This window comes from Psychrobacter sp. JCM 18903 (genome assembly GCF_000586475.1).
Classification (GTDB): Bacteria; Pseudomonadota; Gammaproteobacteria; order Pseudomonadales; family Moraxellaceae; genus Psychrobacter.
In genome coordinates this window covers 1-57,671 of sequence record NZ_BAWJ01000005.1, presented here as the reverse complement: position 1 = coordinate 57,671, position 57,671 = coordinate 1, and the positions used below count along the sequence as shown (strand labels likewise).

Below are 57,671 nucleotides of genomic sequence, written 5' to 3'. Positions count from 1 at the left end.
CACGTGGTGTTGGGCAATATGAGATATTGGGTGAGTCAATCGATGATGCAGCAGGTGAATGCTTTGATAAAGCTGCCAAAATGCTAGGTTTGCCCTATCCAGGTGGTCCCAATATTGCCAAATTGGCTGAAACAGGCGACCCAACTGCTTACAATTTGCCAAGACCAATGCTACATCGCGGATTAGATTTTTCTTTTAGCGGTATGAAAACCGCCGTGCATAACCTTATTAAAGACACCGATGGTTCAGGAGGCTCAGGGAATAATGCGGATAGCGATCCACAAGTTCGCGCTGATATCGCCGCCAGCTTTCAGCATGCAGTCGTCGATACGCTGGTGAGAAAGTGCGTGAAAGCACTGAAGCAAGTAGAGATGAGTCGATTGGTGATTGCGGGCGGCGTTAGTGCCAACACTCATTTGCGTGAAACTTTGGAGAGCGAGCTTGCTAAGATAAATGCCACGGTGCATTATGCGCCGCCTGCATTATGTACTGATAATGGGGCGATGATTGCTTATGCCGGTTATGAGCGCCTGCATGCAGGGCAGTCTGATGATTTAGCGGTGAGCTGTGTGCCGCGTTGGCCGATGACTGAGCTACCAGCAGTGTAAAGACGGCCTTGCTCAATACTATCTCCGTTAACCTTTATTAACCTAAGGATGAACTATGCAGTGGCTTGCTATTGGACTAGGGGCTGCCATTGGGGCTTGCCTGCGGGCGTGGTTGGCTCGCTTTAATCCGCTGCATCACTGGATACCCCTTGGGACGCTTGGTGCCAATGTATTGGGTGGACTATTAATAGGGTTGGCACTGGTGTGGTTTGAGCGCGTGGGCAGCAGTTTATCGCCCAATGTCCGACTATTTGTGATTACCGGTTTTTTGGGCGGATTGACCACCTTTAGTACTTTTAGTGCAGAAGTTTTTACCTTTATCAACGCTGGTAAATTATTAGCAGGTTTGGGATTGGTCGGACTACATCTGGGACTGACGTTGCTAGCAACGGCTATCGGATTTTACTTCTTTAAGCTGGTTTTATAAGCTTTGATAGATGTCATTCGCATAATGGTCTAATATAAGTGGTTCCATTATAGCAGTCTGTTTTAAGTGGTCTGTTAATAGGTTTGAAGGGTGAAAGAGCTGGTTCCCTTGGGGTATACCTAAAATACATATTCAACGCACCCTAAAGATACGGTTTCCTAATATACTGGCATTGCAGGTGAAAAATAATGAGCTATTTAAATGAAAAATGGAAACCAAACTTTGGAATTGTATATACATGGTTTGCAATGGATAAAAATGGTTTAATTGCTATGATGTTTAACAACTCGTGGGGAGATATACCAAAATCTATTCTAGGAATTAATGGCGCTGAGTTATTATTAGATGATCTAAATGAATTTACTTATGAAGAGTCTGAGAAATTTTCTGAATATCCTGTTCGTAAGGATGGTAAAGCTACTTTAGATCTATATTCTAGTCTAATGTACAGAGACTACAAGTCTAAAAAAGAGGTTGAAAACTTCATTCAACACAGATTACGTGATGAAAATGAAATGTCTGATTGGACTGTTCCTTCCTTTAAAGGTTACTTTATTTATGAAGCAGTTGAAGGAAGTAATGAAGGAGAAGATTATCCTGTGGGATATGAAGGTCAGACTAAAATAGGAGATTATTTTCGTCATCTTATGCCAACAGTATATGGTTCTATTAATGACTTCCCAAAAGAGCTATGGTACGGTATTGCCGTTTCAGATACATTAGATTTTACTAAAGATAGAGTGCTTGACAATGACAAGATCAATAACTACTTTCCTAGAAATTATGAATCCAGATAGATAATAATCCTTTGAATATGCTACAACTTATTCATAGCCGATAGTTCGATGCCTGTATAGCGCACCGATCATGGATAAGTAGAAATGAATGCGACCATCAAAAATCGACCTTTATACACCCTATTAAACTATATTTGAGGATTGTTCTTAGCATACTGTAATCTTGCATACTGTAATCTTGCATAAAACTCTGGATCAGTATCCTCTAAGCTGTTCTCATACTCTTCTCTGGAAGTTAAGGATTCAATGAAACAATCAAAGCTATCAGCTATTTTGATTAAAGTATTAATGTCATCAGCATAAGAAGACTCATGATCATAAAAGTATACTTTGCCGTATTGCTTAGGCAGCAAACAAATGCAAAAGTTGTTACCTCCCTCATCATAAGCAAATGCCAGTAACCCTGTTTTCCTTGTGCTGTTGTCATCACCAAAGTTTGATTCTAATTGAACGTATTCAGGACCATCATGTATACCTAGCATACCGTGTATAATCGTTATACCTTCATCTTCTGATATATTGCAAATAGTATTAATAGGCTCTGCGCCATTAAAATTAAGGAGGTATTTACGATAATCTTCTGGCAAACGATACTGTATTGTTTGTTCAAAATCTTTTAGTACCTTAGTGCTAAGCTCTCCAAAAGGGTTAGCTGCTGTATACTTTGTTTCCATTAATTTATACCTTGATTTAAGTTTACATTTCTACATCTTACATTATCAAAATCTTAAAAAATATGAAACACAATCAATGTCAGGTGTATCTCTACAATTATCCTCGAAATATCAGCCTTATGTACACTCACAAGTACACTGCTATTATTTTCAGCTGATCAATCTATCAGCGTATATGACATACAGCTAGATGTTCAAGTCCTCACTAGGGTACCGTTATTTACCATAACGCTCGTCATAGCGTAAGAGAGCGGATGATATTTCTTAACTGGAATAATTTAGTAGATAGTGAAATATTACACCGGCTTCACAATGCCTTCTAATAAATTCGCAAATCCTTGCATATAAGCGGTATCTTGGCTCGATGTGCGCGTCGCAGCATAGAGCTGACAATGCACACCCGTACCCAATGGACGCGAGACGACCCAGCCTTTTTTCTCATATTCAGCAACCACCCAATCAGGTAACGCCGCCACACCGCGTTCACTAGCAACCAACTGAATCAGCATCGCCGTCAATTCTGTGGTACGAATGCTATCAAAGCTTACTTGCGCAGGGGTCATAAAATTGGCAATAATATCAAGGCGCTTGGCTTCCACTGGATACGCAATCAGGGTTTCATTGGTTAAATCATCTGGCTCAATAAATTTCTGCGCCGCCAAATCATGCGTTGGCGATAGCACCAAGCGACTTTCATACTCAAATAACGGCTGATAGCTGATACCGTCTATCGGTAAATCGCTGGTGGTAATGAGTAAATCAATATCACCTTCCATCAATAAGTGGTGAGGCTCTGGCTCAAAACCTGTCGCAAAATCTAGCTCTACATCAGACCATTCGCGGCGGTAATGATTGAGTATCGGCATTAGCCAATCGAAGCAACTGTGACATTCAGAGGCTAGCCGTAATCTACCCGCTTGACCGTGAGCTAAGCGTTTGAGGTTGGATTTGGTACGGGTGACTTGTGGCATGATACTATCTGCCAATGCCAATACCGTCTTGCCAGCTGGCGTAAAAGTCAGCGGGCGTGTTCGGCGATTGACCAAGCTGATATCGTAATAATTTTCCAGCTCTTTTAGCTGATGCGAGACCGCAGACGCTGTGACGTGCAATTCGTCGGCAGCCGCCGCCAATGAGCCATGCGCTCGTAGCGCGGTTAAGGTATTGAGATGACGAAGCTCTAACATAAGAAAACCTAACCGCTAAAGTGAGAAAAATTCATTATAATCGATATAGCGCTGATTTTCATTCAAAGTCTGATTTTTAATCAGCAATGCTAAATGAGCAATGGCAAACTAGCGTCGACGTAATAATAGCTGTGAAATAATCACCAATATCAGCGAGGCAACCAGTAAAATCGTCCCAATGGCATTGACCTCTGGTTTGAGTCCTACCCGTACCATCGAATAAATTCGTAGCGGTAAAATCTCATAACTAGGGCCCGTGACAAAGGTAGAAACCACCACATCATCGAGTGATAAGGTAAAAGCAAGTAACCAACCAGCCATCACGGCTGGAAAGATGACAGGAATCAATACCGTACGCACCATCGTTGATTCGCTAGCGCCCAAGTCGCGTGCGGCTTCCATCAAGCGTTCATCCAGACTGCTCAATCGTGCAAACACCGTGATGACTACAAACGGTAAGCAAAAAGTAATGTGCGCGAGTAATAGCGAGACGAACCCTAATTGCAACCCTATTAATAAGAATAATGCCAATAATGAAATAGCGAGTACAATTTCAGGCGACATCATTAATACAAATAACAGCCCATTTAGTAAACCTTTACCGCGAAAGTTATAGCGATGTAGCGCGAGGGCGGTCAATGTTCCTATCAACGTTGAGACGGTGGCTGCGACCAACCCCAATACAATAGAATGCCAAAAAGCATCGAGCATCGCTTGGTTATTCAACAGCGACTCATACCACTTTAAGCTAAAGCCGCCCCAGTTATAGCCGACTTTTGACTTATTAAAGGACATGACGACTAAGACGATAATTGGCAAATACAGCATGGCATAAATGAGGCTAAGATAGCCTTTAGCCGCGATACTGCCAATCTTAATAGACGATCTTTTTTTAGTTGCCGAGCTATTCAGTTGATGATTCAGTGAACTATCAGACATTAGGCCACCTCATTAAAGTCGGTCTTGCCAATGCGGCGACTACTGGCACGGTAGGCGAGTAATAATACTGCCATTGCTAGTGTTAATAACACGCTGGCAGCTGCGCCAAATGGCCAGTCACGCGCATCCAAAAATTGATTTTTGATGATATTGCCGACCAATAAATTGCGTGAACCACCCAAAATATCTGCCACATAAAACATACCCATTGCAGGCAGCAGCACCAATAATACCCCTGAGATAATGCCAGGCGTCGTCAATGGTAATATGATATGCCAAAAAGTCTGGGTCTTTGATGCGCCCAAATCCTGTGAAGCGAGTAGCATGTCATTGCGCAAATCGGTAAATACTGCGTATAACGGCAACACCATAAATGGGAACAATAAGTACGTCAAACCAGCAATCACCGCCACTTGCGTGTATAAAATATCAATCGGGGCATCGATGAGACCGATTGCCAGCAGCGATTTATTAATCAAACCATTATTGGCAAACAGTAACTTGAGTGCATAAGTACGCACAAGCGAGTTGGTCCAAAATGGTAGTATTAACAGCATCATGAGTAGCGGCTGCCAACGGGTTTTGGCTTTGGCTATCAGCCAAGCAAAAGGGTAGCCAAGTAACAAGCAGATGATGGTTGTGATACCTGCCATCCATAACGAATGAATAAATACGCCAAAATATAGCGGATCAATCATGCGTATATAGCTGTCGATGCTGACGGGCAAGCTAATAAAAGCACTGCTATCGCGGCTCAAAAAACTGACAGCGATGACTAAGATATTTGGCAATAGCGCAAATATCAGTAACCAACCCCAAATCAGCCAGAGCGTTACGGTACGAAAAGGACTCTTGCTGCCTAAGCTATGACCTGCCATCAGCTAATATCCTTTTGAGCAGCTAAACTGGCAGCTTGATGATTGGCTTCATCATCAAGCGTACCGTCTTCTGGTAGTACCCACTCCCAACCATCGACCCATGATACTTTGACACCTTCATTTAACTTGTAATCAAAGCTTGGATCATCCTCATCAAAGAATTCAGAAGCCTTAATAATGTGACCGTTTGCTAACTCAATAATCGAATCTAAGGTGCTACCTTTATAGTTGCTTTCAATCACTCGCCCGAGTAAGCCACCATGCTCTTTATCATTGGGGTCATAAATTCGCAAATCTTCAGGGCGTAGCAATAAATTAACGATATCGCCCACTTGTACATCGTTAGCAAAATCAGGACGGCGTAAATTGCGTAAGGTGGTCGGACCGTCTTGCGCTTGTGCTTCACAAACTTCGACTTCGATACGACCATTGGTCACGCGACCGTCGCGATCTGGCTGGTTGGGATAAACGCCTCTGACTTCCGCTTTAAACAAATTGGTCTCACCGATAAACTTGGCGGTAAATAAATTCGCGGGCGTTTCATAAATCTCAATAGGCGTACCGATTTGCTGAAAAGTGCCATCTTTCATCACGGCGATACGATCCGACATCGATAGCGCTTCTTCTTGGTCGTGGGTGACAAATACAAAAGTGATGCCAAGCTCTCGTTGCAGCCGTTTAAGCTCAGATTGCATTTGCAAGCGCAGCTTATGATCGAGCGCAGATAGTGCTCATCAAGTAGCAACAGTTTAGGACGATTGATGACGGCTCGTGCAATGGCGACACGCTGCTGCTGACCACCAGACAAGTCTTGTGGTCTGCGATTGGCTAAATGCTCCAGCTGTACCATGGCGAGCATCTCTCGCACGCGGGTTTGAATCTCATCTTTCGGTACTTTTTTGAGCTTAAGCCCGTAAGCAACGTTTTGCGCGACACTCATATGCGGAAACAAGGCGTACTGCTGAAATACTGTGTTCACGGGACGTTTATCCGCTGGCAAGCCTGCCATCTGTACGCCGTCTAGATAAATTGCCCCAGCGTTTGGCTGCTCAAAACCAGCGATTAGGCGCAGTAAGGTTGTTTTACCGCAGCCTGATGGGCCAAGTAGCGTCAAAAATTCACCGTGCTTGATATCAAGATTGATGTCTTTTAATACTTCAGTTTGATCATAGGTTTTTTTTAGACCAGTCAGTTGCAGTAGTACTTTGTCATCTTGAGGTGATGCAGAGGCTCTGTGCATATTTGGCGGTGAATTGGTCATAATATTTATTCCTACGTGTCCGACATCGCAGTACAGCTATTTATTTAGGACACTGTGGTCAAGGTGATTTGATATGGATATAAGCGATGGGTGTAAACCCGATTTGGTCGCCGCGTATTATAACAAACCCTTGATATAAATCAGTGCAAGTTCGTTATAAGTTCTGCGAGCAACACGGTTATGCTGTCAATGGCTGTTGATGCTTGATAGTTCGGTGTTGTCTGTTTTGGCTAATGCATTTCTGTTTTTCAGTTTTACTTCCAGCTTTATAATTCTGTATGATTGGCAATAACTGCCATTCTATGACGACATTTAAACAAAATTTTTTATCATTTTTTGGTTTTTATTCCTATACAATCACGGTATGGCAGACAAACACAATGCGCCTGATAGGTTAGTAGCCATTCGCAAATCTATGTTTGAATACATGTGTGGAAAGCTGTTTATAACGCTAATATTATTAATGATAAAGGATGTCTTATGCCTAACGATACACGCCCGAAAACTGGTCAAGAAGCTCTTGCGCTTTTAAAAGAAGGCAATATGCGCTACATAGATAGTTTGACCACCACTGACCCAACAATGCAAAGACGACCTGAATTGGTTAAAGATCAAGATCCCTTGGCCATTATTTTGGGTTGCTCGGATGCACGAGTACCAGTTGAGATTGTATTTGATCAAGGCTTGGGTGATTTGTTCGTTATTCGAGTCGCTGGTAATGTCGTCGCGCCTTCACAGATTGGCTCGATTGAGTTTGCGGCCGAAAAGTTCGGTACAAAATTGGTGGTCGTGCTTGGGCACTCACATTGCGGCGCTGTCACGGCTTGTGTTGAGACACTGATCAATCCTGAGAAAAACTATTCGCCCAATTTGCAGTCGATTGTCGATCGCATTCGCCCAAGCGTTTATAATTTGCATGAGCTGGCCACTGCTAATGGTCAAGATGTCGATGCAGACGAGTTGGTCGATCGCTCTATCCGCGCCAACGTCCGTATGTCAGTTAGCCAGCTCAAACATGGCTCGCGGGCATTAGAGGACTTAACTAATAGCGGTCAATTGCTGGTCGTTGGTGCAGAGTATGATTTAGAGACAGGAAAAGTACGTTTCTTAGACAGCTAATTAATCGGTTAAATGGGTAGCACCCAGTGTGCGCTCTTACAAAACCCACTCAATGCTTTCGCGATTTTTTATTATGATATAAAGGGTCAAGCGCGTAAAAAATATTCACGCGCTTGTTTTTAAACTCTCTATTTTGTCAATATTAGGATGACTATGTCTATAGCAAATACTGGCTCAGCCACTGATAATAATAACGAAGTACTTATCGCTCAACCAACGAGCAGCGTCAATACCGATGGTGTGCAGCCTATCTCAGTACAGACGACAGGTTTTACTTTTAACCACACCATGCTACGTGTCAAAGATCCTGCCAAGTCGTTGGCGTTTTATACCGGTGTCCTTGGTATGACTTTGCTGGCAGTCAAAAAATTCCCTGACATGGGTTTTGATTTATATTTTTTAGCCAAGTTAACCGAAAGCGAGCGCGACAATTTGCCCGCGGGTAATGATTTGGAAATCTTTGCATTTCGTCAACGCGGCATCTTAGAATTGACCCATAATTATGGTACCGAAACGAAAGCTGACTTTAGTTATCATGATGGTAATGGTGAGCCACAAGGTTTTGGACATATCTGTTTTAGCGTACCTAGTCTCGATGAAGCGGTTGCTTGGTTTGATAAAAATAATGTCGAATTCAAAAAACGTCCAGAAGATGGCAGCATGAAAAACATTGCCTTTATCAAAGATGTTGATGGCTACTGGATTGAAATTGTACAAGCAGATTTAATGGGCTAGCTTGACAGGCTGGTACGTCAATACGTCAGTTAATCTAGGACATACCCCAGTCAAACAATCAATTAATCGAGTGAATGGAAGCATAAAGCCAACCAACCAAAGGAGTGACGTCTAGATGCCTACCTCTGAGGCAGAAACGACAGTAAATACCAATATAGCGCCTGAACCAGTGACAACGGATGTGCTGACATATCAAAGCATCATTGATTCAGCAAATGAGATAGTGGTTGGCTTTGTTGAACGCATTCCTTATTTTATCGCATCAATTATTGTTATTCTGATTTTTTGGTTTCTATCGATTGTCTTCAAAAAGTGGTATATAAACTTTTAGGCAGTCGCAGTCGGCATCAGAACTTGGTTAAAGTGTTTCAGCGAGTAGGCGGCGCACTCATCATTTTTATCGGTTTTATGATTGCTATGGTGATTGCCGTGCCCGGATTTACCCCTGCTAAGCTGATTGGTGCACTCGGTATTGGTTCCGTCGCTATTGGTTTTGCCTTTAAAGATATTTTTCAAAACTTGCTCTCTGGTATTTTGCTGCTAATCTCAGAGCCGTTTCGCATCGGTGATCAGATTGTCTCAGGCGACTATGAAGGGACGGTTGAGGATATTAAGATACGCGCCACGACTATCAAGACGTATGACGGTCGGCAAGTGGTTATTCCCAATTCTGATTTGTATACCTCAGCATTGACTGTCAATACCGCCTATAAGCAGCGCCGTTTGCAAGTGGCTGTTGGTATTGGCTATGAAGATGATATCGAAGCAGCAAAAGCTGAGATTCTGCAAGCGTTAGATAAAGTCGAAAGCGTATCGAAGAAAGCGCAGCCAAGTGTGATTGCCACGGGTTTTGGTGATTCAACGATTGATTTGATGGTACGTTGGTTTATCGAAGACGGCACCCAAGCCAACAAAGTGACCTCGATTCATCAAGTGATCGTTGAGATTAAGAGCGCACTCGATGCAGCAGGCGTCAACATTCCATTCCCGATACGCACGATAGATTTGAGTGATCCATCAGTGACATCGATTGTGAATAAATTGCATGAGCAAAAGGCGATCGATGTTAATAACGATGTTAATAAAGCAGCGGCAGAGTAATTTGTTTAGCGCGTTATTTTAAAGAACGGCCTTTTACACAAAATTTTCGAAATAAAAATCCGCCATATCAAATGACATGGCGGATTTTTTACGATATCAATTTATGACAATTTAGTCAGTTTTGACTTTAAAATCGGTATGACATGATTTACAGCTGGCGCCGACTTCACCAAAGGCTGGTTTGACATCATCGATGCTAGTGGCTGTTTGTGCAGCAGCGTTCAGCTCAGCAGTGACTTTTTGAAAGTTTTCTGCTTCTGCGCGAAAACCATCGGCATTTGACCAAACGGCATCAGTCGCATTGCCAACGGCTTCTTTATTTTCAAAATGAGTCCAAGGCGTAGCAGCGTCTTCTGCTAAAAATGCGGCTTGCTCTTTGAATACGGCGGCATCAAAGGTGTCAGGTGCTTTCATCATATCACCCATGACACCCATCGCATCACCATAGCTTTTCATGCTATCTTGGCGGGCTTTTACATCAGGGTCAGTGGCAGTGCTACACGCTGTTAGACCTAGGGCGGCTGCCATCAATGTGATGCCAAAGATAGATTTTAATGATTGGTTGGTATGAAACTGTGCCATGTGAATTACTCCTGTAAAATTGGTTAGTAGTAGGCGCGCTTATAAACGCTGGCTTTACATACTATTTTTAAGTATCTGCCCTTAAAGGCTTCTTCTAAATCGAAAGGTTTCTTTTAAATACTGCTTTTAAATAAAGCGTATTGTTATAAAAATTACCTCATCATCTTTTGGAAACGCATTCGCTTCTAAAGGATTTTTCCAACAATAGTTTTCATTGTAACGGTTATCCGTGCAGTGGACGTAAATTTAGTTGTTATATCATCGTAATTTTTGAGTCAGTGACTTTCGCCCATATAAATTTGCGCTCATATAAAAAGGTCAGCGTGGATAGCTGACCTTCTTGATACTCTCTAAAGACAAGCTAATAAATACCTTAGCCTTTATTATATTCACACAAACTATAGAGTCAACCAATCGCGTGGTTTTAGATAAAAATCGGTCAATGCAAACTCAGGCGAGCCTTCAGTCGGCTCAAAGCGATAATGCCAGCTGGCAAGCGGCGGCATACTGACTAAGATAGACTCGATACGACCATTGCTTTGTAGTCCAAATAGCGTGCCGCGGTCATAAACAAGGTTGTACTCAACATAGCGACCACGGCGATAGAGCTGAAATTCGCGCTGTGCCTCGGTATAAGGGGTATCTTTACGCTGCTCAAAGATGGGCATGATACCGTCAAGATAACCGTTGCCGACCGCCTTCATAAAATTAAAACAGGTTTCAAAGTCCCAGCCGCGACTTTCTGTATTGACATCATCATAAAACAAGCCGCCGATACCGCGTTGCTCATCACGATGACGTAGGTGAAAATACTCATCACACCATTGCTTAAAGTCAGGGTAGACGCTGTCACCAAAAGGCGCGCACAGATCATGACAGACTTGATGCCAATGCACGCAATCAGCGAGTACGGGATAAAACGGCGTCAAATCAAAACCACCACCAAACCACCAAATAGGGTCTTCGCCCTCAGCTTCAGCAACGAACAAACGCACATTGGCATGGCTGGTTGGGACGTTCGGGTTTTTGGGATGGACAACCAATGAGACCCCCATGGCTTGGGCTTTACGACCAGCGATATGGGGATGGCGTGCAGTGGCTGAAGCAGGCAAGTTATGCACGTGAATATGACTGAACATTACACCCGCTTTTTCAATCACCTCACCATCTGCTAGGACACACGAGCGACCGCCGCCGCCTTCAGGACGTTCCCAGTCATCAGGCACAAAGGTTGCATTGCCGCCACCATCGCGCTCTTGCGCCTCTAAGGCTTGACAGATACGAGCCTGCAAATCGACCAGAAATTCACGCACACGCATGATGTCGTTATTGGCTGGCACTGTTAAGTCTGTCGCTGATAGCTCTGTCTTATTATCTGTATTTGAAATACTCATAAAATATCTATTTATTTAGTGTATTGATGTCTACTTATTAAGATGTAACGCGGTATTGAAATCTTTATCTAATAAATGACCCATGCGGTCGCGCTTGGTCGCTAAATATTCAGCATTCATATCATTCACCCCAACCAATAAAGGCACGCGTTCCACGACATTAATACCGTGCTCGGTTAGATAAGCCACTTTGTCTGGATTGTTGGTGATGAGTCTGACGGCGTCAACACCGATATGAGCGAGCATCGGGCCGCACATATCATAAATGCGCGCATCAGCGGGTAAGCCCAACATGAGGTTGGCATCTAAAGTATCATGACCTTGGTCTTGCAGGGCGTAAGCGCGAATCTTATTGGTCAGACCAATACCGCGACCTTCTTGGCGCAAGTATAATATCGCCCCGCAGCCAGTCTCTTGTATTGCCTGCATCGCCGTGTTGAGCTGCGGTCCACAGTCACATTTTAATGAGCTAAAAGCATCGCCCGTCAAGCATTCTGAATGAATACGAATCAATGGAATGGTTTTTTCTGCTCGCGTGGCGTCCGTTTGACTCGGGGAGTTGTCCGCCGTATGTTGATCGACGACAGGCAGACCGACAGTCAGCATCACATGCTCTTGACCTTCGTCGTTTTCAAAGATATGAATATCAAACTCGCCATGACGAGTAGGTAGTTTGGCACTGGTAATAAATTGATATGACATTAATGTCCTGCATAAGCCGATAAGCGTGGCGGTAGAGGGTCTTTTTTAACCATATTAAAACAGCGATGACATCCTAGCTGCATGATGAAAGTAGGATTATGCCAGTATAATTCATTCGTAAAGAGTGCATGCTGATTGTCTTTATTATAAAAACACACAAAGTTCACAAACGACGCACGATGATTAAAGCGACAATTAAAAATAAATGCTATTATGCCATACTATTTTGACGGATACAGTGACAAGTCTTTGCCCTTACATTACTATGTCGTCACTAACATCCAATATTGATGCAGAATAATAAGGCATAATATTATCCCTTGTTATGAAAGCGCGAAAGCAAAGCTCCATCGCTGTCCATTACGGCAGCGTACGTGCTATTCGGCGCAGCTTCTATATGTTTATATAAAGACATAGAGGCTGCCTGAATAAATTTATGAACAGTTATATGGTCGATTACACCAATAATGGTGTAGATATTATTGACGTCACTTAGGTAGCATTATGCACTAAGAGGCTGTCTTGTCAGCAGATTGGTAGGTATCGTACGGTTTATGCAGCAGTCACCTCATTCCCCACAGTCTCAGTCCGTATCTATGCCAGCTGTCGATTCTGCTGCCCAGCTGTCGAATTTACAGCAGACTTATACTGTGATTCCACGCGTCCGTCCTGATACGCCTTTGCTGGATAGCATTGCAGCGCCAGCTGATCTTAATACTCTGACAACCGCTCAACTTATCACCTTGGCTGATGAGCTGCGGCTATTTCTATTGTATTCAGCAGGTCAAAGCGGTGGGCATTTTGGTGCCAATTTGGGCGTGGTTGAGTTGACCATTGCGCTGCATTACTTACTAGATACGCCGCAAGATCAAATCGTTTGGGACGTGGGTCATCAAGCCTATGCTCATAAAGTCTTGACAGGTCGCCGTGATCAGTTGGCGACGATTCGCTCAAAAGATGGTTTGACTGCTTTTCCTGAGCGTGCAGAATCCGTTTACGATACCTTTGGCGTTGGTCATTCATCGACGTCAATCTCAGCTGGTCTAGGCATGAGCTTAGCACTGCGCTATCAAGGTCGCGCGCAAACCGTTGCTTGTATCATTGGTGATGGTGCAATGACCGGTGGTATGGCGTTTGAAGCGATGAATGATGCGGTGCAACAAGATGCGGATTTATTGGTCATCTTAAATGACAATGACATGTCGATCTCTTGCTCTATCGGTGGTTTTTCACGGCATTTAGCGATGCTGTGGGAGTCAGGATATCAGGTTGATATCTCTGATACAGGCGAGCCAGTACTATGCCAGCGCCTGATATGCAAGGCTTTGATCGCCGTAAGCGTCATAAAGAAATGCGCGATGTGCCGCAGTTAGAAGACAATTTATTTAAAGCGATTGGTTTTACCTACTTTGGTCCGTTTGATGGTCATAATATCCCTGAGCTACTGCGGGTATTATCACTTGCCAAGCAGATAAAAGGGCCTGTTTTAGTCCATATTTATACCACCAAAGGCAAAGGTTTTGCCCCAGCTGAGTTAGATCCCGTCGGCTATCATGCTATCAGCAAGCTCCCTGTCGAAATCAAGAATGATACTCAGGCTATCGCCACAGAAAAATCACTGCCCAACACCAAACCTGCGTTAAAATACTCGCAAGTATTTGGGCAATTCTTATGTGATAAGGCTGCTGATGACGATAAGCTGCTTGCCGTCACACCTGCTATGGAAGAAGGCTCGGGGATGATTGACTTTGCCCGTCAATTTCCAGAGCGTTTTTTTGATGTAGCCATCGCTGAGCAACATGCAGTCACACTGGCTGCTGGTATGGCAACCCAAGGCGTCAAACCGATTGTGGCGATTTATTCGACGTTTTTGCAACGTGGTTATGATCAGCTGATTCATGATGTGGCTTTGCAAAACCTTGATGTGATGTTTGCTATTGATCGTGCTGGCCTAGTCGGTGAAGACGGTGCAACGCATGCAGCGTATTCGATTTTGCCTTTTTACGCTGCGTACCTAATATGCTGATTGCCGCGCCAAAAGACGAAAACGAATGTTACCATTTGCTCAATACGTGCTATGAATATCAAGGCTGCACAGCAGTACGCTATCCGCGCGGTGTCGGTACTGGCACAGTTATCGCATCGCCAGCACAGACTTATAACGTTGGCGAGGCAGTGATAGAGTCGGTATTAGGTAGTGAGGGTGCGCCTAAAAAGCTGGCGCTACTCGCATTTGGTACCATGGTTGCGACGGCTCAGCAAGCGGCAGAAAGCTTAATTGACAATGATATAGCATCAGACTGTCAGGTACATGTCATTAATATGCGCTGGGTAAAACCTTTAGACACGGCATTATTAGAAAAGTTGTTAGAGCAAGGTATTACACACATTGCGACTTTGGAAGAGCACATGATTATGGGCGGCGCGGGCAGTGCGGTAAATGAGTATTTGCTTAACGAATCACCAGCCTTTAAAGACAACCGCCCCGCCGTTATTAATGTCGGCATTCCAGATCGCTTTGTCGCCCATGGCTCACAAGCAGAGCAAATGGCTGATTGTGGTTTAGATGTTAATGGTGTGGTAAAGCAGCTTGAACAGTTGCTGCTGTAAGTTATACCTTTGAACGTTTTTAAGTTTTTAAACTGTCATTTGGACAGAGTATTGGTTAAATAGATAAAAGCTCGATCGATAGAGCGAACGCCTACTTAGTCGTAGGTGCTGACTTTTTTACAACTTACGCAGTTTGTGATGACCACCAAAATTTGGGTTGGTTTGGCGAACGTCATGGTTTTTTTCGTTTTTTATCGAACAATTTTAGTATAATGCGATCATCGCTTTCAAATGGCGCATTTTTTAATTGTATAAATACAGTGTGATGCAGCGGCTGATTGGCATGTTGTGGGCACAGAGTTCGTCTTATTTTTGACATTCATTCATCAAGCAAATAGGTTATTTATGGAACCCATGGTCGTCATCGCAGCACGTACTGCTGAAAAAGTTGGTAAAGAGATTTTATATGCGCATCAAAACCGCCATAAAATTGAGTTGGATATTGAGTCAAAAGGGCTTGATGGATTGGTTACGCGTATTGATCGCTTTAGCGAAGAGCTGACGATTGAAACCCTAAAAGCCAGCTATCCAAATCACTCGTACTTGGGTGAAGAGTTTGGTATGCAAGAAGGTCGCGGTGAAGATGCGGACTGGTGCTGGATTATTGATCCGCTAGATGGTACCAAAAACTTCGTACATGGTGTGCCGCAGTTTTGTGTGTCTATCGCGGTGCAGCATAAAGGCGTGACCCAACATGGCGTGATCTATGATCCTGTCCGTGATGAGATGTTCTCTGCTAGCCGTGGTAAAGGCGCGCGCTTGAACAATCGCCGCATGCAAGTGAGCGAGCGCAAAACGATTGATGGCGGTCTATTTACCACTGGTCATCCGCTTGAGCGTAAACGCAATGGCGAAGTCATCTCTTATGCCAAGCAGCATTTTGAGAGCTTACAGAAAATCTCTGAAGCAGGCGGTCAAGTTCGTCGTTTAGGCTCTGCTGCGCTTGATTTATGTTATGTCGCTGCTGGTCGTTTTGACGGTTATTTTGAGATGTCAATTAAGCCTTGGGATATCGCGGCAGGTGAGCTTATCGTGACCGAAGCACGTGGCGTGGTGGTTGACCATACAGGTGCACACAACTCAATGACTTCAGGCTCTATTTTCGCCTGTAACATTAAGTTATTGAAGCCATTGATGCAAGTGGTTGTCCCAACGTGGGGTGACGCATTTTAAGCACCACTTAAGCATAATTATTAAGACAACTTAACACTAAAAAGCTGGTTCCATTATGGAGCCAGCTTTTTTGTTTTACCATTACCTTTATAGCTACTTTTGTCTTCAACCGTAATGCCTTGGAACTTAAGCGCTTTACTGGTGGTTTCCAACAGTTGCAACTCTTCTTCAATAAGCGTTAGCATTTCTTGTACATGCGGCAGTGCTTTACTACAAGCCGTAATCCCAAATTCAATCTTATCTAGATAACTAGCAAGGGTGATATTCATTGCTTGACCATTGAAGACAATAGACGCAGGGTACAACGATTGTAGACGTGCACCATTCCAATATAGTGGTTTTTCAGAACCAGGCACATTAGAGATAATCAGGTTAAACGCCTGCTTTTTGGGAAATAGACTGGTCGCTAAGTTGATACCTTCCCAAGCATAGGCAATCACGCTGTAGTTAATCACTTGGGCTTGATTCATACGTCGAAAGCGGCGTTTGCCGTTATTCATACTGCGATGAATCAGTTTGATGCGGCTCAACGGATCATCTAAATGCGTGCCCAAATTGGCCAGTACAAAGGATAATTGATTGCCTGCCACACTGTCATCCGTACGTAGCGACATCGGTACAAAAGCAATGAGCGGCTTGCTAGGCAGCGCATCCATGGATATGAGGTAACGACGAATGGCACCCGCACATACAGCTAGCACCACATCGTTTTTACTGATATTTAGTCGCTCAGCAATATCATTAAAACGCTGAATATCATAAGACTGCGCGGCTATGCGCCGTGATGCTGAGATGCGTTTATTAAGCACACTCATCGGCGCATCAAAAGTACCGACATAGCTGTCATCACCGTAATTTTTCAAATTATCCAGTAATTCGGTAAAAACAGGCTTAATGGTAGATATTTGCTCTTTAATGATGCGTAATGCGGAGCGCTCTTTGGGTAAAATCGCATCGACTTGATTGCGATGGCGTGCCATTAATGACCAAATCGGTAGCGTTACTGGCTCAGTGGGCGATTGTGATAATGATTTTTTGACAAGGCGCATGGCAGCAATGCCATCAACCAACGAATGGTGAATTTTGAAGTATAGGGCAAAACGCTCAGGGTCGCCTTCGTTTTCTGGTTGAATACCCTCAATCACATGACATTCCCACAATGGCATGGCACGATCCAACAGCCGACCATGTTCTCTTGAAACATACATCAATAACTCGCGAACCCGTGCAGGCTTTGGTAAGGCAACATGATGCAAGTGATGCTCAACATCAAAATGCTTGTCCTTTTTCCAAAAAGCCAAATGCTCAAGCACTTGGTTAAAAGGAAAGGTAGGCGACACATCAGAATCTTGCATCTGTTTGACCAATTGGCAAACAAAACCGCTACCCGCATTCTCTGGCAATTCAAATAGGAATAAACCTCCAACATGCATGGGCTGTTTACGCGACTCAAGAAGTAAAAACAACTGGTCGACTGCTGTGAGAAGCCGCATAATAAATCCTTTTATGACGATAAGTTGAGTAAAAGTTACTTCTTTTATTATTATTTTATAGCTGACTTTTTATTAAATACTATGAATTTAATAATGGTCATTAAATTTAAAAGCTATTGAAAAAAGTATCCTGTTTGCGGTGAGCTGGCAGTCGCCATTTTGCGCATTGGCATACGACCCGCCAAAAACGCCGCGCGCCCTGCCCAGATGGCATGCTTCATGCATGGGCCATCATGACTGGGTTTTGCGCATTGGCAATCGCCGAATTCATCAGGACGCCATCACAGCCAAGCTCCATAGCCAGCGCTGCATCAGAGGCCGTGCCAACGCCTGCATCAACCAATACCGGTACTTTGGCATTTTCGATAATAAGACTGAGGGTGTGACGATTCAGCAAACCAAGACCTGAACCAATCAAGCTACCAAGTGGCATAATTGCCACACAGCCCATATTTTCTAATTCTTGAGCGACGATAGGGTCATCTGAGGTATAAACCATCACTTCAAAGCCGTCATCAATCAATACTTTAGCAGCTTTTAGCGTTTCCATCACATTCGGATAGAGGGTTTTTTCATCGCCCAATACTTCAAGCTTAACCAAATTATGCCCGCCTAATAGCTCGCGAGCAAGCTTACAGGTACGAATGGCAGTCTCGGCATCGAAACAACCAGCAGTGTTGGGTAAAATGGTGTATTTATCGGGGGAAATCACATCAAGTAGATTGGGTTCATTGCTGTTTTGTCCAATATTAGTACGACGAATAGCAACGGTGACAATCTCTGCTGCCGACGCGCCAATGGCGGCGCCCGTTTCAGTCATATCCTTATACTTGCCCGTACCGACCAACAGGCGAGAAGAAAAAGTACGACTCCCGACCGTAAAAGTGTCTTGTGAAAGGGGCGTCGGATGAGTAGCAGTGCTTGTGTTCTCTGACATAACTGAAAATCCTAATGGCGAGTAAAACAAAATGCTATTATAACAAAATCATGCAATCTTACTTGCAGTCTTTTTTGGTTTAGCCAGTTAAGCATAATACGTTTGCCACGCTTTGACACGAGTTTCTTTTTGAGTTTATCTTTATCTATCAGGTCGCTTTTATGATGCAACTGCCGTACAGTTTTGCGAAACGCCATCAAATTTTGGTCATACTTGCCATTGACCCTGAGCTGCCAGCGACTTTGGTGCTGACCAAAGCCACGCCATTATCAGCGATTAATGAGGCAGTGCGATTTTTACAGCAGCAAGGGGTACGCGGTGTGCCCACTTATGAAAGCATCAGCGCCGATGACTTTGAAAAGCGCATGAACGCCGCTTATGCAGGCAATACTGGTGAGTCGCAGCATATTGCCGCTGGGCTCGAAGACCATCCTGATCTTGATAGTTTGGCAGATAGTGTCCCTGAAACTGAAGATCTGATGGATCAACAAGATGATGCGCCTATCATTCGTCTCATCAATGCATTGTTGTCCGAAGCGATACGTTTAAACGCCTCAGACATCCATATTGAAACCTTTGAAAAGCGCTTAGTGGTTCGCTTTCGCGTTGACGGTGAATTAAAAGAAATCATCACGCCAAAACGCCAATTAGCGCCATTATTGGTATCGCGTATTAAGGTCATGGCCAAGCTCGATATCGCCGAAAAGCGTGTGCCACAAGATGGACGTATCAGCTTGCGGCTGGCAGGGCGTGAGGTTGATGTGCGGGTATCGACATTGCCATCGAGCTTTGGTGAGCGCGTGGTCATGCGTCTATTAGATAAGCAAGCAGGTCGCCTGAATATGACGTATTTAGGGCTATCTGATAACGATTATAGCGAGCTCAAGCGCTTGATTCATCGCCCACACGGCATTATTTTGGTGACAGGGCCGACAGGTTCAGGGAAAACCACGACGCTATATTCAGCATTGACCGATCTCAATGACCAAACCCGTAATATCTTGACCGCTGAAGATCCGATTGAGTTTCAGCTCGATGGCATTGGGCAAACGCAGGTTAATAATAAAGTCGATATGACCTTTGCCAAAAGTTTACGTGCGATGTTACGTCAAGATCCAGACGTGGTCATGGTTGGTGAGATTCGCGATTTAGAAACGGCAGAAATTGCCGTACAAGCGTCGCTTACTGGACATTTGGTTTTATCAACTTTGCACACCAACACCGCCATTGGTGCCGTCACGCGTCTGCAAGATATGGGTGTTGAGCCATTTTTATTATCGTCATCGCTGATTGGTGTCGTTGCCCAGCGCTTGGTGCGTACGTTATGTACACATTGTCATGGCTGGCAAGTGGCTGATAGCGAGCAAGCCAAATTATTTACTGAAATTGGTATTGTGCCAGTCTCAGAAAATGGTGCTGAAACTTTAACAACTACACCTATCAACTTACCCAGACCAGTTGGCTGCGACAAATGCAATCAATCAGGTTTAAAGGACGGACGGCGATATATGAAGTGGTGCCCATTGATGATACCTTGCGCCGTATGATTCATAGTAATACCGCCGAGTATGAGCTAGAGGAGTACGCACGTCAGCAGACACCATCGATTCGTGCGGATGGGTTGCATAAAGTCATTGCAGGTCGTACGACATTAGAGGAAGTGCTACGAGTGACGAAAGAGAGTGCCTTAGCTGATGACACGATACTTGTATAAAATATTTAAGGTGTGTTGGTGATTGTTTAATCTACCTCAGCCAAAGGGTCTGAATAGCAGGTAAAAAATAACTGGCTATGGTAGCCAGTTATTTGATGGTCATTCTTTACTGCTTTGAATACTTTACTGCTTTGAATACTTTACTGCTTTGAATAGTCTAACGTGTGACATCGCTATTATTTTGCAGCGATACATTCAACTTCAACGCTGGCACCTGCCGCCAATTCAGCGACGCCAAAGGCTGAACGTACCGGATAAGGTTTGGCCAATTCCGCTTTATAGACTTTATTAAAATCGTCAAAGTCATCCATGTCTGTCAGCATCGCCATACATTTGACGATGTCTGATTTTTGATAGCCGTACTTTAACAGGGTTTCATTAATATTATCCAATGCTTGCTTGGCTTCGGCTTTAACACCACCTTTGACCAATTTGCCATCTTTAAAACCAATTTGTCCAGACATGTATAGCGTATCGCCCACCCGTACTGCTTCTGAAAAAGGATAATTACCGCCATCACCAAGAAACACAGGGCTAGATTTAGTCACACTTGCGGTATTTGCCATTGGCGCCGCATTCGCTGTCATAGCAATGCCTAGTGAGCACGCGCCCACGAGCAACGCCTTAGTTAAATGGGCAGTCAATTTATGGGTAATCTTGGACATCGCTGTCTCCTTATTATACGTTTTTTTCACAATTTTTTTAAATTCACTATACAAGTTTAACAAACATAATGTCTCATCACACTAGATGACACATTATGTCTTACTTATGCTTAACCAGTTATTGGTCGTTTTGCTCAGCTTCGACTTCTGTTTTAGATTCAGTGTCAGCTTCTAGCGGCTTTTCGCTACTTTTGCCTTGACGGCGGGCTTCTAATTCAGACTTAGGAATCCAAGCCCATGTCATCTCAACCACGATAGGGTCACGATCACTGTCAGACTCACGGTCATGAATGACGCACGGAATTACCATTTCGCCTTTTGGTGTATTTAGGATATCTAAGCGCTGCTCATCCGATAAAGACGCCACTGCTGCAATTTGACCTTTTTTAATCGGGCGATAAAAATTAACCGAGTATGATTTAATCAATAGTACGCGGTCAGAGGGTAGGTTTAAACCCAAAATAAAACCAGTCGCTGTTTCTGCAAGTAAGGTAATGGCGACCGCATGAATAGAGCCAATATGATTTTGCACTGCTTTGGTGTTGTTTAAGCTCACGACGACTTGGTTGGGTTCGACCGTTTCATAATAGACGCCCGTTGTGCCTACATATGGAACCACTTTACCAAAGGCTTTGGATAAGATGCTCGAGCGTGCGCTGGCAGGTAAGTACTTGGTGATAGATAACAGTTTGGTAAATTGATTGCTGATGGGCTTGAGCGTGCTGTTGGGTTTTTCGACGGGCGATCTTGTGCTGTCAGAGGTTTTGGCTGGCAATTTATTGGTTAGCTTGCTAGGGAGTTTTTTTAATAATCCTGACATACAAAATTCCTTAATGTAGATAGATTAAATGACGCTTTGAGTGTTACATATTTCATCATAGCAGCTGATAGGATGCCTATTGTGCAAGCTGCCATGCTCACTATGTACATTAACCGCCGTCTGCCTACTATTATTAGCATGAACTGTTGCGCTTATAAAATAGGGCTAACGTCATGATACTCTAGATGCTAGGAATGCTATCGCTCAACGCAACATCGTATCACTTAGATGCTTTCATAAACAGTGCTGCTGGATGCCATAAAGACAGCCACGCTATAATGATGATATTTTAGCGTATCTTATTGATTATTTTTCTTATTTCCTTTTTCTATGCTGGATGAAGCTATGCCTGACACGTCAATTCATGTGCCGACCAATATCATTTATACAGGCGTTGCTGGTACGGGAAAAACCTATCGACTGTTACAAATTGCTAAGCGATATACCGACTATCTGCCGAGAGCCGATGAGGCAGATTTGTTAGGGCAGCTATTGCAAGCGCTTAGCTGGCGTGAAATCGTATGCTTGGTACTTTTGGATTTTCAATCTAAACACCAAGACTTGGTAAAAGTGCCTGAAATCGTCAATCATGCGTTCTTTGTCGCGAAAGCCGCACAGAATGCCCGCGAAAAAAACTTAAGCAATACGGCTTGGTCTGTCCTTCAAATGCATAGCCCTACCAATTCAAAAACTGTGACTTATAAAAACCGTGCCAGCCAAGCCTATTTTGATAAAGATGAGGGCGGTGCGTGGTATTTGCTGCCAGAAAGCTTTGAGTTATTAACAGAGCTATCGCAGCAACTTGCCGAATTTCAGCAAGCGCAGCGTGATAACAGTGTCAACCAAAGCCAAGCTAATCCAAATCAAGGTTTTAGCCAGCAGCGCTTTACCATGGTTAGCTTCCATCAAGCGTATGGCTATGAAGAGTTTGTCGAAGGCATTCGTCCTGTCATGGTAGCGTCTAATCATGCAATGAATAGATCATCTCAAATGAATTACGCCATTCAGGATGGTGCATTCTTAAAACTGTGTCAACGGGCAGCAAATGATCCAGAGCAGCGTTATGCCATCTTAATTGATGAGATCAATCGCGCCAACGTGTCACGAGTATTTGGCGAGCTACTCAGTCTAATTGAGCCAGACAAACGGGCTGGCATGGCAAACGCGATGGCCGTTCATTTGGCCTATTCTGGACGGGTTTTTAGCATCCCTGCTAACATCGATATTTATGCCACGATGAACATCCAAGATCACTCGTTAGCACCACTTGATATGGCATTACGTCGGCGCTTTCGTTTTATAGACTGTCCTCCGCAGCCCAAGTTATTACCGATGATTCATGTACACCGAAATTCAGAAACTGACAGTCCAGCAGCAACGATAGATTTGGCAAAGCTCTTAGCTGGTTTGAATGATCGCATCACGCAAACATTGGGAATGGAGGCGCAATTGGGTCATGCTTTTTTATGGTCAATGACGGATCTTGGACAATTGCAAGCGGCGTTGGTTGAACAAATTATTCCGCAGTTAATGCAAGCGACGGGTGGGCAAGAGGGTACTTTGCAATATATCTTTAGAGACGAGCAGCAGCCACTGCGAGCGCAGTTTATTCATGATAGTCATGTATCCATCAATGACAGTGTGAATGATCAAGTGAATGCTAATAGTCAAAATCCGCTGTTTACTGGTCAAAACGCATTTTTCGGTCAGTCTATGCGCACTGCTGGCTATAAGATAAATGCCGACCTCATTGCGGGGGTAGGCGATTTTGCCACACCTACTGTCTATCAACGTTTATATCCATAAAGGTGCTCAGCGTTGATAAATAAAAGCTTTAGTCATAAAGTCATAGCCAATAATATTGACAGTACCGACGTTAATGCGCGTGATACCAATATCATCACTGTGTTTGAGCATCAGCGTCTAATAGCGCATGACTTCTTACGGGTATCTGATTTCCATTGGTTGATGGCGCAAGAGTTTGCGGTATTTAGCATTAAGCGAAGACAGGGACAATGGCAGTTAAAAGTCGGACATTATATAGGGGTTATTTTACTGCCTAGCGGCATGACGCTTGAGATTTTACCTAAACTTGCGGCAAAAACTTCTAGCGATCAAGTCGCGCAGCAATCATACCTTTCACAGAATACCAGTCATCGCCATGCCAGTCATCGCCCCGATATCAGTCTAACTCGCCAATGGGTGCAGGGCATGCTATCGGATTTGACCAATAGCAGTCATGTGAAAAACAAGCTACCCAATACAAAAAATCTAGGTCAATTTAGCAGTCAATTGTCGCCGCTATCGATAGCTGTAATGCCATTGTCAGATTGGCTTATCACGCAGTTTTTGCAGCGGCTGGCTCATTATCGACCAAGCAAACACTATCAGACGCAGGTCGATAATCAAGCATCGATACAAGGTCGACTTCTCATCAAAGAACAAATGCGCCACAACAGCATGCAGCCGCATAAGTTTGTCTGTGAGAGCAGTATACTGAGCCAAGACATGCTAGGTAATCGGCTGATTAAGAGCACGTTGATTTTGCTGACACCTTTATTTTTTCAATCAACGCTATCGAAAGCAGATGTGCCTAAATTTTTGCAGGCTTGGCAGCGAGTAGCGGCGTTGAGTTATCAAGAGCTGACACAGTTAGAGTCGATATACAAGCAAGCAAAGCGTCAGTTAGCCGTGCAACCGCTTCGAGCACCGCAACTACAGGCTGCTCAGCAATTGTTAGATATGGCTTATTGGTTACTAAGGCAGTCCAATGTGAAAACAGGTAATGGTATTGCGCTAAATAAACCATCTAGGCAAAATCTGTCCTCTCCGCGTTTATGCTTGCTGATTGATATGAATCAAGCCTTTGAGCAATGGGCAAGCCTGCGCATTGCCTCGATGTTTCAGCAAGTGAGTCAACAATATCAGCCGTTATATCAAACGCAAAGTATCTGGCTAACGGATGCAGAAGGGCGCGCATGTCTGTCTATACGACCTGATTTGCTCATATATAAAACTAATGCTAATGATAATTGTCACAATCAGAATGGCACTGCGGTTATTGAAGCTAGAGAAAAAGATCACTATAGCCATGTCATCGATATTAAATGGAAGCATTTATCGCAGCCAGCCAGCATTAGTGCCAGTGATGCTTATCAACTGATGAGTTACGCTCAGGCCTATCAAGCAGGGCAGGTGTGGCTGATTTACCCAGTACAAGATAATGAGCGGTTACCAGTTGCGCTCAGCCAACAAGTGCATGATTATAAAAAGACTGATGGCGCTAACAACCATGATAATAGCCATAATGCTACTGATGAAAAAGTGAGTCCTGCGGCATTGTGGCTCGTACCATTCAATGTTCTTACTGGTACGATAAACGGCAGCTTGCTTCCTGATTGGAATAGAGTATAATGAGCGCTGTCGATGAGTAAGTAGCACTTAGCATCGTGGAGAAAAGGATTTATCATAGTGGTTTTTATGATAAATGAGCGTTTTTTAAGTAATTTAGCAGTTTTTTTAAATTAATTAAAAATAGGTGTTGACACCATCGGCTTTTCCCCTTAATATGTGCACCTCGATAGCAAGGAACGTTAACAAGTTAGTGGCATTGCCAACAACGAGTTAATCAACAAACTATCGTGATAATAGACATTTCGGAGTGTGGCGCAGTTTGGTAGCGCATCTGGTTTGGGACCAGAGGGTCGTAGGTTCGAATCCTATCACTCCGACCATCTATTTTTAAGAGCCTTACAGGCTTTTTTTTATGTATAATGGTTTAGTTTTTGATATATTTAAAACTTGCTTTAGTATATAAAAGTCCTCTAAGAGCGCCTGTAGCTCAGCTGGATAGAGCATCTCCCTTCTAAGGAGGTGGCCGCAGGTTCGAATCCTGCCAGGCGCACCATTTAGCCTGCAAATCTTGCCTCATCAGGCAATAGTTATGGCGGTTGTAGCTCAGTTGGTAGAGCCCCGGGTTGTGATCTCGGTTGTCGTGGGTTCGAGTCCCATCAGTCGCCCCATATTTTATTCTGCATTATCCTCTTCTTGTTCTATCTCATTATAAAAACCTTGTTCTAAATAATAATACTTGCCATTTTTGGCTTTTTTTTGTGCCTGTATGATTGGTTTTAACCTATCTTACCCCCTGCGATTAAAATTTGTAGACTCATCAACCCTTTGATTGTCTATTGATTTACTGGCCTTTTGTCTCATTTATTTTTATTATGGGTTCTCTTTTGAGACGCTCGCTATCTCTGTACGTGCCTTAAACCAGCTTTGTTATTCTTTAACCGCCTTTATCTAGAATAGCAAAATATAGAATAACAAAGGCAACGCTTTTAGTGATGCATCATGATAAGGTCTTAAAGCCCGTTGATATATTAGGTCATCCATTAAGAAGTGATTCATTGAAGATGATACGAGTGTTAAGAAAACCAAAGGTCAGTTAAAAAATATATTGAATAGATTAAGTAAGTAAGTAAGCCTAAGACCGTAGTAGGGATGTGAGTGCTTGTCTGAGATGCGCTGCTATGGATCTTATATTATTGAGGAAGTGATTGATGGACGCATTGAGCGTATTGCTACAAAACGTGCATTTGTTTGAAACCAAGTATTATCGTTTGAATGGGACTGGTAATTGGTCTTATTCCATCACTAGACAAGATACAATTTTGTTTTATTTAGTGATGTCTGGAAGCTTTTGTATCGACGTCGGTAATGGTTTGCGACAGGCGCACGCAGGCGATATGATTATGATTCCCAGTGCTCATAAGCATGTGAGCTATGCCTTAGATCATAATGGTGACGATGCGCTACCGCTGGATGAGTTGCTGACTCATTGTAAGGAAAACACCCTTGATATCGATGGTAATGGTGATCCTAACTCGTCTTTGATATTGATTGAATGCAAGTATGACAAAGAAATGATACGTCCTTTGTTGTCTGTGCTGCCTGCGATTTTGCCTGAAATCAATGATGAGTCTGACGGTAGGTTTGAGGTCATTGATGTCGAGATTAAGCTACTGACCTTAGAAGCCGAGCGTGAGCGCATGGGCAAGACCGCGATCATCAATCATTGGGCAAGTATTATGATGATTGAATGTTTGCGGGTTTATATTGAAAGTTTGCCTGAGGCCACAGAAAACTGGCTAAAAGCCATGAAAGACCCGTTTTTGACCAAGGCGTTAGCAGCGATGCATCAAGCGCCCAATCAAAACTGGACCATTCATAAGCTGGCTGAAGTCGCAGGAATGTCACGCTCGAGCTTTGCGCAGCGCTTTAAAGATACAGTTGGTATGCCGCCGCTGACTTATCTAATTGATTATCGGTTGCGCTTGGCGGCCCGTTATCTACGCTTGCAGCAAAACAGTATTGGCCGTATCAGTGAGTTGGTTGGCTATGCGTCAGACTCGACCTTTAGTCAAGCATTCAAGCGCGTTTATGGGGTATCACCAAAAGCCTATCGGCAACAATATCAACAAGAAAACATCGCATAACGTATCGTTAATACACCATAAAAGCGTTAAGGTTGCCATTAGGCCCTTAACGCTTTTTTGTTTTCTCATAGTGAAATATGAGACTTTTATGAATATATTTCGTCTATGGTTGACAGGTGTTGATAGAGAGTATTTTGACGATGGACAGCTGACAATGTGCTTGTGTTCAGGTACTATGGAATAATGAGTCATTTAGGCGCAAACGCTTGTTTTTAGCGTAAGATATGTCACTGTATGGTGGTCAGATCGTTTGTTCTAAATGATATTTATTTTTGCTGCTGATGGTATGTTATGACTGAACCGACCGCAAAGCCACGCGCAGGAGCCAATAGCCAACAAGGCTCAGCTGTGTCCGCTAAAAAACAAAGCAATATGAATCCAAGCAACGTCAAGCATGGTCAAAAAGACAAGGCGGGTGCAACACCTGACAAAACGATGTTATTGGCACTGTTTACGCTGACAGATATTGAAGAGGTAGGTGTTAAAGAGGTCGTTAAAGGCGCAGCTGATGAGTTGTCTAATACCCATAGCAGGGTGCAGCAGCCTGCTGCTAGCGAGATGAATATTGCCGAGCAGCGTGTGGCACTGTATCGTACCCAGCATGAGCGTACGCGATTATTATATATGGCATCCGCTGCCACGCGGCCTACTTATTTGGTACAAACGCTAAAGTCACAATTCGCAGAACATCAGCAATACTTGCTGGCACAGCAGCTTGATAAACGCGGCTTGATGGATACCGATGGATTAGAGCGTCTTTGGCAGCAGCTGCATGTGGTCGATGACATCATCGCTGATATTGTCCGTCATATGCCAGCTCAGCAGCCAGCAGGTTGGCAACTGACTACTCAAGATGGGCGAAATCCGCTATGCTTTGCCACCGTTGGCAAATTAAAGAACAGTAAGCCTATTCGTGATCAAGGCAGTCTAAATAGCTATGTACTTGGGCACTTCGGCGTGAGTAGTTTTACCTATGACCGCGGCTATTATATTGGACATGTCGTTGGCTACTTATTCAGCTGTTATTTTTGTGCTCATCTATCTATTAGCTATGGTGTTACGGCACTTGGTTCGCAGGTTATAGCTGATTACGATTACGCCAGTCTTGAGACGCCATACATGGTTAGACTGCTACAAGGGCTGGATGGCTACTGTAAAAAACGTATTTATCAATTGGCAGTTATCTGTGCACGATTGAGTGTCTTTGCCAGTGACAAGCGTATCGAGAGAATGCTCATTGCTGAGGTCAACGACTTCGATAAAAAACTGCAGCAGCAGCACTTGGATGTTTTGTTATTGCAAGGTTTGATGCCAGACAGTAGCGATTCCACGCCGCTTTTTTAAGCCATTAAATCTCGATAGAACTCCTTTATAAGTCCTTGTTTATTACCTTTTATTATTGACCACTTTAGGATATTCGCTGCTATGCCCGCTTATCATTATAAAGCGTTAGATGACCATGGCAGTGTGCAAAAAGGCTTGCTCGAAGGTGATTCTGCGCGACAAGTTCGCCAGCAGCTGCGTGATAAACAATGGACGCCCGTTGAAGTCAGTGCCGTCAATGATAGACAAAACCAGAATAAAAACCGCTATAAAAAACCGTCTGCTTACGAGTTGGCATTGCTGACCCGTCAATTATCGGTATTATTGGCAGCGGGTATTCCGTTAGAGGAAACGCTTGCCGCCGTCGCCAAACAATCACCAAAAAATCACATTAAATCTCTCATGCTTGCCGTGCGCTCTCATGTATTAGAAGGTTTGAGCTTGGCGCGAGCATTGCAGCAAGCCGCCAGTTTTCCACCACTATATATCGCGACCATTGCGGCAGGGGAAAAGTCAGGTCACTTAGATTTAATCTTGAACCAGTTGGCAGATTACACCGAAAACCGCTTTGCATTGCAAAAGAAAATCCAAGGCGCGATGGTTTATCCGATTGTGCTGATGGTGATGGCAGTCGGCGTGATTATGGGCTTGATGAGTTTTGTGGTGCCCAAAATTGTCAAAGTGTTTGAGCAGTCTGAACAGGCATTGCCGCTGATTACCCAAATTGTTCTTAGCCTATCTAACCTCATTACGCAGTGGTGGTGGCTGATGCTGCTAGTATTGGCCGGAACGGCGTTTTTGTTTTATCGTTTCGCGCAGACGCAAGCGGGTAAGTTAGCGATAGACAGCATCGTGCTAAGATTACCGATATTGGCGCGGTTATCAAAAGGCTGAATGCAGCACGTTTTGCCAGTACATTGGCGATATTGGTACGCTCAGGGGTGCCGTTAATTGAGGCACTGCATATTGGTGCGGCGGTGACGACCAATTTACATATTCAAAAAACCATCATCACTGCGGCTGATAGGGTGACGGAAGGCTCAAGTTTATCGAGTCAATTAGAAAAATCCAGTTACTTTCCGCCGATGATGGTGCAAATGATTAAAAGTGGCGAAAACTCAGGCGAGCTTGAAAACATGCTCAGCCGTGCCGCCAATATGCAGGAAGCAGAAGCCACCAACTTTATCAGTACCTTATTGTCGCTACTTGAGCCGTTGATGCTTGTGCTGATGGGCGTGGTAGTGATGATTATCGTAATGGCAGTGATGCTGCCGATTGTCAATATGAATGATCTGGCAGGATAATGAGCACTTAAGCCTTCTGAGCTTGTGTGCCTCCCGCTCACATTTCTATTGTAGCTATCTTACTAAATATTACGCTAGCTTTCTTAAGATTTGCTTACTGTTGTAGATTGTTGACTGAGCCAGGTTTTTACTAGGGTAAAGCCAGCCATCAAGCTATAGTAAGCGTCAGTCAAAAGTTATCCTTATAAATATAACTCATCATGCTGTGCTTCAATATTGATGCTTATAAAAGTCAAGGTTCATAACAATCTACTTGCGGTGCTAGGGCGTTTCCTTATTTTAAAAATGGTGATAAAAATGAGATAAATTACCGTCAAACAAGGAAAGTAGCGCAAATAATATCGAGATATTAACAAGCTATTTGACGATGTTTGGCAAAATTTAGCTATTTTTAGGCCATTTAGAAAGTAAACGATTGAATTGAGGACACGCCCTAGATAAAAATAAAATCATGGTTTATAGTGATAATCGTTTCAGTGCTCATTAATACGCCGATCATTAATGTTACTTGAACGCCACTTTTCCTATTTACATCACCCTGATGCCAAAAGCGATGACAAAAGCGATGACTATAATTGACAAAATTCAAGTAACTACTATGCCAATAAGTGCTATGAGTGCCAACAAGCCAGCTCCTACAAGAGCCCGTCAGCCACTGCCTATGCGTAATAACCAGTCTGGATTTACTCTGATCGAGATCATGGTCGTGATTGTAATCTTGGCAATTCTTGCAGGCTTAGTTGTCCCGAAAGTGGTGGGACAAAGTGATAAAGCTCGCGTCAAGACTACTGAAACAGCGCTTGCTACAGTATCCAACGCCCTTGATATGTATAAGGTTGATAATTCGCGCTATCCGACTACCGCACAAGGTTTAGAAGCATTAACCACACCGCCAGCAGAGGCCAAAAACTACCCAGATGGTGGTTATATCAAAGGCGGCTATCCAACAGATGGCTGGGAAAATGAGATGCAATATGTCGCCCCAGGCAGTGAAGGTCGTCCTTATGATTTATTCTCGCTGGGTGCAGATGGACAGCAAGGCGGCGAAGGTCAAGATGCTGATCTTTATGCCCAATTATAAGTATTAGCTTGATGAGCAATTAAAATATGGGTAGTTAACGATCCCTTACTCAATAGTATGTTTATTGGTGACGGCCGCTCTAATGCTCTTAAATATCAACCAATAAGACCTTATTGGTTGATATTTTTATATCAGTAAATAAATGGCGTGGCATTCCATAGGTAGTGTCAAACCATCCATTTTTCCAACAAGCTATACGTTTGATACCAGTCATATCGCCCCGCTCATTTGTTATTAAAATCAGCCAGTAGAGGTCATTGCTCATGTTTACCAACAAACTCAATTCACAAGCCGTCATTACAAATAAACGAGTCTCTAAGTTGCCTCACGCACTTGCAATCATGAGTACTTCATTGATGATAGGGTTGTCAATGGCATCTATGAGCGCCCAAGCTGCAGGTTTGGGCGAGTTATTTGCTAATAATGGTGCCGAAAAATCGAAGTTTTTGCCTGTCGATAAAGCGTTTCAAGTTATCAGCAGCTCTAAGGCTACGTCTAAGGCACGCGCTTATCTATTAATTTTGATATTACGCCAGGCCATTATGTCTATAAAGATCAGCTTACTCTCAGTTTTCCTAAGGGCGTGAGTGCAACCCTCTTTACTTTTAGTCAGTCGCCGGTCTCCATTGACGACCCAACCTTTGGTAAGGTTCCCGTTTTTACCCAAAAAAATATGGTAGCAACCACGACTCTGACTACTAACAATGGTAAAGGCGCAAAAAATGCACCGATTATCATTGGCTGGCAAGGCTGTGCAAAAGCTGGGCTGTGCTATCCGCCAGAGAAAATCAAAACCACGGTTGATATCGCCGTGACACGCAAATAGACCACAAGCCGATCGACTCAAATATTGGTAATAAATAGCATATTAGGTAATAAATAGGTAGCTCTTCATGTCCATCAAGACAATAGAAAAAAAACCATCGCTAACGGTACATCGCTCGTCCAAAAAATCTTATCTACTAGCATTTGCGGTCTCTAGTAGCTCGTTGTTTACAGGACTGGCTGCGATGCCCATGATGACTCATGCGGCAGGGCTGGGTGATTTATTTAGCAGTGATAAAAGTGCGGCACAGACGAAGTTTTTACCAGTCGACAAAGCCTTCCAAGTCAGCGATAGCAGTAAAGCTACCAATAATGCACGCGCTTAGCCATTAATTTTGACATTACGCCTGAGCATTATGTTTATAAAGACCAAATCAAACTGACGTTGCCAGCTGGCGTGACCGCTGCGCCTTTTACCTTTAGTCAAAAGCCAGTTTCAATCGATGATCCGACATTCGGAAAAGTACTGGTGTTTGACCAAGCGAATATGGTGGCTACGACGACCTTGAGCAGTAGTAATGGTAAAAGCGTCAACGATGCCGCCGTGGTGATTGGCTGGCAAGGTTGTGCCAAAGCAGGACTATGCTATCCACCCGAAAAAATTAAAACGACAATTGATATCGCTGCTGCAACGCCACAAATTCCAGGAAATAGCGCCAGTACTTCTACTCAAGAAGCTGCTAACAACAACAGTCTGACAGGTAATAACAATACCGCCGAGTCAAGTGCAACGGTTGCCGATAGTCTTGCAGCAGAGCAAGCGCTGACTGATGATGGGGTGATTGATTACGCCTTGTTGGATGATGAGGCTTTAGAGGGAGAGCTTGGCGCCACCAATACGATTTCTGGCGCAGATGAACAAGGCGTCGATGGCACTGCGACAAATGAGGTTTCTGCGACAACCAACAATACTGTTGCTGGAAATAATGCCACTGATAGCGATCCTTTTGGTCTGGCTTCTCATCCTTGGTTGGCATTGGTATTATTGTTTTTAGCAGGGCTGGGTTTGGCATTGACACCATGCGTACTACCAATGTTGCCAATCGTTGCCAATATCGTTGCCCGTGAGGAAAACCCAACGGTGAAACGCGGTGTTATTCTCACCACCAGTTACGCTATTGGCGTGGCAACGGCTTATGGTATTTTGGGCGCAGTTATCGCCGTGTTTGGTGAATCATTAGGCATTATCGGCTGGCTACAGAACCCTATTATCCTGATTGGTTTTGCGATTGTTTTTGTCCTACTTGCACTATATATGCTGGGTGTGTTTAGTATCCGCTTACCGAGATTTATTAGTAGTAAAATGCAAGGCTTGAGTCAAGCAGGGGATAGCAAGCTGGGTAGTACGGGCGGTAGTTTAATCGCGGGTTTCTTATCTGCGCTCGTAGTATCGCCTTGTGTTTCTGCGCCATTGTTTGGGGCACTGCTTGCCGTATCGACGATTGGTAGTCCACTACTGGGTTTTGCGGCTTTATTTATGCTGGGTTTTGGTTTATCCGCACCGCTTATCTTAATTGGTGCCACCCAAGGTAAAATTATGCCGAAGGCGGGCGCGTGGATGAACTGGGTCAAGCAAGGTTTTGCCTTATTGCTCTTTGCCGTTGCTTTATTATTAATTGAGCGCGTCTTTATCTCACCCGTGATGCTAATGGTATGGGCGTTATGGTTTATGGTTGTAGCGATGTGGGCGTGGAGTTGGTTGGGTAAAGGTCGTATGCTGACCCAAGCATTAGGGTTAATCGCTGGTATTTGGGCAACTTGTTTAGTCATCGGCGCGGCGTTGGGTAACGATGATAGTTTGCATCCGCTGGCATCTTTAAGTGCTGCTCCGACGATGCAGACGACTGGTCAGCCAGCCATGAGTAATACAACAGATAAAACCGTCACAACGCTGACTGAGTTAGATGCCATTATCGCCGCCAACCTAAAGTGCTTGTCGATGTCACTGCTGAATGGTGTATCGAGTGCCGTATTATGGATAAAAACTTATTCCATAATCGTCCAGCGCAGATGCAGGATTGGCAGTTGGTGAGACTGGATATAACAGAAACTACGAAGGATTCTAAAGCAATCTTAGCGCGCTATAAATTGTTTGGCCCGCCAGCATTGCTGTATTATCAAGACGGTCAGTTGACCAATCAACAAGTAGGTGAGATTGATCGTCCAGAGTTTGAACAAACGTTGACGATGCTTAATAACTGATGCTTAATAAAACGAATAAGTCTTTTCTAAAGGCTTAACAATACAAAAGAGCCAATGTACTATTCATACAGTACGTTGGCTCTTTTGTTTTTGCCAATGGTTACCTGTCATCCTGACGCTAAGCATTTGGTTTAGCGTTGATTATTGATATTTACATTGGTATAGGGCAGCGATAAGGCTAGTATAGTACACACATTTTCATTACAATAAAGCAACAATGCTGAAGGCGCATTACTCGTTGTAATTGCTGACCTCTATGTCTGAATGTCATTGGGTTTATTTTAGCGATGACGCTAATGGTCATACTCATTATCTTATATACTCTGCTGGCGATAATGTCAGTTAGATAAAGGACACTTATGTTTTCCCATATCACCGCACAGCGCCGCTCTATGCCTCTTATTACAGCACGCAAAAACACTTTATTTCAGACAAGAAAGCATTATTTGAATATTGCTGTTGGTCTAGCGCTAACCTGCTTTACCGTGCAAGTCCAAGCTGCCGATAAAACTCAGAGCGATAATGAGTTACCAGTACCGGAGGCAGCGTTTGAGTTTGAAGATTATCAGGTGTCACAGGATGCCAATACAGCTGCGCAAGATCGCCAAGTAGTCAGTAAAGAATTTATCGCTCAGCAAGCAAAATTGTTTTTTGAATGTACTCAAGTACAGACCAGTGCCGCCCGTTTGGCTTGCTTTGACAAAGTAGCCGAAGAAGGTAAAACACCGAGCTACACCACAACTAAGCAGCCAGTAGATTTGGCAAAAACCTTTCAAAGTACGCTTTCAGGTAATCCGCAAGTTGTCTTTGTAGAAGAAAAATCTACCATTGCTGGTGCTAATAATGTCGCTACTGACTCAGTGGCGCGCGCGCTGCTACTAATGAAGGTTTAGACACCGTTGGGCTAACGCAAAGAGAAGCACAAGTTTTAGAAAATGTTGGGGTCACTCAAAAAGATATCGAAAAATATACACCGCTTAGTTTATCCTATGATCTCGATAAAAACAGTGAGCGTGGGACTTGGACTGTCAGACCATACCGACCGACCTATGTATTGCCAGTATTTTATACCTTTGACCCTAATCTAGATCCAAGCACGCCGTCACAGGAAGCAGAGTCCTTTACTTCTAATGACATACGCAATACTGAACTAAAATTTCAGTTGTCTTTGAAGACCAAAGTTGCCGAAGACTTATTCGATACCAGTGCTGATTTGTGGTTTGGTTATACCAAGAGTCACATTGGCAAGTTTATAACGAAGACAACTCGCGACCATTCCGTGCCACCGACTATCAGCCTGAAATATTTTTGACTCAGCCAGTGACCGCAGACTTACCTTTTGGTGGTCGTCTTCGTATGCTTGGTGCTGGTGCCATTCATCATTCTAATGGACAAGACGATCCGTTATCACGCTCATGGAACCGTGCTTATCTCATGGCAGGGGCAGAGTGGGGTAAGCTATCAATCGTACCGCGCCTGTGGGCTCGAGTGAATAGTGAAAGCAGCAGCAGTGAAGACAATCCAGATATCGAAGACTACATGGGTTACGGTGATATCAAATTCTTATATGATTTGCCTGATCAACAGAGCCTGAGCGGTACATTGCGCTACAATCCAAGCACCAATAAAGGGGCGGCGCAAGTCGATTATATTTATCCATTATCAGAAAATGTTAATGGCTTTGTGCAGGTTTTCCAAGGCTATGGCGAATCCATCATCGATTATAATCACGAAAATACCTCTATTGGTTTTGGTATCGTACTGAATGATTGGAAAGGTTTCTAATATCAGCGCACATTTTGATAATCGTCCATGCGACTTTTAGCGCCTTATCAAACCGGACTATGGCTGGCAGAGTATCTCGATATACGCTGCCAGTTGTGCCGTGTTTATCGCAGCACGCCACAATCTCAGCTATCTCAAAATTACCTCTTATCAAATATTAGTAGCTTGCCAACGGCTGATTCTATATCGCACTCTCTAAAGACCCTGCCAAACGATCCTTCATTTTTTGCTAATTTGCGCCAGCAATTCAACCACCGTTTTAACAGCGGACTACTTTGCTCACATTGTCATGACAGTATCGCGTGGTTGCCGAAACCTTTCAATGTTGACATTGCTTCTGGTAAAGTTTTATCTATCCAAACGGCGACTTATTATGAGTATCCGCTACGTCAAGCGATCAGAGCTTTTAAGCACCATGAAGACATGACCAAATTGCCGTTATTGTTACATGCTATACGTCAGCTACCACGTCCTCATGGTTGTCATCATGATAATAGCGTGATTGTCGCCATGCCAACAACCGAGCAACGACTGGTCAAACGTGGCTTCGATCCTGTCAGTATTTTATCCGCACAATTGTCTAAGCATTGGCAGATACCTTTATGGCATGGTGTAAAGCGTATTGACGACACTGTCAGTCAGCAAGGCTTACACGTGCTGAGCGCCTGAGTAATCTAGACAATGCTTTTGTTTTAATCGAAAAGCCTCCTGTGAAACGCTTATTATTGTTTGATGATGTTGCGACCACGGGTGCTAGTTTACAAGCATTGGGGCGTACACTGCTTACCCCGTCTGAAACAGTCACCATGTCAGATATTCAAGCCAATCGTAAATACCATCTTTCTGCCTATGCTTTAGCGCATGGAAATCAGTCTTAAAATCTGTTCCTCTCTATTGATAATCACTAATATGTTGCTAATATGTTGCCTTAACGCTATATTATTAAAATAATATATGTTTATTTGTTATTAATATCCAAGATATGATGCTTATCACTCAATAGCATTGCTTATAAAAGGATGTTTTCTAAATAGCTTGCATAACTGCTATGGCTATTGTTATTTCTATGCAAAACTTTTGTTAAATATTATGGAACAAAAATTGCAGCATTTTGATTAAATGACAATAAAAAGACTGGCAAAAATGATATGAAAATATGAAGTCATTGTTAGTTTTTTGGTCCAGTATTGGTATTGGACAAACAATAGTTATTATAAAATTGCCGTTATAAATAGGGATTTGATGTGAACGCATCTACAAATAATCTACCACTTACGCTACGAACAACCAACTCAGGATTTACCCTGATTGAACTGATGGTAACGATTGCTGTGCTTGCGATTATTGTCGGTATTGCCGCGCCCAGCATCAGTAATCAGTTGGCTAATCAAAGAGTGAAGTCAACGACTGCGACGCTCGTTAATGCACTAAAAGAAGCTAAGGTAGAGAGTATACTCCGTCGTCAGAATGTAACTGTTATATATACGAATACTACCACACCTAAAACAATCAGATTACAAGCTGGCGGCAACGATATATCTAGCTATAGTATCAGTGATAAAAGTGTTGTTACCCAAACGATTACCCCATCTACGGTAAGCAATATTGTTTTTCAACCAAATAAGAAAATGGCTAATAACGCCACAGTAGTATATACCATCTGTGATAGCGGTTCTAATAGTGAGACGCCTAAACAAGTAAGTCTTACTAATATTGCTAATGTTAATACTCTAAATGCTGGGAGTTGTTAATGAGGATTGAAAACACACAAGCAGGCGTGGGATTAATAGAAGTGATGGTAGCGTTACTATTGCTAGCTGTAGCTGTACTAGGATTTAGCGCCATGCAAATGTCAGCGATAAAAGCAACAGACGAAAGTTTAATGCGCACTCGTTCTTTAGCGATTATGCGAGGCGGAGCAGAGACAATGCGTACTAACCCTAGCGGTATTGCTGCTTTCAAAACAGCGATAAACGGATCTTCAGATAGTGTTACTGTTGATAGTAAAGTTATAACTAAAAGTAGTTGTGTTACGAGTGCTAATACTGCACCTACAGCAGCAGCCAGTTGTACTATTAATCAGCTGGCGACACGTGATGGATTATTACTAAAATCATATGCAAGCGCTAATGATATTAATATTGGTATGGCACCAAACGGCTGTCCTGGCACGTCGGGCAATCAAGAACTTCAGTGTTTTGTGGCAAGCTGGGAGATACTACCGTTGATTTGAGTGATACTGAACCTAAAGCTTGTGCCAAAGCAAATGGTAGTTATAAGAATGGTGCTGAGTGCTTTATTATGGAGGCTTACTGATGTCATATAATCCACAAAGCAAGTATATGAATGTTCATCAAGCAGGCTTTACGTTAATAGAGCTCATGATTTCTTTAGTGCTTGGTTTAATTGTCTCTGCAGCCGTTATTCAAGTATATCTGATCAATGTAAAAACAAGCAGTATTCAGGCAAGTGGTAGTGAATTACAGGATGCCAGTGTGTTTGGATTGCAGCAATTGGAGAAAAGTATTCGTTTAGCGAATCTTGGTAATCCAACCACCAGAATTGATGGCACTACTCGCAATGGTGGAATTGTTTTAACGGGTCTAAATGTTGGCGTTCCGAACACCCCGACTCCTTATCCTAATACGGGATATCTGACCAGACGAGCAGGCGATACAGCTGTCGGTACGAACGGGTGGACAGGTATATCAAATACCAATACCGATAGCGATCAATTGACAATTCAATATACTAATATAACAGGCGCTCCAATGATAGATTGTGAAGGTGCCACTGCTGCTGTTAACGATATCGTTATCGAGCGTTATTTTGTACGTCTGGCAACAAGTAATACCAGCACTACCGCTATTAAGGACTTAGTATTGGCATGTGACGCCGGACGCGTCAATAACGCTGGTGGAATAGCTACTTTCACGCCAACAACAGATTCAAAAAACTTTGGACAAGCAGGGCAAGAGTTTATCGTTAATGTCGATCAGTTTAAGGTGTTATTAGGTGCCCAGTACACCACTGGAACTAATGCAGGACAACTTATTTATCTACCTAGTAGCGCCTATTCATTAATAACAACTCCTGATAAGGCAGCTATAACAGCTGTAAAGATTGGCTTAATTGTGCATGGTAGCACGCCTATTATAGGTAGTGCTGAACAGTCAGAATTTGCCTTATTAGGTCAGTCGCCTACAGATAATAAATTGAAAACAGATAGCAGTAGTAAAAAGAAAGTCCGTAGCACTTATGAGACCACAACATTGTTACGTAACGCTCGTGTCGTCAATATTAACACTAGCCTATAGCTTATTGAAGGAGACTAGAAGTGATTCGACATCAGGATTTATCAAGTTCGACACAAAAGCGTATCAATATTGGCTTGGCATATCGGAGTACCGAGCAAGGGGCGACGCTGATAGTAGTCTTATTGTTTTTAGTGCTTATTATGTTGGCAGGTGCTATCGCAGTCAGGCAAAGTACGACAGATCTTAAAGTTGCGACTAGCGATCAGATCAATACGGTGTTGTTGCAATCAGCAGATAGCGCCAATCAAAAACTAGAGACGATGGTAAATGGTAGTCCAGCATCTGAAGGATATAAAGATGTCACAAGCGCAACAGGCGCTCTTGGTCATTTTATATTGTTTGAAGAGAATAAAGTGAATGAGTTTATCTATTGTTTCAATCCGCGCACCCAAAGGTATCTGACAAAAGTGGCAACAGTTAGAGCTCCTGGTGGCGGGTATGTTGATGGTCTTAATAACGGTGTCTGTAATTATGCAAATGCATCCGATTATACCAGTGCTAGACAGGCTGTTATGACACAGATGAGTATTGCTCTAACGCCTCCTAGTAATGATGCTACTCCATTTGAACATGTTGTCATTGGTAAAGAAATTGAAGATAGAACCAGTAAAAAGTATCAGTTTGATATTCGAGCAAGCTCTGCGCTACCTGCTTATAATGAGCCTAAGGTAGGTGCAGATAAGTGTTTTGAGCAGACCAGTATCAGTGCCAACGTTGTTTCAGGTAAACAATCATTAAATGAATGTTTACTAGCAGCCAGCACACCCAGCAAAATGCTATATGAGCAAGCAGATGTTGCAAATCTATCTTCTTCTACAGAATGTATCCCATTCGGTAGAGGAGGACAAGCAGGATGTGTATTAGCATCCTCACCTTAGTCTCCTTACTCATTTTATTATTTACATAGAAGGATAGAGGTCATGAAACGACTCAATAATGTATCGCCAGCTCAAGATAGTAAGGTATTACCACTCAAGTATCTGGTCGTGGTCATGGCATCCATGATGGTGATGCCTGTTGCACAAGCTGATGTCGCGGGCAAAAGAATCGGCGATTTAGAGATCTATAAAGCGGCTGAAGGCGGTAAGACTACCATTACTATGATGTTAGATACATCAGGTAGTATGGCAGCCAATTTTACTAAAGGTGCCTGTGATTTGCCTTCAGGTGTTTCGAATAACCAAGTCAGTATTAATACTCAAACTTCTACTACCACGCCTAGCTATACTAAAAGATACTGTGAGGTAAACAACAGCAAGAGATACTATTATCGTTTATCTCCTGAGGGTCAATGGTATCGCTGCGGGCCTAGTGATGGTTCTGGTGATAGCAGTTATAACTATACATCGATATGTGTGACAGCAGTGGCTAATCCTTCCTTAGGGAGTGAATATAGTTTTGTCACCTCTGGTTCTGACAATAAGTACTACTATACCTCTACTAAGTATTATGATCGTTTAACACGCTTAAAAGATGCACTTTTTACTTTGATGGACAATACCTTATTAGATCCAAAAAAAGTTGCTATCGGTATTGGTCAGTTTTCATCACAAAGTGGTAGCGATAACTTAGTATCATTCAATGAATCTAATGGCCTTGCCAGCGACGCTGATAGTAAAACTGGCAAGATACTAGTGCCTGCTGCCTTAGTAGACTACGATCAACGTGCGAAGATTAAAGCTGTTGTAGCTGCTGCGGGTGGTGGTGGTAATACACCGACCGCTAATGCCTATGCAGAAGTTGGCGCCTATATGCTAGGTAAAAATACTTCTGCTTCTACGTATAGTGGTTATGACAAATCAGTTCCACCTCAAAAAGCGGTGGTAGTTATAATAGTCCTCTGTCATCACCTTCATCTTGTGATGGACGCGGTATCTACTTCTTGACAGATGGTGAGCCCAACAGCTCCCCTAATCCTAACTATGTAATGCAATTAGCGTTAGGTGCCAGTTCATTTAGCATACCCTCTGTGACGCTTCCTAATGGTACTCAAAATAATAATGGAATGCCACAAGTTGGCGCATTTGCCAAAGCCTTACGTGATCCAGCGATTAATCCTTTAGGCACGAATCGTGAGATATATACCGCAGTCGTGGGCTTTGGCTCAGTGTTTGATGTTGATGCATCAGATATCGTCAATTTACCTTATACTAACCCCAAGACCGGTATCACTGCCAACCGTGATTTTTATAATTGTGCAAACATATCCAACATTGATGCAAGGAACGCCTGTAACTGGGGTGAAAAAGCACACCCCGATCTGCCAGGGGTTGGCGGCTTTGGTGAAGGCGGGTTCTACTCAGCGCAGTCCACAGAGGATATCGTCAAGAGTATTACTAGCTTTGTTAGTGGCTTAAATCAGAATCTCCCTTCTACACCTTCAGGCACCATCATTATCCCTGATGACCCGTATCGTGCCGACAGTCAGTTAGCAGTTGCCTACTATCCGACCTTACAAGCGGATGTGAAGGGTAACGCTGTGATCTGGGATGGTAATATGAAAAAATACCTGCTCAATGAAGGCACGCTCTATGGTAGTAATGATAACAAGCTATTTAAAAATGTAGCTGGTGAGTTAGAGCCAACAACGCCTGACTTGTGGTCTGATAAGGACTATAGCGGTGCCAATAACGATGTGAAGTCGGGCGGCTTTTATGCGCTATTAAACACTCCTAAAACTGGTGTGACATCGACCAGAACCTTATATGTTGAAGATTTGAACGGTACGACGCCAGTACTACGAAAGTTTGGGGTAAATGATTCTGGCAAGGTCGTGGTAGATAATGCGGCATTGACCACGACTTCATTTAGCGATACGGCTACCTTTGATGAAATCACTCTCAGAAGACTTCTGAACTTCTTAGGATTCGATAATCTACCGAGTACAGCGGTCAAAGATATGACCCTCACCACTGATAATGCGACTGTGCCTATCAGGGTAGTTGGGGCGACCATTCACTCAACACCAGCTGCGGTATCGTATGCCGCCACGCTAGATGAGGATGGTAAGGTCACGGCGACGCGTGATGATTATGTCTTATTTGGCTCAAGCGAAGGTGGTCTGCATCTGGTAGATGCAGATAATTATAGTGCTGGCGGTGATGGTGGAAAAGAAGATTTCGTGGTCATCCCCAGAGAGATACTCAGAGATAAGAGCAAATCTCTCGCGTTAGTTGATGATGCAAACAAAGCAGAGATAGGCTCACCGAACTTCGGTATCGATGCGCCTTGGCTGGTCAGTGCAGACTATAAATACGATTTAGACAATAACACCGTGAATATCGCGACGGATGGTAATAAAGGCCTCTATGCTTATGGTGGTCTGCGTATGGGTGGCGAGGCTTTTTATGGTCTTAACCTGACGACCAGAACCAGCCCAAGCATGATGTTCACGATCACGCCAACTAGTACAGGCTTTGAACGTATGGGTCAGATATGGTCTAAGCCTACCAAGGCAAAGATCAAAAGAACCAGTACGGACACAGGCACTGATGTGCTAGTGTTCGGCGGTGGTTATGACATGTGTTATGAGTATGAAAAATTCCAAGTGGGCGTGACCGATACCGATTTGGGTGCGTGTTCAGGCATTGATAATGTACAAGGTAATGCGGTATACATTATCAATGCCCAAGATGGTAGTCTGATATGGTCAGCAGCTGGTACTGGCACTGCATCAACGACAGTCAATACGATGACGAACAGTGTCGTCGCAGGCATTACCACCCTCGATCGCGATAATGATGGCTTTATGGATCATATCTACTTTGCCGATTTAGGCGGTCAGCTGTTCCGTGCTGACTTTACCAACGCGGGGTTCAAGACGCCAAGCGCCATTGGCTCGACGCCGACTGGCACACCAACGACGACGACCGCATTTGCTAATACGCGAGTGACGCGCATACTCAGTGGCGCTTATACGGGTACCGATACCAAGTTCAATCATCGCTTTTATGAGCGTCCAGTGGTCAGCTTCCATCGTAACTCTCAGAGTAACAATTTATTTGCGCTTGTAAACGTCATTTCAGGCGATCGCAGCTCGCCACTCTCAAAGATACGTGATCTGAGTAAGTCCGATAGACTGTACGGGATTATGGATACCGATGTGACCAAAGCGGATAACTTCTTCTATGCGAGTAACTTTACCTCTACAGCGGCTGCTGCGGGCGGTCAGAGTATATCCAACTTATCCGCTAATAATACCGATGCCAGTAATCTGGTTGAGCTACCGGGTAAAATAGGCACCCTTGGTGCAACAGGATATACGCTAGAGCAGAAAAACGTCGTCAGTGAGCTGATGCGTCAGGGTACCAAGCAAGGCTGGTACTATCCACTGACTCGATTCGATGGCTATGGCAATGTACGCTATACCAAAGGTATCGGAAAATCACAAGTTATCGATAGCTTCTTATATACGACAGCATACAATCCAGATATGAGCTATGGCTCAACAAACACTTGCTCAGCCAAAATCGTTGGTGGCTCAGAGCGTCAGCTATACTGCCTACCATACGGTATCTGTACCGATGCCAATTCCAAAAACGGTACCGGCGGCTTTGTCAGAGCAGGTCAAGGGCTACAAGAGCTAACCCTAGGACCACGTAGCTCGACACTGTCGAACCAGCGTTTGCTCATCGGTACCCGTACACTGGCAGAGCGTGCGACAGATAGGGTGGATTTCGGAACGGATACAGGCAAAGACGTCTATACTCCGATCAATGAAGCACAGGGCTTAGGTTCAGCAGATCAGATTCTCGGAAGCGGTAGCGCCCTGAGTTGATATTTAATGAGCGTTATACACTGCAGCCTAAAACTTGGTATGAAGTAGACTGATAGGATAGTCGCATGAATGTGAAGGCGTTAAAACAACAAGTAGGCTTTACGCTCATAGAGCTGATGATAGTCATTATAATAGTGGCTATCTTAGCGGCGATTGCGGTTCCCTCTTATCGGCAATTTGTAGTACGTAATGCTGAGTCACAGGTACAGGCAAGAATGCAGGAGCTGGATATAGAGCTCAATCGTTGGCGCGCTAGTGCTCTGACTTATAAAGGCTTTACACCCAAAAAAGTCGCAAGTAATGGCGATGTCAGTTATACGTATGATGATCCAACTGACAATAAAACAATCTATGTACCTAAGGGTAGCGATAGTACCAATTTCCATTATCAGATTACCTTAGTAGATCTTGAAGGCAATACTTTGTCACCACTACCTCCTACTGATCCTTTAGTTTCAAGCTATTCTACTTCGGGTAGCTCGTGGCTTATGTTGGCAGAGCCAAACACTTCATTTGAAAGCTCAGGTGCGCATATCATTATGCTGAGTAGTACTGGAGTACGATGCAAAAGTAAAGACAGAACTATTACCAGTACTGACGATGACTGTGGTACAGGGGAGGAGAACTGGTAATGCAAACTTCTACCAAATCATCTAAAGCACTATGCAAGCAGCAAGGCTTTACTTTAATCGAGATGATGATTGTTGTTGCCATTATCGGTATACTTGCTGCTATCGCCTATCCTAGTTACCAACAATACGTCATCAAAACCAAACGCACCGACATGATGAGCGAGATGCAAAATATCGCTTCAGAGATAGAAAGTCGTAAACTAGCGCAAGGTAGTTATAGTGCGATTAGTGCAGGTGTCAAAACAGATTTTTCTACTGCATACCCAAGGCAGGGTACTCAGCTATATGATGTGACCATAACGGATCCACTCGTTGCTAAATGGATAATTACTGCCGCCCCTAAGCCTAATAGCCAAGTAATTAAGGACGGTACACTAACTTTGAATTATCAAGGTATTAAATGTCGAGGTACGGGGGTAAATAAGAAATGCGGTACTGGCGAGGAATGGATTAAATAGCATAAATATAATAGAGATATTATTAAGCTGACAAAAATTGTCAGTCATCTTTACCTTACATTACTTATCATAGGTGAACTGACAATTTTCAGTATCTTAAGCGTAACATTTAGCGTCAAACTTACGATTGTTTGTAAACTAAACATAGTAAATCACGCTGTTAAAGGTGTTTTTGAGGGTAGAATTATTGTAATTAGGATATTGGCATAATAAATGCAATCTTTATAGTAAGAAAGAAATAGACAATATCCCTAAAGATAGAAACTGCTAATAATCAGCTATCTTTATATACCCCAAAGGAGTTCTTATGAACACTGTACAAAAAGGTTTTACCTTAATCGAGTTAATGATCGTTGTTGCTATTATCGGTATTCTAGCGGCGATCGCTATTCCTGCTTATCAAGACTACATCACCCGTTCACAAGTATCTGAAGCGGTCACCTTACTAGGAGGATTAAAAGCGCCATTAGCAGAATATGGCGCTGATAAAAATGCTTGGCCTACTCTGGTTGCTGCTGGTACCGCAACTCCGGCTGCTGGTGCAATCAATGCCACACTAACAGGTAAGTACGCCACAATCACTTCAGTCGGAACGGAAGCGGCTCCGATTGGCACATATCCTGCTGGGGTAATTACTGCGGTAATGACTACTGGTAAAGCAAGTACAGCAAATGCTAATCAGCTAGCCTTAACAACAGCAGATGGTGGCTCTACTTGGGCTTGTGGTGCAACTACCGTTGGTACTGCAGTTGGGGCTGCAGCTAATACTACTATTCCTGTGAAGTATCTTCCAAACTCATGCAAACCATAATATTTGTTTAGATGATAGAAGTATAAAAAAGGGCTCCTCGGAGCTCTTTTTTATCGCTAAAATAGTTGCTAAGTTTGAATCATTTATCATATAAAACAAAGGATCATCTGATCACCATGTCTTTTTATTCCGCTTCTCGATTGGCACTTTCCAGCTATCATCTACTTTTCTCATTAGTGCTTAGCATTATCATAGGCGCTGTTATCTGTTTGATTTGGTATCCGCCACCCTTACTTCAAGCGAGCGGCGTTTTGCCAATAATGCTGATGCTAATCGCCATTACTCTTATCGTGCCGCCATTGTTGACCTTTATTGTTTATAAAACTGATAAAAAAGAGTTGAGGCGAGATATAGCCATTATATGTGCTCTACAGATGATGACACTGTTATATGGATTGTTTGTTATTGAAGATGGCAGACCGGCCTACTTAGTATTTGCCATTGACGATTTTGAAGCAGTCACACCCAGTGAAGTCAGTTGGGCACAGCAGAATACCAAAATGGACGTGATTACCGCGCCGACTTTAGGTCTTTTTGAGCGTTCTAAGTTTGTTTATTCGCCATTTTCATCTGATAAGGAAGCAAGAGGCAGACAGCAGACAGAAGAGCTGACAGACGGTATTAGCATCACTTATAGAGTCGATAACTATCAGCCCATAGCTACTGCCGATCTTGCAATTAAAACTAAGGCACAGCCATTGACGCAGTTAAATAATTACAATGATAGTCAACGAGTTAATAACATTTTACATCACTATCCAACCGCTACTGGATGGTTGCCATTAAAAGCGTCAGTATTAGATATGGTTGTGCTAACGGACACTAATGGGGCAGTCATTGATTTGGTTAATCTTAGACCTTGGTCTGAGTAAGTTACATTGAAATCATAATTGTTGTTATCAACTTACGTAATAGCGTTGAGTTTAACTAGTAATAAAGATTTGATATAACATATTGGCATACTGTGTGCAGATGTTTATATAACTTATTATTATACGGATGACTATGATTATATTAACCGATTTACATCATAGCTCTGACAGTCAGTCTGGCTTTACGCTGATTGAGATGATGATTGTTGTTGTCATTATTGGAATACTCGCTGCTATTGCTATACCTGCCTACCAACTTTACATCACTCGCGCTCAAGTATCAGAAGCGGCCAGTTTACTAGGAGCATTAAAGCAACCGCTTGCTGAATACGGAGTCGAAAAAGACGCTTGGCCTACAGCTTTTGTAGGGCCGAATGATGTTCAAGGTATTGATGAAATTAGTGTTACTCTAGATGGTAAATATTCCACTGTCAGTAATACTATAGAAGGTACTTATCCTAATGGTACTATCAAATCTACTATAAATACTGGCTTAGCGAATGGCAAGGTACTTACAATGATAACGGCCAATGGTGGTTCGGTTTGGGCCTGTGGTAATACAACAGTAGGAACCGCTATTGGAGCGGCTACTACCATCGATACAAAGTATCTTCCAAACGCTTGTAAGCCTTAATAGCCATTTGAATTGATAATAAAAAAGAGCTCAGTGAGCTCTTTTTCATATATTCAATCTAGCAATAATATATTCCTACAATACAGTGCCACAAACCACCTGAAAGTATAATGAAGATATATAGGCCATATACTTAGTAGATTATATCTAGATTAGAAGCTACTTCTCTAAATACTGAATCTTGCCTTCCACCCCATCCCACTTTTCAGCCTCTGGCAACTGTCCTTTCATTTCAGTGATATTTGGCCATTTTTGCGCCAGCTCCTCGTTTAATTGAATAAACACTTCTTGCCCTTTTGGTACTTCATCTTCTGAGAAGATAGCATTGGCAGGGCATTCGGGCTCGCAAAGCGCGCAGTCGATGCATTCGTCAGGGTCGATAGCGAGGAAGTTCGGGCCTTCATAAAAGCAGTCCACAGGACAGACTTCCACACAGTCGGTGTATTTGCAAAGAATGCAGTTATCTGTAACGACAAAGGTCATAGTGGTCTACCTGTTATTGGTTTGGCAAAGTACAATTACGATTGTAAGTACATTAGCTGAAAAATAAGACATATTTTAGCGCTTTTACCGCTATTTGACAAATCCCTTTACTGACTAATGATTTCCTTGAGATGATACAGTAAATCGTGCGCTTGCTTGGGCGTCAGGTTATCAGGATTAATCGCTGCTAGCTCATCTTGCAAGCTAAATAATTGATTTTGTTGTGGAATGGTAGTGGTACTTTCACTTGAGTGAACACTGTCTTCCTTTGTTTTCTCTGATACACTATGATAAGCCTGCGCTCTTTCATCCTTTACTGACTTAGCTAATTCATTTTTATCATCAATGGCTTTTACACTTTCAGTTTTTAAATTATCTACTAAATACTGCTTCGCATCATTTAATACTTGAGTCGGAATTCCCGCCATTTTTGCGACATGCAGTCCAAAGCTAGAGCTTGCGGCGCCATCTTTAATTTGATGGAGTAGTAATAATTGACCATCAACTTCACTGGCAGCGACATGGACATTACGAATACTGGCGTGTTGGCTTTCAGCAGGGTTGACCAATTGCGTCAACTCAAAGTAATGGGTGGCAAATAATGTCAGGCAGCCAATCTCGACCAATCGATTGACGCAGGCATGAGCAATCGCTAAGCCATCCGTAGTAGCCGTACCGCGTCCGACTTCATCCATCAGTACCAGCGATTTATTGGTCGCCTGATTGAGAATATTCGCGGTCTCAATCATCTCAACCATAAAGGTGGACTTACCGCCGGCCAAATCATCAGCCGAGCCAATACGGGTAAAAATACGGTCGATGTCCCCAATCTGAGCACTTGCTGCTGGGACAAAGCTGCCGCAATGAGCAAGTAAAACAATCAGCGCGGTTTGACGCATATAGGTAGATTTGCCACCCATATTAGGACCGGTAATCATTAACAGTCTTTCAGGATTGGTATGACCGCCCAATGCACAATCATTGGCAACGAAATGGCTGCTATGTTTGGTTGTTTTGCTTTGAGTGGCAGTATTATTTGGATTTAATGCCGCTTCAACGACGACATGGCGACCTGCTTTGATATCAATACTAGTTTGGCTATCAATTTTTGCATAACTGTCATTTTTTGAGTCGTTACTCATGACTGGTCGTTGCCAATTATAAATTATGGCAAGCTGCGCCCAATTACTAAGCACATCTATTTGTGCGATAGCCGCGCTAAGCTGTTGCAGTTCGGCTAAATGGCTACTTAATATGGTCAATAGTTCGTGATATAGCTGTTTTTCACGAGTCAAGGCTAAGCTTTGTGCGCTTAGATATTCGGTCTCAACTGCTTTTAGCTCATCAGTGATAAAACGCTCGCTACTCTTTAGCGTTTGCCGCCGGATAAAATGCGCAGGGGCATTTTTCGCCTGCATTTTTGGCAGTTCAAAATAAAAGCCGCTGACTTTATTAAAGCCCACTTTTAAGCTAGGTAATTGATAATCCTGACGCGCGCGCTCTAGCATCTTATCTAATGTTACTTGGATATTGTCATGCAAATGTGTGAGGCGATCGAGTTCTTCGTCGTAACCACTAGCAAGCATGCCCCCATCACGGATATGCGCTGGTGGCTCTATGACAATAGCACGCTCAATCAGCTCGGCGACGGATTGCACCGCCGGTAGCTGGTCTGGCAATTGCTGCATCAGCATGGACAATAAGCCTGCCTGCTTATGACTGATACCTGCAGCGGTCAGTAAATCGCTCAGTTGCGAGCTACTAGCGATACCGTCGGCAAGTTTACGCAGGTCACGCGGTTTGGCGCTCATCAGTCCGATACGGCTACTGATACGTTCGATATCACCGATGGTATTTAAGGTTTCGCGTAGACGGCTGACCAATGAGCTATTTTCTAAATTTTGCTTAATATGGTTGTTTTCACCAGCTTGATTTGTTTTCTGCAAAAGATTAGTGATCGCATCTAAACGCAGATTAATACGCGCATGTTGACGCAGCGGACGCTTCATTTGCTGAACCAGTAAGCGTCGTCCCATTGGCGTTTGACAATGATTGAGCACCGATATCAGCGACGTACCATTACTGCTAACGGGTGTAAAAAGCTCAAGGTTTTGCTGACTATTGGCATCAATAATTAAATAGTCATCGCTATATTCAACAATTAGCTGGTTCAGTTGTGGTATATGGCGCTGCTGGGTCTGCCGTGCATAATGTATCAATGCTGCACAGCTAGATTGGCTAAGCATAGCATCGCTAATACCAAGCCCATCGAGGCGTTGCACATCAAACTGTTGACAAAGGGTTGCGCTGGCATGCTCACGATGAAAGTCATTGGCGGCAACTTCGATAATAGGGCAATCAAGATTTTGCCGTAGCCACAGCAGCCAATTTTCGCCATTAATATTACTACTGTCAAAACTGTTGCCCAGCGCTTCGCTAATAATACATTCACTTGGCGCAAAGCGTGCCAGCACTGTCAGCATTTGGGTTTGCAAACCTTCAATATCACCATGATGCGCACTGAGTGTTTGTGTGGTTAGCGTTCCAGCAGCTAAATCCATTTGGCTAATAGCAGCTTGCATAGGTTGTTTGCTGTTCGATTTAGGAGTTTCGATATCAATGGCAACGACAGTCGGGGTGTGGTTGGGTGCAATTAAGGCGTCATCAGTAATCGTACCAGCGGTCAGGGTTTTAACTACTTCACGGCGCATGATAGTGCCAGCAGCAGATTTACTTTTATCTTTTTTTTGCTTATCGCCCATTGTAGGTGTATTGGACGGGCTGCTAGTGCCACTGGCTGACTCGTCAATTTGCTCACAAACGACCACTGTCTGCCCAGCCGCAATGAGCCGCGCCATATAGCTATCAGCCGCATGAAACGGCACGCCTGCCATCGCAATGGTATTGCCTGCTTTATCCGTACCACGGCGAGTGAGCGTAATATCGAGTATCTGCGCCGCGCGCTTGGCATCATCAAAAAATAACTCATAAAAATCACCCATCCGGTACAGCAGCAGCGCTTGTGGATAGTTGGCTTTCATGGTTAGATATTGCACCATCATCGGCGTATGGTCTGCCAAGTGATAAACGGCATCACCTATGACTAACGGTTCAGCTAAATGAGGATTTTGAGCGGACGGCTTAACGGTCATGCAGGGTCTCTTATGATGCTTAAATGGGTTTACGTGGGGCGAAACGCTGGTTTTTATAAGAATAAATAACGGCTGAGGGTTAGTAAATTATCCTGTTAAAGGGAGTAGGTAAAAGCTTGAAAGATTAAGACTATAAGCGCTATTTTAACACGTCCTGCTCGGTTTTTACGTCGGCAAATATCTACTCATTGCCCTTGTATCCATCGGCGTCATAACCATATATAATGACGTCACACTTAATTGGGCGATACTTCATTAGGCGACACGTCATTAGTCAGTACTTCATTAAGTGGTACGTTAGTCGGGTGATGACTATGATAGCTATGATGACAAGGCGGCAGCATATAAAGCCTTGGCTAATGCGCACTAATTATCGAATATTTCCATAGGTCAAAAAATTATGTTATCAAAGATTATAGGCAGTGTCGTTGGCACGAAAAATGACCGCGAATTAAAGCGCATGCGTAAAGTGGTCAGCAAAATCAACGCACATGAGGCTACGATACAAGCCCTGTCTGATGAGCAATTACAACAAAAAACCGAAGAGTTTAAAGCAAGACACCAAAAAGGTGAAAGCTTAGATGCATTATTACCAGAAGCGTTTGCGGTCTGCCGTGAGGCATCGCTACGCGTCAACGGCATGCGTCACTATGATGTGCAGCTAATCGGTGGTATCACCCTGCACGAAGGCAAAATTGCTGAGATGAAAACCGGTGAAGGTAAAACCCTAATGGGAACCTTGGCCATGTATCTCAATGCTATCAGTGGCAAAGGCGTCCATCTAGTGACGGTCAACGATTATTTGGCGGCACGTGATGCTGAGTTAAACCGTCCGCTATTTGGCTTTTTGGGTATGACGGTTGGGGTGATTTACTCGCAGCAGCCGCCGCAAGAAAAAATTGACGCTTATCAAGCAGATATCACTTATGGTACCAACAACGAATACGGCTTTGATTATCTGCGCGATAATATGGTTTTTAGCCTAGCTGAGAAAAAACAGCGTCCGCTAAACTTCTGTATTATCGATGAAATTGACTCTATTTTAATCGATGAAGCGCGTACGCCATTGATTATCTCGGGTCAAGCCGAAGATTCATCACGTATGTATGCGCTGATTAACACCATTATTCCGGTACTTATTCGCTCAAAAGATGAAGAAGCCAATAAGAATAACGAAGAAGAAGATTTCTGGATTGATGAGAAAAACCGTCAAATCGAGATTAGCGAAAAAGGCTATGAAAAAATTGAGCGCTTCTTAATTGAAGTGGGCGAGCTTGGTGAAAATGAAAGCTTGTATAGCCCAAGCCGTTTGCCACTATTGGCGCACGTCCAAGCAGCGATTCGTGCCCATCATGTTTTCGTTAAAAACGTCCATTATATCGTCGATGATGGCGAAGTGGTTATCGTTGATGAAAACACTGGTCGTACGATGCCCGGTCGCCGTTGGTCAGAAGGTTTGCATCAAGCGGTAGAAGCCAAAGAAAACGTTGAAATTCAAGCAGAGAACCAAACGCTCGCAACCACGACATTCCAGAACTATTTCCGTCTCTATGACAAACTGTCAGGTATGACGGGTACAGCTGATACCGAAGCTGCAGAATTTAAATCCACTTATGATTTAGATGTCATCGTGATTCCAACCCATGAGCCGATTGCGCGTATCGATATGGATGATCAGATTTTCTTAACCAAGTTAGGGAAATATAAAGGTATCATCCGCGAGATTAAAGAGATTCAAGCCAAAGGCGCACCAGTATTGGTTGGTACGGCGACGATTGAAGCCAGTGAAGAGTTGTCCTACTTGCTCGATCAAGAAGGCGTCAAGCATAACGTCCTAAACGCCAAGCAACATGAGCGTGAAGCAGAAATCATCGCGCAGGCTGGTAGTCCAAAGGCTGTGACGATTGCGACCAACATGGCAGGTCGTGGTACCGACATTATCCTTGGTGGTAACTGGCAATCATTTATTGAAGATATTGATTCGGTTAGTCCAGAAGAGATGGCGCGCCTAAAAGCCCAATGGCAAGTTAAGCACGACCAAGTCGTTGCCGCTGGCGGTCTACATATTATCGGCTCTGAGCGTCATGAATCACGCCGTATTGATAACCAGCTGCGTGGTCGTGCCGGTCGTCAAGGTGACCCTGGGATGTCGCGCTTCTTCTTATCGCTTGAAGATGACTTGATGCGTATCTTTGCCGGTGACCGCGTCGTTAATATGATGCGCGCCATGGGTCTTAAAGAAGATGAAGCCATTGAACATAAAATGGTTTCTAAATCGATTGAGAACGCCCAAGGTAAAGTAGAAAGCCGCGATTTCGATGCCCGTAAAAACCTATTGAAATACGATGACGTCGCCAATGAGCAGCGTAAAGTCATCTATAGTCAGCGTGATGATTTACTGGCAGAGTTAGATTTGTTAGAGGCCATTGAAGTCATGCATCATGAAGTTTATAATGCCATGATTAACCAGTTTATCCCGCCGGGCTCTATCGATGACCAGTGGAATATCGATGGTTTAGAAGATGAGCTTGAGGACGAATTCAAGATTGCGATGCCGATCAATGATTGGCTCGATGAAGATCGTCGCTTAGATGAAGAAGGCTTACGTGCCAAAATCATCCAAACGGCTATCGATCGCTATCATAGCCGCCGTGAGCAGATGGGCGAAAAAGATGCTGCTCAGCTTGAGCGTCACTTTATGCTACAGAGCTTAGACAAGCATTGGAAAGAGCATTTGACCCAAATGGATCAGCTGCGTAAAGGTATTCATCTGCGTGGTTATGCACAGAAAAACCCTGAGCAAGAATATAAGCGTGAATCATTTGAGCTGTTCCAAATGATGCTTGGCGCAATTAAATCTGAGACCGTTCAAGATTTATCACGTGTCCATATTCCGACTAAAGAAGAGCTAGAAGCGCTGGAAATACAGCAGCGTGAGAATGCTGCTCATATGCAAATGCAGTTCGAGCATAGTGATATTGATAATATGGATAGCGGAGCTGAAAAAGCCGCCGCGCAAAATCGTAATCTTGCTGGTAGTGCGGTCGCAGGTGCTATTGTGGGTAGTGGTAATAATACCAATGAGGCAGACCCATACGCTGGTATGAATATCAGTCGTAACGCCCCATGCCCTTGTGGTTCAGGTCTTAAGTACAAGCAATGTCATGGTAAAATATAGCATTCATAAACGAATATTGATAATAAAAAGCTAAGCATTGCTGCTTATATATCTTTAATATTCGTTAGTCTCAAAAGCCCTTATCTACTTTAGATAAGGGCTTTTCTGTATTTGCTCATATTCTTTGTCTCTAAATCATCTTGAATCGACTATATTATTTGTAGATAGTAAAGTTGACTCTTCACAAACGTGTTGGCTATATTTTGTATTGATTACTTACAAATTCAACATAGGCGTGAATTTATGGACACGTTATAGTGTTTAACATATTCATTGGGGAAAGTGTTATGACTATAGAATTATTAAAAAAATTGCGTACTTCTGTGGCGCTGACTGGGCTACTTGCTGGTGTCCTGACGCTTGGTGCTTGTCAGCAACAGTCAGACACAGAAGCGGGTATAGATGATGGTGCTCATAGCGAAGAAACGGTGCCGATGTCCGCTGAACCTGCTGAGCCTAATGAGGTGGTTGTCGATACAGCGGATGCATCGCTCAGTGAAGTACAGGATGATACCGTAGCTTCGGTAAATAGTGGTGTCAGTCAAATAGCTTATCTGTGCTCACCTGAGCTGAAAGTTAATGCAACTTATAAAGAAGATACCAAACAAGTAGTCATCGCGACTGATACGGGTACGGTGACATTAAATAAAACCAATGATGCCAGTAATCCAGAAGTGTTCGAAGTAGCAACCGCTATTGATGGCAGTCAGGGCTTTACCCAGTGGCGTGTAGCACATGAAGCGCGTGAGACGGGTGTGATGCGTACAGCAGGTACAGATGCGGCTAATGTCAGCACTTATGAATGTAAAAAGACCTCATAATAAGTAAGCAATCATAAAAAAGCAACGATAACGTTGCTTTTTTATGTCTGGTTTTAAAGAGTCAGTAAAATTATTTATGAGGATTTGCGCTAGACTCATGTGCCAAAAATCCCTCTTCCTTCACATCTAATTCTTCATGCTTAAGCACTACTTGGATACTATCTGTATGGGTATGAGTGGTTTTATTGATATCGATTTCTTGGATAGCATAGGTGTCTTTAGTAATGGTAGCCACTTGACGTGATAGGACAATTTCAATCGGTTCATCACCAATTTCGATCTGTTTGCCATTCACGGTAACGACCGCCTTGCTATCTAACGATGGCTCGATATGGCGCAATATATCCTTTTCATCATAATTGCCTGATAATAAGTCCTGACTTTTCGCATCGTGGTGTTCAGTGCGAATAGTAATATATTCTTCTACCAACTCAATAGGCACGTCAATGGTCTTAGTGCGAGCGTGCTTGGTCACCGTTACTTTACCGACATCTAAACGCTCTTTATTGATGACAGGACGCTCTTCTAATAGCTCCAAGTGTCCAACATTATGATTGCTCTTACCTATGTCATTACTGCTTATATCATTACTGCTTATATCATTACTTTCTATGTCATTAGCTACTGTGCCATTATGAGTATCAATTGGGGCAGTTATAGCGTTTGGTGTCACTTGCTTGTTATGTAACTCTCTTGTAGAAAGCTATCGTTTTGGATGCTGTCGTCGTGATTGGTAGTCATCATAATGTCCTTATCTTTATGAAAAAATCGTTATACAATATTTTAGAGCCATTTTTGCAGATTTTGCAAGGTTAGCATTATCAGATGTCATTAAGTATTTTTAATTCCTAAGTATTTTTGAGTATAATAAGCAAAAAAAGACCAGAGGCATGCTCTGGTCTTAATTCACTAAGTAAAAATACTTAGCTGCTTATTACGGTCATATATTGCTCAGCGTTCTTACTTTTTAATGACAGCCAAACAGTATGACGGTTTAGCGTATTACATACCACGAGCGCGGCGTACGTCTTCTGCAGTAATACCATCACGGTCAATTATATTGCCTTCACGGTCTACTACGTTGCCATCGCGATCGATATCCAATTCTTCACGTTGGATAGTCTCAACGATAGTTTCAGTATGACGTTCAGTGGTTTTACCGACGTTCACTTCTTCAGATACGTAAGTGTCTTTACCAACGCGGGCACGTTCAGCCTCTAGTTCAACTTCAATGGTTTGATTGCCATCAATGTCACCGATACGGCGATCTGTTGGACGATCTACGTTAGTACGCTGAATATTAGCGTGCTCTTCTTCTAGCTCAACATCGACATTACGCTCTTCGGTCACTATATGTTTACCAACTTTAACCAAACCTGCCACGATACGATCTTTATTGACGGTCAAGCGCTCTTCTAGTAGCTCTAGTGTGTTTGGTGCGTCATAGGCATGATCTGCAATCTCCATACGCTCTGCAACTGGAACAGTATCAGCGACAAATGCTTGACGATCCTTTTGATACTGGTCTTTGTAGCTATACTGATAATCATGGTCATATACTTCCATGGCATCGACTTGAGACTTGGTCAAGCTGTCAAAAAAGACATCATCACCAACGATACGTGCCAAACCAGCGGGTACCAATACTTCTTTTGAGCTGAACCAACCACCAACATCAACGATCAAATAACGAATGCGACCAGTGGTGTCTTCTACTAATGCACCTTCAATTTTACCGATTTTCTCTTCATTGACGCCATAAGCAGTTTTACCTGTTGGGTCATAATAATCATCACCGATTAGATCTTTATGAGTAGCTTGGATATCTTTTAAACGAATTAGTTGGCTCATTGTTGTCTTCCTTTTTTATGAGTTAATCATTATTAATTATTTTAAAAACAATCGTTGTTTTGGAAAAGTTAAATTTCTAGTAAAAATATTTTTATAATAAAAGGTGTAGCAAGCCATGTGAGTAGCCTCTACATCGACTTGTAAGAATCTTAACATTATGATTTTCGATGAGATATATGAGCAAGGTAGCAAAGTGTGCGCTTGAAGTAATTGCGTGTAATAGGCTGTAAGTGGCATAACATAGCTGGGGTCAAAGATTAACGTGTCTTTACACAGAGCAATATTTCTAGCTTATTTAAGAGTCATAGACACAGAAAAACCGCAAAGCAAATAGCGATGCGGTTCCTGATATTTTGAAGATTTTATTATAAACGATAATGATAGAAGCTAATTTAACATATCAATCGATTAGGGCGTGTTGAACATTCATAATTTCAGCCAGATATAGGCACAAGCGAGAGCCACTGTGTTCTCATAACTTTGTTTGAGCTTATCAAATCTAGTTGCAACCGCCCTGTAGTTTTTTAACTTAGCAAAAGCATTTTCTACTAAGTGCCGAGCCTTGTACAAGTGCCAGTCCATATGGTTATTGGTGAACTTAGTATTCTGTTTTCTAGCAATATTATTGAAGCAACCCGCTTGTTCAATATGGTCTCGCAGCGGATCAGAATCATAGCCCTTATCGGCACATAGCATGTCTGTACCACTTAAATTAATCTTATCCACTAAATCTGGTGCTACCTTTACATCGTGAGTCGTGCCATCTGATAAGATAAAAGTAATAGGGTTACCGTGAGCATCAACCGCTAAATGAATCTTGGTGGCGCGTCCTGCCACACTTTTACTAATAG

The 57,671-nt window shown here is 43.3% G+C and carries 47 protein-coding genes, 3 tRNA genes and 8 pseudogenes (1 of these 58 running past the window's edge); 41 read left to right on the top strand and 17 right to left on the bottom strand.

The genetic code is table 11. The features are described 5' to 3' along the window. The 3 genes from tsaD to TT12_RS04810 all read left to right on the top strand — a co-directional run. A protein-coding gene (gene tsaD, locus TT12_RS04820) for a tRNA (adenosine(37)-N6)-threonylcarbamoyltransferase complex transferase subunit TsaD (RefSeq protein WP_045452574.1) crosses the window boundary here: on the top strand, positions 1–608 show its 3' portion. The gene continues 451 nt to the left of window position 1, outside the view; 608 of the gene's 1,059 nt are visible here — the last part of the coding sequence; its start codon lies beyond the left edge, outside the window; it ends in the stop codon at positions 606–608. Between the two features lie 55 nt (positions 609–663). Then, positions 664–1,035, top strand: coding sequence for a CrcB family protein (locus TT12_RS04815; RefSeq protein ID WP_045452571.1), 372 nt, complete (start codon positions 664–666; stop codon positions 1,033–1,035). A 188-nt stretch (positions 1,036–1,223) separates the two neighbouring features. Then, positions 1,224–1,832, top strand: coding sequence for a hypothetical protein (locus TT12_RS04810; protein ID WP_045452568.1), 609 nt, complete (start codon positions 1,224–1,226; stop codon positions 1,830–1,832). 128 nt (positions 1,833–1,960) lie between these two features. On the opposite strand, the gene TT12_RS04805 is transcribed toward TT12_RS04810, so the two are convergent. The 5 genes and pseudogenes from TT12_RS04805 to potA form a co-directional block, all read right to left on the bottom strand. Continuing rightward, positions 1,961–2,506: an SMI1/KNR4 family protein gene (locus TT12_RS04805; RefSeq protein ID WP_045452565.1), complete on the bottom strand. Its 546-nt coding sequence runs from the start codon at positions 2,504–2,506 to the stop codon at positions 1,961–1,963. A 296-nt stretch (positions 2,507–2,802) separates the two neighbouring features. After that, a complete protein-coding gene (locus TT12_RS04800; RefSeq protein WP_045452563.1) occupies positions 2,803–3,693 on the bottom strand; it encodes a LysR family transcriptional regulator in 891 nt (296 codons plus the stop codon). A gap of 108 nt (positions 3,694–3,801) precedes the next feature. Further along, positions 3,802–4,632 carry a spermidine/putrescine ABC transporter permease PotC gene (potC, locus tag TT12_RS04795; protein ID WP_201605920.1) on the bottom strand — a complete coding sequence of 277 codons (831 nt, stop codon included), beginning with the start codon at positions 4,630–4,632 and terminating at the stop codon, positions 3,802–3,804. Next, a complete protein-coding gene (potB, locus tag TT12_RS04790) occupies positions 4,632–5,510 on the bottom strand; it encodes a spermidine/putrescine ABC transporter permease PotB (protein ID WP_045452560.1) in 879 nt (292 codons plus the stop codon). The genes potC and potB overlap by 1 nt, the downstream gene beginning before the upstream one ends. Further along, positions 5,510–6,771: pseudogene (gene potA, locus TT12_RS19055) on the bottom strand (spermidine/putrescine ABC transporter ATP-binding protein PotA). The gene potB and the pseudogene potA overlap by 1 nt, the downstream one beginning before the upstream one ends. 480 nt (positions 6,772–7,251) lie before the next feature. Here potA and TT12_RS04780 point away from each other — a divergent pair. The 3 genes and pseudogenes from TT12_RS04780 to TT12_RS04770 all read left to right on the top strand — a co-directional run bounded on the left by TT12_RS04780 (position 7,252) and on the right by TT12_RS04770 (position 9,726). Next, positions 7,252–7,890, top strand: coding sequence for a carbonic anhydrase (locus TT12_RS04780; protein ID WP_045443399.1), 639 nt, complete (start codon positions 7,252–7,254; stop codon positions 7,888–7,890). Positions 7,891–8,043: 153 nt separating this feature from the next. Further along, positions 8,044–8,625 (top strand): lactoylglutathione lyase, encoded by a 582-nt coding sequence (gene gloA, locus TT12_RS04775; protein ID WP_045452557.1) that lies wholly within the window; start codon positions 8,044–8,046, stop codon positions 8,623–8,625. Between the two features lie 115 nt (positions 8,626–8,740). After that, positions 8,741–9,726 (top strand): annotated as a pseudogene (locus tag TT12_RS04770) (mechanosensitive ion channel family protein). A gap of 111 nt (positions 9,727–9,837) precedes the next feature. On the opposite strand, the gene TT12_RS04765 reads toward TT12_RS04770, so the two are convergent. From TT12_RS04765 to ribA, 3 genes are all read right to left on the bottom strand, one after another. After that, entirely contained in the window at positions 9,838–10,308 is a 471-nt protein-coding gene (locus tag TT12_RS04765) for a c-type cytochrome (RefSeq protein ID WP_045452554.1), read from the bottom strand. 398 nt (positions 10,309–10,706) lie between these two features. Beyond that, the gene (gene hemF / locus TT12_RS04760) at positions 10,707–11,702 is read right to left on the bottom strand and encodes an oxygen-dependent coproporphyrinogen oxidase (protein WP_045452551.1); all 996 of its coding nucleotides are present in this window, start codon (positions 11,700–11,702) and stop codon (positions 10,707–10,709) included. A 30-nt stretch (positions 11,703–11,732) separates the two neighbouring features. Then, on the bottom strand, positions 11,733–12,404 hold the full coding sequence (ribA, locus tag TT12_RS04755) for a GTP cyclohydrolase II (RefSeq protein WP_045452548.1): 672 nt from the start codon (positions 12,402–12,404) through the stop codon (positions 11,733–11,735). Between the two features lie 554 nt (positions 12,405–12,958). Between ribA and TT12_RS19050 the strand changes: the two genes are divergently transcribed. From TT12_RS19050 to TT12_RS04745, 4 genes and pseudogenes are all read left to right on the top strand, one after another. Continuing rightward, positions 12,959–13,777, top strand: a complete 819-nt coding sequence (locus TT12_RS19050) for a 1-deoxy-D-xylulose-5-phosphate synthase N-terminal domain-containing protein (RefSeq protein ID WP_353511613.1) — start codon at positions 12,959–12,961, stop codon at positions 13,775–13,777. After that, positions 13,705–14,462 (top strand): annotated as a pseudogene (locus tag TT12_RS19045) (1-deoxy-D-xylulose-5-phosphate synthase N-terminal domain-containing protein); the annotation flags it as partial. The gene TT12_RS19050 and the pseudogene TT12_RS19045, both read left to right, overlap by 73 nt. A 183-nt stretch (positions 14,463–14,645) precedes the next feature. Continuing rightward, positions 14,646–15,014, top strand: coding sequence for a transketolase C-terminal domain-containing protein (locus TT12_RS19040; RefSeq protein ID WP_353511614.1), 369 nt, complete (start codon positions 14,646–14,648; stop codon positions 15,012–15,014). A gap of 345 nt (positions 15,015–15,359) precedes the next feature. Further along, a complete protein-coding gene (locus TT12_RS04745; protein WP_045452546.1) occupies positions 15,360–16,187 on the top strand; it encodes an inositol monophosphatase family protein in 828 nt (275 codons plus the stop codon). A 53-nt stretch (positions 16,188–16,240) separates the two neighbouring features. Here TT12_RS04745 and TT12_RS04740 read toward each other — a convergent pair whose 3' ends face one another. Then, entirely contained in the window at positions 16,241–17,680 is a 1,440-nt protein-coding gene (locus TT12_RS04740; RefSeq protein WP_045452543.1) for a WS/DGAT/MGAT family O-acyltransferase, read from the bottom strand. Between the two features lie 113 nt (positions 17,681–17,793). Then, positions 17,794–18,617, bottom strand: a pseudogene (locus TT12_RS04735) (thiazole synthase). Positions 18,618–18,778: 161 nt separating this feature from the next. Between TT12_RS04735 and gspE the strand changes: the two are divergent. Beyond that, positions 18,779–20,331: pseudogene (gene gspE / locus TT12_RS04730) on the top strand (type II secretion system ATPase GspE). A gap of 176 nt (positions 20,332–20,507) precedes the next feature. On the opposite strand, the gene TT12_RS04725 reads toward gspE, so the two are convergent. Both TT12_RS04725 and TT12_RS04720 read right to left on the bottom strand, forming a co-directional pair. After that, positions 20,508–20,996, bottom strand: coding sequence for a RidA family protein (locus TT12_RS04725; protein WP_045452540.1), 489 nt, complete (start codon positions 20,994–20,996; stop codon positions 20,508–20,510). A 118-nt stretch (positions 20,997–21,114) separates the two neighbouring features. Then, positions 21,115–21,816, bottom strand: a complete 702-nt coding sequence (locus tag TT12_RS04720) for a DUF4442 domain-containing protein (protein WP_201580827.1) — start codon at positions 21,814–21,816, stop codon at positions 21,115–21,117. A gap of 345 nt (positions 21,817–22,161) precedes the next feature. Between TT12_RS04720 and TT12_RS04715 the strand changes: the two genes are divergently transcribed. The 28 genes and pseudogenes from TT12_RS04715 (at position 22,162) to TT12_RS04600 (ending at position 47,335) form a co-directional block, all read left to right on the top strand. Next, on the top strand, positions 22,162–23,622 hold the full coding sequence (locus TT12_RS04715) for an McrB family protein (protein WP_201605911.1): 1,461 nt from the start codon (positions 22,162–22,164) through the stop codon (positions 23,620–23,622). A gap of 12 nt (positions 23,623–23,634) precedes the next feature. Continuing rightward, positions 23,635–25,230 carry an McrC family protein gene (locus TT12_RS04710; RefSeq protein ID WP_227678988.1) on the top strand — a complete coding sequence of 532 codons (1,596 nt, stop codon included), beginning with the start codon at positions 23,635–23,637 and terminating at the stop codon, positions 25,228–25,230. Between the two features lie 243 nt (positions 25,231–25,473). Beyond that, positions 25,474–25,550: transfer RNA gene (locus TT12_RS04705), tRNA-Pro, on the top strand. A 96-nt stretch (positions 25,551–25,646) separates the two neighbouring features. Then, positions 25,647–25,723 (top strand) — tRNA-Arg (locus TT12_RS04700). 39 nt (positions 25,724–25,762) lie between these two features. Further along, positions 25,763–25,838 (top strand) — tRNA-His (locus TT12_RS04695). 540 nt (positions 25,839–26,378) lie between these two features. After that, entirely contained in the window at positions 26,379–27,314 is a 936-nt protein-coding gene (locus TT12_RS04690; protein WP_045452534.1) for an AraC family transcriptional regulator, read from the top strand. 291 nt (positions 27,315–27,605) lie between these two features. Further along, positions 27,606–28,658, top strand: coding sequence for a hypothetical protein (locus tag TT12_RS04685; protein WP_045452531.1), 1,053 nt, complete (start codon positions 27,606–27,608; stop codon positions 28,656–28,658). 81 nt (positions 28,659–28,739) lie between these two features. Beyond that, a pseudogene (gene gspF, locus TT12_RS04680) lies at positions 28,740–29,941 on the top strand (type II secretion system inner membrane protein GspF). A 613-nt stretch (positions 29,942–30,554) separates the two neighbouring features. After that, complete coding sequence (gene gspG, locus TT12_RS04675; RefSeq protein WP_045452738.1) at positions 30,555–31,022, top strand: type II secretion system major pseudopilin GspG; 468 nt, start codon at positions 30,555–30,557, stop codon at positions 31,020–31,022. Between the two features lie 263 nt (positions 31,023–31,285). Then, positions 31,286–31,609, top strand: a complete 324-nt coding sequence (locus TT12_RS16665; RefSeq protein ID WP_243443387.1) for a hypothetical protein — start codon at positions 31,286–31,288, stop codon at positions 31,607–31,609. Next, positions 31,537–31,848 carry a protein-disulfide reductase DsbD domain-containing protein gene (locus tag TT12_RS16660; RefSeq protein WP_306304327.1) on the top strand — a complete coding sequence of 104 codons (312 nt, stop codon included), beginning with the start codon at positions 31,537–31,539 and terminating at the stop codon, positions 31,846–31,848. Before TT12_RS16665 ends, TT12_RS16660 begins: the two co-directional genes overlap by 73 nt. Before the next feature lie 67 nt (positions 31,849–31,915). After that, on the top strand, positions 31,916–32,173 hold the full coding sequence (locus TT12_RS16655; RefSeq protein ID WP_243443386.1) for a hypothetical protein: 258 nt from the start codon (positions 31,916–31,918) through the stop codon (positions 32,171–32,173). Positions 32,174–32,175: 2 nt separating this feature from the next. Then, the gene (locus TT12_RS15285; RefSeq protein WP_306304326.1) at positions 32,176–33,879 is read left to right on the top strand and encodes a cytochrome c biogenesis protein CcdA; all 1,704 of its coding nucleotides are present in this window, start codon (positions 32,176–32,178) and stop codon (positions 33,877–33,879) included. After that, positions 33,822–34,049 (top strand): thioredoxin domain-containing protein, encoded by a 228-nt coding sequence (locus TT12_RS16650; RefSeq protein WP_243443385.1) that lies wholly within the window; start codon positions 33,822–33,824, stop codon positions 34,047–34,049. Before TT12_RS15285 ends, TT12_RS16650 begins: the two co-directional genes overlap by 58 nt. A 614-nt stretch (positions 34,050–34,663) precedes the next feature. Beyond that, positions 34,664–35,834: pseudogene (locus tag TT12_RS16635) on the top strand (phospholipase A); the annotation flags it as partial. 27 nt (positions 35,835–35,861) lie between these two features. After that, a complete protein-coding gene (locus tag TT12_RS04650; RefSeq protein WP_243443382.1) occupies positions 35,862–36,503 on the top strand; it encodes a ComF family protein in 642 nt (213 codons plus the stop codon). 41 nt (positions 36,504–36,544) lie between these two features. Further along, entirely contained in the window at positions 36,545–36,712 is a 168-nt protein-coding gene (locus TT12_RS16630; RefSeq protein ID WP_243443381.1) for a hypothetical protein, read from the top strand. Positions 36,713–37,078: 366 nt separating this feature from the next. After that, the gene (locus TT12_RS04645; RefSeq protein WP_045452525.1) at positions 37,079–37,585 is read left to right on the top strand and encodes a GspH/FimT family pseudopilin; all 507 of its coding nucleotides are present in this window, start codon (positions 37,079–37,081) and stop codon (positions 37,583–37,585) included. After that, positions 37,585–38,067: a type IV pilus modification protein PilV gene (gene pilV, locus TT12_RS04640; RefSeq protein ID WP_243443380.1), complete on the top strand. Its 483-nt coding sequence runs from the start codon at positions 37,585–37,587 to the stop codon at positions 38,065–38,067. The genes TT12_RS04645 and pilV overlap by 1 nt, the downstream gene beginning before the upstream one ends. Positions 38,068–38,149: 82 nt before the next feature. Further along, complete coding sequence (locus TT12_RS04635) at positions 38,150–39,151, top strand: prepilin-type N-terminal cleavage/methylation domain-containing protein (protein ID WP_045452523.1); 1,002 nt, start codon at positions 38,150–38,152, stop codon at positions 39,149–39,151. Between the two features lie 20 nt (positions 39,152–39,171). Next, positions 39,172–40,029, top strand: a complete 858-nt coding sequence (locus tag TT12_RS04630; RefSeq protein WP_045452520.1) for a PilX N-terminal domain-containing pilus assembly protein — start codon at positions 39,172–39,174, stop codon at positions 40,027–40,029. A 42-nt stretch (positions 40,030–40,071) separates the two neighbouring features. Continuing rightward, the gene (locus TT12_RS16625; RefSeq protein WP_243443379.1) at positions 40,072–41,037 is read left to right on the top strand and encodes a hypothetical protein; all 966 of its coding nucleotides are present in this window, start codon (positions 40,072–40,074) and stop codon (positions 41,035–41,037) included. Further along, positions 41,034–43,928: a pilus assembly protein gene (locus tag TT12_RS04625; RefSeq protein WP_243443378.1), complete on the top strand. Its 2,895-nt coding sequence runs from the start codon at positions 41,034–41,036 to the stop codon at positions 43,926–43,928. The genes TT12_RS16625 and TT12_RS04625 overlap by 4 nt, the downstream gene beginning before the upstream one ends. Before the next feature lie 65 nt (positions 43,929–43,993). Next, positions 43,994–44,059: pseudogene (locus tag TT12_RS19285) on the top strand (prepilin-type N-terminal cleavage/methylation domain-containing protein); the annotation flags it as partial. Positions 44,060–44,559: 500 nt separating this feature from the next. Continuing rightward, positions 44,560–45,018 (top strand): type IV pilin protein, encoded by a 459-nt coding sequence (locus tag TT12_RS04615; protein ID WP_045452515.1) that lies wholly within the window; start codon positions 44,560–44,562, stop codon positions 45,016–45,018. A gap of 307 nt (positions 45,019–45,325) precedes the next feature. Continuing rightward, positions 45,326–45,829 carry a pilin gene (locus TT12_RS04610; RefSeq protein WP_045452512.1) on the top strand — a complete coding sequence of 168 codons (504 nt, stop codon included), beginning with the start codon at positions 45,326–45,328 and terminating at the stop codon, positions 45,827–45,829. A gap of 116 nt (positions 45,830–45,945) precedes the next feature. Continuing rightward, positions 45,946–46,701: a TfpX/TfpZ family type IV pilin accessory protein gene (tfpZ, locus tag TT12_RS04605; RefSeq protein WP_045452509.1), complete on the top strand. Its 756-nt coding sequence runs from the start codon at positions 45,946–45,948 to the stop codon at positions 46,699–46,701. Between the two features lie 133 nt (positions 46,702–46,834). Continuing rightward, positions 46,835–47,335, top strand: coding sequence for a pilin (locus TT12_RS04600; RefSeq protein WP_045452506.1), 501 nt, complete (start codon positions 46,835–46,837; stop codon positions 47,333–47,335). A gap of 159 nt (positions 47,336–47,494) precedes the next feature. Here TT12_RS04600 and fdxA read toward each other — a convergent pair whose 3' ends face one another. Together fdxA and mutS are read right to left on the bottom strand one after the other, a co-directional pair. Further along, a complete protein-coding gene (gene fdxA, locus TT12_RS04595) occupies positions 47,495–47,818 on the bottom strand; it encodes a ferredoxin FdxA (protein WP_045452504.1) in 324 nt (107 codons plus the stop codon). A gap of 107 nt (positions 47,819–47,925) precedes the next feature. Further along, positions 47,926–50,970: a DNA mismatch repair protein MutS gene (gene mutS / locus TT12_RS04590; protein ID WP_045452502.1), complete on the bottom strand. Its 3,045-nt coding sequence runs from the start codon at positions 50,968–50,970 to the stop codon at positions 47,926–47,928. A 400-nt stretch (positions 50,971–51,370) separates the two neighbouring features. Here mutS and secA point away from each other — a divergent pair, with 400 nt between their 5' ends. After that, a complete protein-coding gene (gene secA / locus TT12_RS04585) occupies positions 51,371–54,148 on the top strand; it encodes a preprotein translocase subunit SecA (RefSeq protein ID WP_045452501.1) in 2,778 nt (925 codons plus the stop codon). A 287-nt stretch (positions 54,149–54,435) separates the two neighbouring features. Then, positions 54,436–54,969 (top strand): hypothetical protein, encoded by a 534-nt coding sequence (locus TT12_RS04580; RefSeq protein ID WP_045452499.1) that lies wholly within the window; start codon positions 54,436–54,438, stop codon positions 54,967–54,969. Positions 54,970–55,039: 70 nt separating this feature from the next. On the opposite strand, the gene TT12_RS04575 is transcribed toward TT12_RS04580, so the two are convergent. From TT12_RS04575 to TT12_RS04565, 3 genes are all read right to left on the bottom strand, one after another. Continuing rightward, on the bottom strand, positions 55,040–55,642 hold the full coding sequence (locus TT12_RS04575) for a YsnF/AvaK domain-containing protein (protein ID WP_045452497.1): 603 nt from the start codon (positions 55,640–55,642) through the stop codon (positions 55,040–55,042). A 329-nt stretch (positions 55,643–55,971) separates the two neighbouring features. Beyond that, complete coding sequence (locus tag TT12_RS04570) at positions 55,972–56,820, bottom strand: DUF2382 domain-containing protein (protein WP_045452496.1); 849 nt, start codon at positions 56,818–56,820, stop codon at positions 55,972–55,974. A 426-nt stretch (positions 56,821–57,246) separates the two neighbouring features. Beyond that, on the bottom strand, positions 57,247–57,671 hold a 425-nt coding region (locus tag TT12_RS04565; RefSeq protein ID WP_045452494.1), incomplete at its 5' end, for an IS5 family transposase.

What these genes read in the sequence shown, in the direction of transcription:
- TT12_RS04815 (WP_045452571.1), top strand. Translation starts at nt 664, where the DNA reads ATGCAGTGGCTTGCTATTGGACTAGGGGCTGCCATTGGGGCTTGCCTG.
- TT12_RS04810 (WP_045452568.1), top strand. Translation starts at nt 1,224, where the DNA reads ATGAGCTATTTAAATGAAAAATGGAAACCAAACTTTGGAATTGTATAT.
- TT12_RS04805 (WP_045452565.1), bottom strand. Translation starts at nt 2,506, where the DNA reads ATGGAAACAAAGTATACAGCAGCTAACCCTTTTGGAGAGCTTAGCACT.
- TT12_RS04800 (WP_045452563.1), bottom strand. Translation starts at nt 3,693, where the DNA reads ATGTTAGAGCTTCGTCATCTCAATACCTTAACCGCGCTACGAGCGCAT.
- potC (WP_201605920.1), bottom strand. Translation starts at nt 4,632, where the DNA reads ATGTCTGATAGTTCACTGAATCATCAACTGAATAGCTCGGCAACTAAA.
- potB (WP_045452560.1), bottom strand. Translation starts at nt 5,510, where the DNA reads ATGGCAGGTCATAGCTTAGGCAGCAAGAGTCCTTTTCGTACCGTAACG.
- TT12_RS04780 (WP_045443399.1), top strand. Translation starts at nt 7,252, where the DNA reads ATGCCTAACGATACACGCCCGAAAACTGGTCAAGAAGCTCTTGCGCTT.
- gloA (WP_045452557.1), top strand. Translation starts at nt 8,044, where the DNA reads ATGTCTATAGCAAATACTGGCTCAGCCACTGATAATAATAACGAAGTA.
- TT12_RS04765 (WP_045452554.1), bottom strand. Translation starts at nt 10,308, where the DNA reads ATGGCACAGTTTCATACCAACCAATCATTAAAATCTATCTTTGGCATC.
- hemF (WP_045452551.1), bottom strand. Translation starts at nt 11,702, where the DNA reads ATGAGTATTTCAAATACAGATAATAAGACAGAGCTATCAGCGACAGAC.
- ribA (WP_045452548.1), bottom strand. Translation starts at nt 12,404, where the DNA reads ATGTCATATCAATTTATTACCAGTGCCAAACTACCTACTCGTCATGGC.
- TT12_RS19050 (WP_353511613.1), top strand. Translation starts at nt 12,959, where the DNA reads ATGCAGCAGTCACCTCATTCCCCACAGTCTCAGTCCGTATCTATGCCA.
- TT12_RS19040 (WP_353511614.1), top strand. Translation starts at nt 14,646, where the DNA reads ATGGTTGCGACGGCTCAGCAAGCGGCAGAAAGCTTAATTGACAATGAT.
- TT12_RS04745 (WP_045452546.1), top strand. Translation starts at nt 15,360, where the DNA reads ATGGAACCCATGGTCGTCATCGCAGCACGTACTGCTGAAAAAGTTGGT.
- TT12_RS04740 (WP_045452543.1), bottom strand. Translation starts at nt 17,680, where the DNA reads ATGCGGCTTCTCACAGCAGTCGACCAGTTGTTTTTACTTCTTGAGTCG.
- TT12_RS04725 (WP_045452540.1), bottom strand. Translation starts at nt 20,996, where the DNA reads ATGTCCAAGATTACCCATAAATTGACTGCCCATTTAACTAAGGCGTTG.
- TT12_RS04720 (WP_201580827.1), bottom strand. Translation starts at nt 21,816, where the DNA reads ATGTCAGGATTATTAAAAAAACTCCCTAGCAAGCTAACCAATAAATTG.
- TT12_RS04715 (WP_201605911.1), top strand. Translation starts at nt 22,162, where the DNA reads ATGCCTGACACGTCAATTCATGTGCCGACCAATATCATTTATACAGGC.
- TT12_RS04690 (WP_045452534.1), top strand. Translation starts at nt 26,379, where the DNA reads ATGGACGCATTGAGCGTATTGCTACAAAACGTGCATTTGTTTGAAACC.
- TT12_RS04685 (WP_045452531.1), top strand. Translation starts at nt 27,606, where the DNA reads ATGACTGAACCGACCGCAAAGCCACGCGCAGGAGCCAATAGCCAACAA.
- gspG (WP_045452738.1), top strand. Translation starts at nt 30,555, where the DNA reads ATGAGTGCCAACAAGCCAGCTCCTACAAGAGCCCGTCAGCCACTGCCT.
- TT12_RS16665 (WP_243443387.1), top strand. Translation starts at nt 31,286, where the DNA reads ATGTTTACCAACAAACTCAATTCACAAGCCGTCATTACAAATAAACGA.
- TT12_RS16655 (WP_243443386.1), top strand. Translation starts at nt 31,916, where the DNA reads ATGTCCATCAAGACAATAGAAAAAAAACCATCGCTAACGGTACATCGC.
- TT12_RS16650 (WP_243443385.1), top strand. Translation starts at nt 33,822, where the DNA reads ATGGATAAAAACTTATTCCATAATCGTCCAGCGCAGATGCAGGATTGG.
- TT12_RS04650 (WP_243443382.1), top strand. Translation starts at nt 35,862, where the DNA reads ATGCGACTTTTAGCGCCTTATCAAACCGGACTATGGCTGGCAGAGTAT.
- pilV (WP_243443380.1), top strand. Translation starts at nt 37,585, where the DNA reads ATGAGGATTGAAAACACACAAGCAGGCGTGGGATTAATAGAAGTGATG.
- TT12_RS04635 (WP_045452523.1), top strand. Translation starts at nt 38,150, where the DNA reads ATGTCATATAATCCACAAAGCAAGTATATGAATGTTCATCAAGCAGGC.
- TT12_RS16625 (WP_243443379.1), top strand. Translation starts at nt 40,072, where the DNA reads ATGAAACGACTCAATAATGTATCGCCAGCTCAAGATAGTAAGGTATTA.
- TT12_RS04615 (WP_045452515.1), top strand. Translation starts at nt 44,560, where the DNA reads ATGCAAACTTCTACCAAATCATCTAAAGCACTATGCAAGCAGCAAGGC.
- TT12_RS04610 (WP_045452512.1), top strand. Translation starts at nt 45,326, where the DNA reads ATGAACACTGTACAAAAAGGTTTTACCTTAATCGAGTTAATGATCGTT.
- tfpZ (WP_045452509.1), top strand. Translation starts at nt 45,946, where the DNA reads ATGTCTTTTTATTCCGCTTCTCGATTGGCACTTTCCAGCTATCATCTA.
- TT12_RS04600 (WP_045452506.1), top strand. Translation starts at nt 46,835, where the DNA reads ATGATTATATTAACCGATTTACATCATAGCTCTGACAGTCAGTCTGGC.
- fdxA (WP_045452504.1), bottom strand. Translation starts at nt 47,818, where the DNA reads ATGACCTTTGTCGTTACAGATAACTGCATTCTTTGCAAATACACCGAC.
- mutS (WP_045452502.1), bottom strand. Translation starts at nt 50,970, where the DNA reads ATGACCGTTAAGCCGTCCGCTCAAAATCCTCATTTAGCTGAACCGTTA.
- secA (WP_045452501.1), top strand. Translation starts at nt 51,371, where the DNA reads ATGTTATCAAAGATTATAGGCAGTGTCGTTGGCACGAAAAATGACCGC.
- TT12_RS04580 (WP_045452499.1), top strand. Translation starts at nt 54,436, where the DNA reads ATGACTATAGAATTATTAAAAAAATTGCGTACTTCTGTGGCGCTGACT.
- TT12_RS04570 (WP_045452496.1), bottom strand. Translation starts at nt 56,820, where the DNA reads ATGAGCCAACTAATTCGTTTAAAAGATATCCAAGCTACTCATAAAGAT.